At 64.3% G+C, this 57334-nt stretch carries 50 protein-coding genes and 2 tRNA genes (2 of these 52 cut by a window edge); 32 read left to right on the forward strand and 20 right to left on the reverse strand.

The window, feature by feature from the left end:
• Positions 1-116: the 3' portion of a DUF3592 domain-containing protein gene (locus JQ587_RS27670; protein ID WP_212427405.1), read on the forward strand. Its footprint begins 322 nt before the window's first position; the window shows 116 of its 438 coding nt (coding positions 323-438); its start codon lies off the left edge, out of view; the stop codon is at positions 114-116.
• On the opposite strand, the gene JQ587_RS27675 is transcribed toward JQ587_RS27670, so the two are convergent.
• Both JQ587_RS27675 and metC read right to left on the reverse strand, forming a co-directional pair.
• A complete protein-coding gene (locus JQ587_RS27675) occupies positions 90-1778 on the reverse strand; it encodes a Na/Pi cotransporter family protein (protein WP_212427406.1) in 1689 nt (562 codons plus the stop codon). The genes JQ587_RS27670 and JQ587_RS27675 overlap by 27 nt on opposite strands.
• Before the next feature lie 133 nt (positions 1779-1911).
• A complete protein-coding gene (metC, locus tag JQ587_RS27680; protein ID WP_212303707.1) occupies positions 1912-3096 on the reverse strand; it encodes a cystathionine beta-lyase in 1185 nt (394 codons plus the stop codon).
• A 396-nt stretch (positions 3097-3492) separates the two neighbouring features.
• Here metC and JQ587_RS27685 point away from each other — a divergent pair, with 396 nt between their 5' ends.
• The 6 genes from JQ587_RS27685 to JQ587_RS27710 all read left to right on the forward strand — a co-directional run bounded on the left by JQ587_RS27685 (position 3493) and on the right by JQ587_RS27710 (position 11119).
• Positions 3493-4509, forward strand: a complete 1017-nt coding sequence (locus JQ587_RS27685; RefSeq protein WP_212427407.1) for an amino acid ABC transporter substrate-binding protein — start codon at positions 3493-3495, stop codon at positions 4507-4509.
• Positions 4510-4532: 23 nt separating this feature from the next.
• Positions 4533-5738, forward strand: a complete 1206-nt coding sequence (locus tag JQ587_RS27690; RefSeq protein WP_212303705.1) for an amino acid ABC transporter permease — start codon at positions 4533-4535, stop codon at positions 5736-5738.
• Positions 5735-7255 (forward strand): amino acid ABC transporter permease, encoded by a 1521-nt coding sequence (locus JQ587_RS27695; protein ID WP_212427408.1) that lies wholly within the window; start codon positions 5735-5737, stop codon positions 7253-7255. Before JQ587_RS27690 ends, JQ587_RS27695 begins: the two co-directional genes overlap by 4 nt.
• Before the next feature lie 11 nt (positions 7256-7266).
• A complete protein-coding gene (locus JQ587_RS27700; RefSeq protein WP_249149155.1) occupies positions 7267-8004 on the forward strand; it encodes an amino acid ABC transporter ATP-binding protein in 738 nt (245 codons plus the stop codon).
• Positions 8005-8094: 90 nt separating this feature from the next.
• Positions 8095-10317 (forward strand): O-linked N-acetylglucosamine transferase family protein, encoded by a 2223-nt coding sequence (locus JQ587_RS27705; protein WP_212427409.1) that lies wholly within the window; start codon positions 8095-8097, stop codon positions 10315-10317.
• A gap of 265 nt (positions 10318-10582) precedes the next feature.
• Positions 10583-11119: a hypothetical protein gene (locus JQ587_RS27710; protein WP_212427410.1), complete on the forward strand. Its 537-nt coding sequence runs from the start codon at positions 10583-10585 to the stop codon at positions 11117-11119.
• A gap of 19 nt (positions 11120-11138) precedes the next feature.
• Here the strand turns inward: JQ587_RS27710 and JQ587_RS27715 are convergent, their stop codons facing one another.
• From JQ587_RS27715 to JQ587_RS27730, 4 genes are all read right to left on the reverse strand, one after another.
• A complete protein-coding gene (locus tag JQ587_RS27715) occupies positions 11139-12173 on the reverse strand; it encodes a cysteine synthase A (protein ID WP_212303701.1) in 1035 nt (344 codons plus the stop codon).
• An 83-nt stretch (positions 12174-12256) separates the two neighbouring features.
• Positions 12257-13486 carry an SAM-dependent methyltransferase gene (locus JQ587_RS27720; RefSeq protein ID WP_212303700.1) on the reverse strand — a complete coding sequence of 410 codons (1230 nt, stop codon included), beginning with the start codon at positions 13484-13486 and terminating at the stop codon, positions 12257-12259.
• A gap of 95 nt (positions 13487-13581) precedes the next feature.
• Positions 13582-14418: a DUF1365 domain-containing protein gene (locus tag JQ587_RS27725; RefSeq protein ID WP_212427411.1), complete on the reverse strand. Its 837-nt coding sequence runs from the start codon at positions 14416-14418 to the stop codon at positions 13582-13584.
• Positions 14419-14422: 4 nt separating this feature from the next.
• The gene (locus tag JQ587_RS27730; RefSeq protein WP_212427412.1) at positions 14423-15736 is read right to left on the reverse strand and encodes an NAD(P)/FAD-dependent oxidoreductase; all 1314 of its coding nucleotides are present in this window, start codon (positions 15734-15736) and stop codon (positions 14423-14425) included.
• Between the two features lie 398 nt (positions 15737-16134).
• On the opposite strand from JQ587_RS27730, the gene JQ587_RS27735 reads away from it, so the two are divergent.
• The 7 genes from JQ587_RS27735 to JQ587_RS27765 all read left to right on the forward strand — a co-directional run bounded on the left by JQ587_RS27735 (position 16135) and on the right by JQ587_RS27765 (position 27787).
• Positions 16135-17610, forward strand: a complete 1476-nt coding sequence (locus tag JQ587_RS27735; protein WP_212427413.1) for an efflux transporter outer membrane subunit — start codon at positions 16135-16137, stop codon at positions 17608-17610.
• Positions 17600-19024 carry an efflux RND transporter periplasmic adaptor subunit gene (locus JQ587_RS27740; protein ID WP_212427414.1) on the forward strand — a complete coding sequence of 475 codons (1425 nt, stop codon included), beginning with the start codon at positions 17600-17602 and terminating at the stop codon, positions 19022-19024. The genes JQ587_RS27735 and JQ587_RS27740 overlap by 11 nt, the downstream gene beginning before the upstream one ends.
• A gap of 36 nt (positions 19025-19060) precedes the next feature.
• The gene (locus tag JQ587_RS27745) at positions 19061-22213 is read left to right on the forward strand and encodes an efflux RND transporter permease subunit (RefSeq protein ID WP_212427415.1); all 3153 of its coding nucleotides are present in this window, start codon (positions 19061-19063) and stop codon (positions 22211-22213) included.
• On the forward strand, positions 22213-25320 hold the full coding sequence (locus JQ587_RS27750; protein WP_212427416.1) for an efflux RND transporter permease subunit: 3108 nt from the start codon (positions 22213-22215) through the stop codon (positions 25318-25320). The genes JQ587_RS27745 and JQ587_RS27750 overlap by 1 nt, the downstream gene beginning before the upstream one ends.
• Before the next feature lie 37 nt (positions 25321-25357).
• Positions 25358-26098, forward strand: coding sequence for a tRNA-uridine aminocarboxypropyltransferase (locus tag JQ587_RS27755; protein WP_212302157.1), 741 nt, complete (start codon positions 25358-25360; stop codon positions 26096-26098).
• A gap of 76 nt (positions 26099-26174) precedes the next feature.
• Positions 26175-27017: an ABC transporter permease gene (locus JQ587_RS27760; protein ID WP_249154547.1), complete on the forward strand. Its 843-nt coding sequence runs from the start codon at positions 26175-26177 to the stop codon at positions 27015-27017.
• 8 nt (positions 27018-27025) lie between these two features.
• The gene (locus tag JQ587_RS27765) at positions 27026-27787 is read left to right on the forward strand and encodes an ABC transporter ATP-binding protein (RefSeq protein ID WP_212427417.1); all 762 of its coding nucleotides are present in this window, start codon (positions 27026-27028) and stop codon (positions 27785-27787) included.
• A gap of 9 nt (positions 27788-27796) precedes the next feature.
• Here the strand turns inward: JQ587_RS27765 and JQ587_RS27770 are convergent, their stop codons facing one another.
• The 3 genes from JQ587_RS27770 to JQ587_RS27780 form a co-directional block, all read right to left on the reverse strand.
• Entirely contained in the window at positions 27797-27943 is a 147-nt protein-coding gene (locus JQ587_RS27770) for a hypothetical protein (protein ID WP_212302159.1), read from the reverse strand.
• A gap of 192 nt (positions 27944-28135) precedes the next feature.
• Positions 28136-28209, reverse strand: a tRNA-Cys gene (locus JQ587_RS27775).
• Positions 28210-28294: 85 nt separating this feature from the next.
• Complete coding sequence (locus JQ587_RS27780) at positions 28295-28501, reverse strand: hypothetical protein (RefSeq protein ID WP_212302160.1); 207 nt, start codon at positions 28499-28501, stop codon at positions 28295-28297.
• Between the two features lie 260 nt (positions 28502-28761).
• Between JQ587_RS27780 and JQ587_RS27785 the strand changes: the two genes are divergently transcribed.
• The 11 genes from JQ587_RS27785 to JQ587_RS27835 all read left to right on the forward strand — a co-directional run bounded on the left by JQ587_RS27785 (position 28762) and on the right by JQ587_RS27835 (position 40636).
• Positions 28762-29025 carry a hypothetical protein gene (locus JQ587_RS27785; RefSeq protein ID WP_212302161.1) on the forward strand — a complete coding sequence of 88 codons (264 nt, stop codon included), beginning with the start codon at positions 28762-28764 and terminating at the stop codon, positions 29023-29025.
• 390 nt (positions 29026-29415) lie between these two features.
• A complete protein-coding gene (locus JQ587_RS27790; RefSeq protein WP_212427418.1) occupies positions 29416-30579 on the forward strand; it encodes a PspA/IM30 family protein in 1164 nt (387 codons plus the stop codon).
• Between the two features lie 10 nt (positions 30580-30589).
• Positions 30590-31258 carry an OB-fold-containig protein gene (locus JQ587_RS27795; RefSeq protein WP_212427419.1) on the forward strand — a complete coding sequence of 223 codons (669 nt, stop codon included), beginning with the start codon at positions 30590-30592 and terminating at the stop codon, positions 31256-31258.
• A gap of 11 nt (positions 31259-31269) precedes the next feature.
• On the forward strand, positions 31270-32967 hold the full coding sequence (locus JQ587_RS27800; RefSeq protein ID WP_212302163.1) for a flotillin family protein: 1698 nt from the start codon (positions 31270-31272) through the stop codon (positions 32965-32967).
• Positions 32968-33187: 220 nt separating this feature from the next.
• The gene (locus tag JQ587_RS27805) at positions 33188-33556 is read left to right on the forward strand and encodes a hypothetical protein (protein WP_212427420.1); all 369 of its coding nucleotides are present in this window, start codon (positions 33188-33190) and stop codon (positions 33554-33556) included.
• Between the two features lie 137 nt (positions 33557-33693).
• Positions 33694-33768 (forward strand) — tRNA-Asn (locus JQ587_RS27810).
• 193 nt (positions 33769-33961) lie between these two features.
• Positions 33962-34141 carry a hypothetical protein gene (locus JQ587_RS27815; protein WP_212302165.1) on the forward strand — a complete coding sequence of 60 codons (180 nt, stop codon included), beginning with the start codon at positions 33962-33964 and terminating at the stop codon, positions 34139-34141.
• A gap of 136 nt (positions 34142-34277) precedes the next feature.
• A complete protein-coding gene (locus tag JQ587_RS27820) occupies positions 34278-34940 on the forward strand; it encodes a protein-L-isoaspartate O-methyltransferase family protein (RefSeq protein ID WP_212427421.1) in 663 nt (220 codons plus the stop codon).
• 208 nt (positions 34941-35148) lie between these two features.
• Positions 35149-36534 (forward strand): TolC family outer membrane protein, encoded by a 1386-nt coding sequence (locus tag JQ587_RS27825; RefSeq protein WP_212427475.1) that lies wholly within the window; start codon positions 35149-35151, stop codon positions 36532-36534.
• A 303-nt stretch (positions 36535-36837) separates the two neighbouring features.
• Positions 36838-37608, forward strand: coding sequence for a PopZ family protein (locus JQ587_RS27830; protein WP_212427422.1), 771 nt, complete (start codon positions 36838-36840; stop codon positions 37606-37608).
• A 151-nt stretch (positions 37609-37759) separates the two neighbouring features.
• On the forward strand, positions 37760-40636 hold the full coding sequence (locus JQ587_RS27835; RefSeq protein ID WP_212427423.1) for a valine--tRNA ligase: 2877 nt from the start codon (positions 37760-37762) through the stop codon (positions 40634-40636).
• 111 nt (positions 40637-40747) lie between these two features.
• On the opposite strand, the gene JQ587_RS27840 is transcribed toward JQ587_RS27835, so the two are convergent.
• The gene (locus JQ587_RS27840) at positions 40748-41350 is read right to left on the reverse strand and encodes a DNA-3-methyladenine glycosylase (RefSeq protein ID WP_212302169.1); all 603 of its coding nucleotides are present in this window, start codon (positions 41348-41350) and stop codon (positions 40748-40750) included.
• A 130-nt stretch (positions 41351-41480) separates the two neighbouring features.
• On the opposite strand from JQ587_RS27840, the gene lipA reads away from it, so the two are divergent.
• Entirely contained in the window at positions 41481-42437 is a 957-nt protein-coding gene (gene lipA, locus JQ587_RS27845) for a lipoyl synthase (protein ID WP_212427424.1), read from the forward strand.
• A gap of 6 nt (positions 42438-42443) precedes the next feature.
• Positions 42444-42926 carry a type II toxin-antitoxin system RatA family toxin gene (locus JQ587_RS27850; RefSeq protein ID WP_212427425.1) on the forward strand — a complete coding sequence of 161 codons (483 nt, stop codon included), beginning with the start codon at positions 42444-42446 and terminating at the stop codon, positions 42924-42926.
• Here JQ587_RS27850 and JQ587_RS27855 read toward each other — a convergent pair whose 3' ends face one another.
• Genes JQ587_RS27855 through JQ587_RS27880 form a run of 6 tightly spaced genes read right to left on the reverse strand, consistent with a single transcriptional unit; the run spans position 42927 to position 48078 of the window.
• Positions 42927-43742, reverse strand: coding sequence for a c-type cytochrome (locus tag JQ587_RS27855; RefSeq protein ID WP_212427426.1), 816 nt, complete (start codon positions 43740-43742; stop codon positions 42927-42929).
• Positions 43742-45364, reverse strand: a complete 1623-nt coding sequence (locus JQ587_RS27860; RefSeq protein ID WP_212427427.1) for a b(o/a)3-type cytochrome-c oxidase subunit 1 — start codon at positions 45362-45364, stop codon at positions 43742-43744. Before JQ587_RS27860 ends, JQ587_RS27855 begins: the two co-directional genes overlap by 1 nt.
• Complete coding sequence (locus tag JQ587_RS27865) at positions 45351-45917, reverse strand: cupredoxin domain-containing protein (RefSeq protein WP_212302174.1); 567 nt, start codon at positions 45915-45917, stop codon at positions 45351-45353. The genes JQ587_RS27860 and JQ587_RS27865 overlap by 14 nt, the downstream gene beginning before the upstream one ends.
• Positions 45914-46090, reverse strand: a complete 177-nt coding sequence (locus JQ587_RS27870) for a hypothetical protein (RefSeq protein ID WP_212427428.1) — start codon at positions 46088-46090, stop codon at positions 45914-45916. Before JQ587_RS27870 ends, JQ587_RS27865 begins: the two co-directional genes overlap by 4 nt.
• 19 nt (positions 46091-46109) lie before the next feature.
• The gene (locus JQ587_RS27875; protein ID WP_212427429.1) at positions 46110-47360 is read right to left on the reverse strand and encodes a cytochrome c; all 1251 of its coding nucleotides are present in this window, start codon (positions 47358-47360) and stop codon (positions 46110-46112) included.
• A gap of 10 nt (positions 47361-47370) precedes the next feature.
• Positions 47371-48078: a c-type cytochrome gene (locus JQ587_RS27880; RefSeq protein WP_212427430.1), complete on the reverse strand. Its 708-nt coding sequence runs from the start codon at positions 48076-48078 to the stop codon at positions 47371-47373.
• 211 nt (positions 48079-48289) lie between these two features.
• Between JQ587_RS27880 and JQ587_RS27885 the strand changes: the two genes are divergently transcribed.
• A complete protein-coding gene (locus JQ587_RS27885) occupies positions 48290-48490 on the forward strand; it encodes a hypothetical protein (RefSeq protein ID WP_249154549.1) in 201 nt (66 codons plus the stop codon).
• Positions 48491-48496: 6 nt separating this feature from the next.
• On the opposite strand, the gene JQ587_RS27890 is transcribed toward JQ587_RS27885, so the two are convergent.
• Both JQ587_RS27890 and JQ587_RS27895 read right to left on the reverse strand, forming a co-directional pair.
• Positions 48497-49108 (reverse strand): CinA family protein, encoded by a 612-nt coding sequence (locus JQ587_RS27890; protein WP_212302177.1) that lies wholly within the window; start codon positions 49106-49108, stop codon positions 48497-48499.
• A 4-nt stretch (positions 49109-49112) separates the two neighbouring features.
• A complete protein-coding gene (locus tag JQ587_RS27895; RefSeq protein WP_212427431.1) occupies positions 49113-50294 on the reverse strand; it encodes a bifunctional 2-C-methyl-D-erythritol 4-phosphate cytidylyltransferase/2-C-methyl-D-erythritol 2,4-cyclodiphosphate synthase in 1182 nt (393 codons plus the stop codon).
• Between the two features lie 281 nt (positions 50295-50575).
• Here JQ587_RS27895 and dusB point away from each other — a divergent pair, with 281 nt between their 5' ends.
• From dusB to ntrC, 3 genes are read left to right on the forward strand one after another with little or no spacing between them, the layout of a single operon-like run.
• A complete protein-coding gene (gene dusB, locus JQ587_RS27900) occupies positions 50576-51577 on the forward strand; it encodes a tRNA dihydrouridine synthase DusB (protein WP_212427432.1) in 1002 nt (333 codons plus the stop codon).
• Complete coding sequence (locus tag JQ587_RS27905) at positions 51574-52743, forward strand: two-component system sensor histidine kinase NtrB (protein ID WP_212427433.1); 1170 nt, start codon at positions 51574-51576, stop codon at positions 52741-52743. The genes dusB and JQ587_RS27905 overlap by 4 nt, the downstream gene beginning before the upstream one ends.
• A gap of 9 nt (positions 52744-52752) precedes the next feature.
• A complete protein-coding gene (ntrC, locus tag JQ587_RS27910) occupies positions 52753-54195 on the forward strand; it encodes a nitrogen regulation protein NR(I) (protein WP_212302180.1) in 1443 nt (480 codons plus the stop codon).
• Positions 54196-54349: 154 nt separating this feature from the next.
• Here ntrC and JQ587_RS27915 read toward each other — a convergent pair whose 3' ends face one another.
• Positions 54350-54865, reverse strand: coding sequence for a hypothetical protein (locus tag JQ587_RS27915; RefSeq protein ID WP_212302181.1), 516 nt, complete (start codon positions 54863-54865; stop codon positions 54350-54352).
• Positions 54866-55256: 391 nt separating this feature from the next.
• Positions 55257-55403 (reverse strand): hypothetical protein, encoded by a 147-nt coding sequence (locus JQ587_RS27920; protein ID WP_212302393.1) that lies wholly within the window; start codon positions 55401-55403, stop codon positions 55257-55259.
• Between the two features lie 184 nt (positions 55404-55587).
• Here JQ587_RS27920 and JQ587_RS27925 point away from each other — a divergent pair, with 184 nt between their 5' ends.
• Positions 55588-57334, forward strand: the 5' portion of a protein-coding gene (locus JQ587_RS27925) for a sensor histidine kinase (RefSeq protein WP_212427434.1). It continues 662 nt past the right edge of the window; the window shows 1747 of its 2409 coding nt (coding positions 1-1747); it begins with the start codon at positions 55588-55590; its stop codon lies beyond the right edge, outside the window.

Raw genomic sequence — 57334 nt, forward strand, 5'->3', positions numbered from 1 at the left:
TATCGTTCCTGACCCTGTGGATCGCCCCGACGCTGCTGTGCGCGGCGGGACTGCTGCTTCTCGCGGGTGCGGTGCTGGTTCGCTTGGCCCTAGCGCGGCAGCGCCGTCGCGCCTGACGCGGGCAGGGCGGCGGCCTCCGCCTCGGTCCGGCGATAGGGCTCGCCGGCCGCATCCAGCACGGGATAGGCGACCGAACAGATATGCGAGTGGATGCGGCGCAGGTCGCGCAGCACGTCCAGATGCAGCGACGTGGTCTCGATGGTCTCGGGGCGGCCCTCGCGCAGGCGGTCGAGATGGCGTTCGACCGCCGCGAGCTCGGTGTTCTTCAGCGCCGTCTTTTCCACCAGCAGCTTGCGGGCCTCGTTGGCATCGCCCGACATGAACACGCCGAAGGCGATCCGCAGCGAGTCCATCGTGCGCTTGTGGAAGGCGGCGAGCTCGTCGGCACCCTCGGGCGAGAACTGGAAGCGCCGCTTGATCTTCTTGGTGGCGAGCTCGCTTAAATTCTTGTCGATGATGTCGCCGATATGTTCGAGGTTGATGGCGAAGGAGATGATCTCCATCGCGCGCCGGCCCTCGCTCTCGTCGAGGCTGCCGCGGGTCAGCTTCGTGACATAGAGCTTGATGGCCTCGTCGAGGCTGTCGACGACATTGTCCGTCTTCGAGACCTGGTCGACCAGCGAGCGATCGCCCGTCATCATCGCGGCCATCACCTTGCGCAGCATGGTTTCGACGAGATCACCCATGCGCAGGGTCTCGCGGGCGGCATCGGCGAGTGCGAGCGAGGGCGTCTCCAACGCGGTCTCGTCGAGATAGCGCGGCCGGGCCGGATCGGTTTCCTGCACGCGATCGGGCAGCAGGCGGCTCAGCAGGCGCGACAGGGTGTCGAGCAAGCCGATGAAGATGACGGCCGTGCCGACGTTGAAGGCGATGTGGAAGGCCGCAATCATCTTGGCAGGGTCGGGCTGCCACGCATGCATGTGGCCCGCGATCGTGCCCAGGAACGGCAGTACGAGCGCCATGCCGACGACACGATTGATGAGATTGCCGACCGGGAGACGATAGCTCGCGGGATCGTCGCGCCTTGCGCCTTCGAACACGGGGTTGACGGCGCTGCCGAGATTGGCCCCGAGCACCAGCGCCAGCGCCGCATCGGGTGTGATGAACTGCGAATAGGCCAGCGACATGATCAGCAGCACGCTGGCGACGCTCGAATGCACGGCCCATGTGAGCACCGCGGCGACAATGATGCAGAGAATGGGGTCGCCGGTGATGGCCGACATCACGACGCGTACACCGGGGGCGTTCTCCGCCGGCGCCAGCGTGTCGAGCAGGATATGCAGCGACAGCAGCATCAATCCGAGGCCGATGAAAAGCCGACCAATATCCTTGATCCGCGAGCGCGGGCCGGAGCGGAAGGCGACGAGGCCGAGCACGAACAGCACGGGGGCAATGGCTGCGATATTGAACGACAGCGCCTGCACGATCAGCGTCGTGCCGACATTGGCTCCCAGCATGATGGCGAGCGCGGCGACGAGGCTGAGGAGGCCCTCGGCGGCAAAGGAGCTGGTGAGGAGCGCGGTCGCCGTGCTGCTCTGAAGCAGCGCGGTCAGGCCCAGGCCCGCGCCAAATGCGCTGAAGCGGTTGCCGAGCGCCTTGCCGAGCAGGCGTCGCAGATCGGGGCCAAAGGCACGCAGGATGCCGCTCTGGACCATGTGCAGGCCCCACAGCAGCAACGCTACGCCGCCCATTAGATCGAGTAGAACCAACGTTCCCATGCTCCGTGTCCGGATGAGAGTCGACTGGTGAGGCTAGCGCCAATTGCTTGAGGTTCAAACCATTTGTTGGCGCATCTGCGTTAACGTTTGCGTCGATTGCTCGTTCCCGCGGCGCTTTGCCCTGTGAGCAGGCTCACATTGCCGCTTTGAGGGCAGCAAAGCCGCGATCGAGATCGACCTTGAGATCGTCGACGCTCTCAAGCCCGATGTGGAGTCGCAGCGTCGGGCCGCCTGGCGCCCACTTGGTGGCGGTGCGATAGGCATCGCAATCGAACGGAATCGCAAGGCTCTCGAAGCCGCCCCAGGAAAAGCCCATGCCGAACAGCTTCAGCGTGTTGAGCATGGCGTCGACGGCCTTTTGCGGGGCCGGCTTCAGCACGATGCTGAACAAGCCCGAGGCGCCGGTGAAGTCCCGTTTCCAGATCGCATGGCCCGGATCGGTCTCGAGCCCCGGATGCAGGACGCGCGCGACTTCGGGGCGGCCAGCCAGCCAGCGCGCCATGTCGAGGCCGGAGCGATGATGCTGCGCGAGGCGCACCGACAGCGTGCGCAGGCCGCGCAGCGCGAGGAAGACGTCATCAGGGCCGGCGCAGACGCCGAGCAGGCGGATGCCTTCCGTGATCTGCGGCCAGGCCTTGGCGTTGGCCGAGATGGTGCCGAACATGATGTCGGAATGGCCGCCGATATATTTGGTGGCGGCCTGCATGCTGATGTCGACGCCTTGCTCGAGCGAGCGATGAAAGAGCGGCGTTGCCCAGGTGTTGTCGTCGATGACGAGCGCATCGCGCGCATGGGCGACCTCGGCAATGGCACGAATGTCCGGCATCTCGAACGATTGCGAGCCGGGCGCCTCGACCAGCACGGCGCGGGTGTTGGGCTTGAACAGCTTTTCGATGCCGGCGCCGATCAGCGGATCGAAATAGGTGGTCTCGACGCCGTAGCGGGCGAGCATGCCGTTGCAGAAGTTGCGCGAAGGCCGGTAGACATTGTCGCAGACCAGCAGATGGTCGCCGGTCTTCAGCACCGAGAGCAGGGTGGTGGAGATCGCCGACAGGCCCGACGGCACGATGCCGACGCCGGCGCATTGCGGCCCCTCCAGCGCCATCAGCGTGTCCTGGAATGCCCGCGTCGTCGGGGTGCCGTGGCGGCCATAGGTGAACTCGCCGCGATGGGCATGGAGGTCCTCGGCGGTCGGATAGAGCACGGTCGAGCCGTGGAACACCGGCGGATTGACGAACCCCTTCTGGGCCTTGGTGTCGCGGCCGGAGGTGACCAGCCGGGTTTCGGCATGCTGCTGTGCGGGGTGCGAGGAATCCATGCGTCTGCTTTCAAAAAGCGCGTTGCCGCCGGGCGCGGATCGCCGGTCGGGACGGCCTGGAGGACCGCCGACGTTAATAACAGAGCACAGAAGAGTCCCGTCAACCCCTTGACCCGGCTCGTCAGTCGTTCTGTGATGCGCGGGTGCTATTCAGTCGCCGCATGTTGAGGGGCAGCCGCGACCTTCGATCCATCGTCTGACCGGACCTTGCGTCACAGCCATCATGGCGGGCGCCTGCGGCGGGGATTAGGGTATGGCCTCTCGGGATGGGCGAGTGTTCGGCAAGGTTTTCCAGCATGACTCTTGCAAGGCAGGTCCTAGTAGGATTTGCCCTGGCAGAGACGATCCTGAGACAACATTCCTGACCTTGAGACGACCTTGAAAGGCCTTCAGCCCATGAAACGCGTAACCCTGGCTCTCTCCCTTGCTCTCGCCGCCGGCCTCTCTGCCCAAGCCGCCGACGCGCAAACGCTCAAGACCATCAAGGACCGGGGCATGCTGTCCTGCGGCGTCAGCCAGGGCCTGCCCGGCTTCTCCTCGCCCGACGACAAGGGCAACTGGACCGGCCTTGACGTCGACGTCTGCCGTGCGATCGCGGCGGTGGTCTTGAACGATCCGACCAAGATCAAGTTCGTGCCCCTGTCGGCCAAGGACCGCTTCACGGCGCTCCAATCCGGTGAGATCGATGTGCTGTCGCGCAACACCACCTGGACGGTTTCGCGCGACACCTCGCTTGGCGCCAACTTCACCGGCGTCACCTATTATGACGGGCAGGGCTTCATGGTGAAGAAGTCGCTCAAGGTCAATTCCGCGCTGGAGCTCAACAGCGCCTCCGTTTGCGTCCAGACCGGCACCACCACCGAGCTGAACCTTGCCGACTACTTCAAGGCCAACAACATGAAGTATGAGGTGATCGCGTTCGGCACGATCGACGAAGCGGTCAAGGCCTACGAGTCCGGGCGCTGCGACGTCTTCACCGACGATTCATCCGGACTCTATGCCAGCCGCCTGAAGCTGACGAATCCCGCCGATCACATCGTGCTGCCCGAGATCATTTCGAAGGAGCCGCTGGGTCCGATGGTGCGCCACGGCGACGATCAGTGGTTCGACGTGGTGAAATGGACGCTGTTTGCGATGGTCACGGCCGAGGAGCTCGGCATCACCCAGAAGAATGTCGACGAAATGGCGAAATCCGACAAGCCGGAGCTGAAGCGGGTGCTCGGCACCGACGGCAATCTCGGCGAACAGCTTGGCCTCACCAAGGACTGGGTGATCCGGATCGTGAAGGCGGTCGGCAATTACGGAGAGTCGTTCGATCGTAATGTCGGCGCCGGCTCCCCGCTCAAGATCAGCCGCGGCATCAACAGCCTCTGGACCAAGGGCGGCCTGCAATACGCGCCGCCGATCCGCTGATCGGCAAGCTGTAGGCTGTGCCGATGGGCGTCGAGGCCCGGAAACCACCACCGCAGCTCGCGCTGAAGCTGAGGCGCGCGCTCGGCGGCAAGGCAGGCTGGAACGGCGTCGCCGTTCAGCTTGTCTTTGGCGCGATCCTGGCCTGGATTGCCTATGAGATCATCTCGAATGCCCGGACCAACCTGGAAACCCAGCACATCGCCGCGGGCTTCGGGTTCCTGAAAAACAGCGCCAGCTTCGACGTCAATCAGACCCTGATCTCCTATTCGGGATCTGATACCTATTTCCGCGTCTTCGTGGTGGGCATCCTGAACACGCTGCTGGTTTCGGTGGTCGGCATCTTCTTTGCCACCGTGATCGGTTTCGTCGTCGCACTCTGCCGATTGTCGCCCAACTGGCTGGTGTCGCGCGTCGGCGGGCTCTATGTCGAGGCCATCCGCAACCTGCCGCTGCTGTTCCAGATCCTGTTCTGGTATCTCGCGGTGCTCGCGGCACTGCCGGCGCCCCGGCAAAGCGTTTCGATCTTCAGTGCCTTCTTCCTCAACAATCGCGGCGTGATCGTGCCGTCGCCGCTGGCTCAGCCCGGGCTTGTTCCATTCCTTGCCATGCTGGCGCTCGGCCTCGTGGCGTCGCTGGCGTTGCGGAGCTACGCGCGGCGGGCGCTGTTTGCTCAGGGCCGCGCGATCCGGATCTGGCCGTACGTGCTGACATTGCTGGTCGGATTGCCGCTCGTCACGATGCTGGTGTTCGGTCTGCCAATCACGTTTGAATTTCCGCAGCTGAAGGGATTCAACTTCGCCGGCGGCGCGCGGATCATTCCGGAGCTCGTCGCATTGACGGTGGGACTGTCGACCTATACGGCAGCCTTTATCGCCGAGATCGTCCGCGCCGGCATCCTGTCGGTCCATAAGGGCCAGATGGAGGCGGGCTCCTCGCTGGGCCTCAGCCGAGGCGCGACGTTGCGGCTGATCGTGGTGCCACAGGCCATGCGCGTGATCGTGCCGCCGCTCACCAACCAGTACCTCAACCTGACCAAGAATTCGTCGCTTGCGGTCGCGATCGGTTATCCCGATCTCGTCTCGGTGTTCGCCGGTACGGCACTGAGCCAGACCGGACAAGCGATTGAGATCATCGCCATGACGATGGGCGTCTATCTCCTGACCTCGCTCGTCACCAGCGCCATCATGAGCGTCTATGGCTGGCGCATCAGCCGGAGCCTCGGTGCATGAGCGATCTCGCCGCGTCGTCCTTTGTCCGGCAGGACCTGGTTGCCGAGCGCCCCGCGCCGGTGAAGACCACTGGCTTTGTCGGCTTCGTGCGCACACGCCTGTTGAACTCGCCGACCAATATCCTGCTGACCGTCCTTGGCCTGCTGCTGGTCTGGTACACCGTCATTCCCACCATCAAGTTCCTGCTGGTCGATGCGGTCTGGAGCGGCAAGGACCGCACGGCCTGCCTCGCCGAGAATGCCGGCCGTCCAGTCGGGGCCTGCTGGCCCTTCATCCAGGCCAAGTTCACGCAGCTTTTCTACGGTTTCTATCCCGAGGTCGAACGCTGGCGGGTCAACCTGACCTTCGCGCTGGGCGCGGTGCTGCTCTTGCCGCTGCTGATTCCGCGGCTACCGGCCAAGGGCGTGAATGCCGGCCTGTTCTTCTTCGCCTTTCCCGCGGTCGCATTCTTCCTACTGCATGGCGGCGGCATCACCGGCTTCGGCGTGAGCTGGGTCGCGAGCCTGTTGCAATTGTTCGCCGACAGCATCAGCGGAGCCGGCGAGCTTCTGATCGGCCTGAGCAAGACTTCGGCCGCCGGCCCGCTGCTTTGGGCGATCGGCAGCATCATCGCGCTGGTCGGCACGTTGCTGCATTGGGTGATCTTTCCACTTACCTGGCTGCGCGATCAGATGCTGGCGGCGGGGCAGGGACCATGGCTCGACTTCGCGATCACTGCCGTGATCGTATCGGTGATCCTGTTCGTGCTCGGTGGCGGTACGCGGGCCGGTTCCCGACCACTGATCGCAAGTCTTGCCACGTTCGCCGGAATGGCAGCGGTGATCAAGCTGATGGGGCTCGATCGCGGCGGCCTGCCGATCGTCGATACGCGGCTGTGGGGCGGGCTCCTGGTGACGCTGGTGATTGCAATTACCGGCATCGTGGCGTCATTGCCGATCGGCGTTGCGCTTGCGTTGGGCCGGCGTTCGACCATCCCCCTGATCCGGATCTTCTCGATCACCTATATCGAGTTCTGGCGCGGGGTGCCGCTGATCACGGTGCTGTTCTTCGCAACCTACATGCTGCCCCTGTTCCTGCCGGGCAACTTCACCGTCGACGGCCTGGTGCGCGCCCTGATCGGCGTTTCCCTGTTCACCGGCGCCTATCAGGCCGAGAATTTACGTGGTGGCCTTGCAGCGGTGCCGCGCGGGCAAGGAGAGGCGGCCTCCGCGCTCGGTCTGTCCTGGTGGAAGACGACCTCGCTGATCGTGCTGCCCCAGGCCCTGCGCCACGTCATTCCCGCTATCGTCAACAGCTTCATTTCGCTGTTCAAGGACACCTCGCTGGTCTCGATCGTCGCGCTGTTCGACCTGCTCGGCTCGCTGCGGGCCTCATTCGCCGATCCGGTCTGGACCACGCCGTCGACCGCCTTCACCGGATTCGCCTTCATCGGTATCATCTACTTCATCTTCTGCTTTGGAATGTCGCGTTACTCGCTCTTCGTCGAGCACCGCCTCAACGCCCACCGCCGCAACTAATCGAGCTCACCATGTCCGAACCCATCGTCAAGATTTCCGGCCTCAACAAATGGTACGGCGACTTTCACGTGCTGCGCGACATCGATCTCGATGTCGAGAAGGGTGAGCGCATCGTGATCTGCGGGCCCTCGGGCTCAGGCAAGTCGACGCTGATCCGCTGCATCAACGCGCTTGAGGAGTTCCAGGAGGGCGAGATCGTCGTCGACGGCATCGAGCTCGGCCCCAACCTCAAACATGTCGACGCCGTGCGCCGCGAGGTCGGCATGGTGTTCCAGAGCTTCAATCTGTTCCCGCATCTGACGGTGCTGGACAATTGCACGCTGGCGCCGATCTGGGTGCGTAACATCCCCAAGAAGGATGCCGAGGAGACCGCGATGAAATTCCTGGAGCGGGTCAAGATCCCGCACCAGGCCAACAAGTTTCCGGGGCAGATGTCAGGAGGCCAGCAGCAGCGTGTCGCCATCGCCCGCGCGCTGACCATGAACCCGAAGGTGATGCTGTTCGACGAGCCGACCTCTGCGCTCGACCCCGAGATGGTCAAGGAGGTCCTCGACACCATGGTCGACCTGGCGAAAGAGGGCATGACCATGCTGGTCGTGACTCACGAGATGGGGTTTGCGCGCGAGGTCGCCAACCGCGTGGTGTTCATGGACGCCGGCCAGATCATCGAGGCCAACACGCCGAACGAATTCTTCGCCACGCCCCAGCACGCCCGTACAAAACTGTTCCTGAGCCAGATCCTACGCTGATCTCCGGGGCATTCCGGATGCGTCGCTGGTCGATCGGTGACGCCCGCGAATCAGCTAGACTCTTCGTCGGCCATCCCTCGGAGAGCGACCTTGCAGAGCAGCGCCGGCGCACGCGCGTTCCAGAACGCGCGATTGCAGAAGAAATTCAAGAAGCAGGCGGAGGCCCTCATCTCCGCCGCGAACTCGGCCTATAGCCAGGGCCGGCACGCGGAGGCGCAGGCGCTGTGCCACCAGATCCTGAACGAGCTCCCGGAGCATTTCGGCGCCCTGCACCTGCTCGGCTTGTGCGCATTCGCGACCCAGAACCTCGAGGCGGCAAGGCAGATTCTCAAGCAGGCGGTGACCGTCGATCCGCGCTCGGCACAAGCCTTTTCCGACTTGGGAGCGACGCATTTCGCGCTAGGGCAATATGAGGACGCGCGCACCTATCTGGAGAAGGCCATTGCGCTGAAGCCGAGCTTCCCGATGGCCCTGGCCAATCTCGGCAATGCCTTGCTGCACCTGAACTGCGTCGAGCAGGCCATTGAATGCTACGATCGCGCGATCAAGCTGAAGCCCGACTATGTCGATGCGCTGTGCAACCGTGGCCTGGCGGAACTGGCACTGCAACAGTTTGATCGTGCCAGGCAAAGCTTCGAGCGTACCTTGTTGTTTCAACCGCGACACGTGGAGGCGCTCGTCGGCAAGGGTTTGGTCAATATCGAGCTAAAGAACTACGACACGGCGAAAAGCGCGCTTGAAACGGCGCTCGCGATCAGGCCGGGCTCGGCGAAGATCCTCGCGAACCGCGGACGGGTCAATCTGGAGCTGTCGAGATTGGACCAGGCCGCGGCGGATTTTGACGCAGCGCTTGCGATCTCCCCCAAGCTCGAAGTGGCCTTGCAGGGGAAGGCGCAAGTCTCGCTCAACATGGGGAATACGGCGCAGGCTATCCTGGCCTGCACCACGTTGCTCGAGGAAAATCCGCGCTCCGCGATCGCGATGGCGCTGCTGAGCGCCTGTTTTGCCAACCAGGGAGAGATTGCATCGGCGATCGAGCTTCTCGACGCTGCGCTGGCGATTGCGCCCGATGCCGGCTTGATCGGGCGAAAGATATTCTTTCTGGACTTCCTCGCCGACGCCGATTTCGCGGTTCAGCAGGCCGCGCGAAAACATTGGTGGGACGCGATCGGCACCAAGCTGCCGCAGAGGACGCTCGCACCCCGGTCGCTCGATCCGGACAGGCAGATCGTCATCGGCTATGTCTCGGCCGAGTTCTGGTATCACTCGGCGGCGTTCGCGCTGTTGCCGGTGCTGCGCCATCACGATCGCGCCAAGTTCAAAATCGTCTGCTATGCGTGCTCGTCGACCCAGGACGAGGTGACCGCCAGCTTCAAGCAAATGGCCGACGTCTGGGTGGATGCCTGGCAGCTGTCGGACGATCAGCTGGCCGATCGTATTCAAGCTGACAACGTCGATATCTTGATCGACGTATCGGGGCATACCACCGGCAACAGGCTTTCCGTGTTCGCGCGCAAGCCAGCTCCCATCCAGGTGACCGCTTTCGGGCATGCGTCGGGCACGGGCCTTCAGACCATGGACTATGTGCTTGCGGATCCCGTCTTCGTTCCGGAAACGGCCCGGCATCTCCTGGCCGAAAAGGTCTATGACCTGCCGTGCCTGAACACGTTGGATCCCATTCTGGACGTGCCGCCTTCAGAGCTTCCGATGCTCCGCAACGGTCGTGTGACCTTCGGCGTGTTCAACCGCATCAACAAGATATCGGACGAGGCGATCCGCGTGTGGTCGAAATTGATGCGCGAGGTGGCGGGATCGCGGATCATCCTGAAGCACACGCTGCTTGACGATCCATTGGTGCGAGAGCGCCTCCTTGCGCGGTTCGTCGCGCACGGTATCGGCGAAGCTGACATCACCTGCCTGGGCATGACCCCGCGCCACGAGCATCTGCGGGCCTTTGCGCAGGTCGACATTTCGCTCGATCCATTTCCGCAGAACGGCGGCATCAGCACATGGGAATCTCTCTATGCCGGTGTTCCCGTCATCGCCAAGCTCGGAAATGCGTCCTCATCACGCGCCGGCGCCTCGATCGTGGCGGCGGTCGGCCTCAAGGACTGGGTCGCCGAGGATGACGATGGCTACGCCGCGATCGCCTGCAAGTTTGCGGCACAGCCGGACTATCTGGCGAAATTGCGCGCGGAGTTGCCGACGCAGATCTCAGCCTCGCCCGCCGGCAATGTCGAGATTTACGCGGGCAGGGTCGACGCGGGCTATCGCCAATTCTGGCGGGACTATTGTGCGTCGATGACCCGGTAAACGCTGCCGGCGGGCAAAGGCGCAAAGCGCGGTGCCACCATCTTTTCGGTGATTGCAGGTGGAATGGTGGGCACGCCTCCGACTGCGCTCTTCGAGCTACGTCGGACAAGTCGCTCTGCCCATCCTTGTCACCACGGCAAGCCTCGAACGCTAAAATTCTACGCAATTCCATCGTCAGCTTAAAACCATACTGCTTGCGACACCCCCATCGCTTCACGCGCCCGAAAGCACTTTCTGCGCATGTGACGCAAAAGAGGGGCGTCACATGCTCGGTTTCATATTCGGCCTCAACGCCCGCCTCGGGCGATTACATTTCTTCCTGGCCACGGTCGCGCTGGCGATTGGGATGACCGCAATCTGCTTTGCGATTGCGATGGCCGTGTTGCGCACGACATCGCCGAGCATGGTCCGTCCGGAGGATTTCACCCGGAACTGGGCCATCATCGCCGCAATGATCGTCTTTGGACTCGGGACCTTCACGCTGCAATCGATGCGGATCCGCGACATCGGTTGGGATCCCGTCTGCGTCCTCCCGGCCTGGATCGCGCTCATGATCGTCGATCACGTGGTGGCGGGCCGGTATCCGGCCTGGGCGATCGGCGAGGAGCATCAGGGCACGATGGTCGGCGGGCTGGTCAATTTCGTTCTGCTGCTGGCGCTCACGTTCTGGCCGAGCGCCCACGACGAGGGGGCCTGCACCAACCCCTTCGAGCCGCCCGCGCGCGCAGCGAGCAAGCCGTCGACGTCGGACCAACGCCTTGCGCGCGTGTCGCAAGGCTCGGCGCGTCCGAACTGGAGCTGACCGAATTGACCGCCCGGAGCTAAACGAACGGCAGCTTGATGTTGCTGCGCTTCTCCAGCCATTCCGGCACCGGCAGGTTCTTCGCGCGCATGAAGTCGGCGTTGAACAGCTTTGACTGATAGCGGCTGCCGGAATCACAGAGAATGGTGACGATGGTCTTGCCCGGCCCGAGTTGCTTGGCGAGCCGCATCGCGCCGACGATATTGATGCCGGTCGAGCCGCCAAGGCACAAGCCTTCGTGCTGAAGCAGCTCGTAGATCACGGTGACAGCTTCTGCATCGGGAATGAGAAACGCGTCATCGACCTTCGCGCTCTCGACGATCGCGGTTTTCCGGCCGAGCCCGATGCCTTCCGTGATGGAGTCGCCGGGCGTTGCCTTGACCTCGCCGGTCCTGAAGTATTCGTACATGCCGAATCCGTGCGGATCGGCACAGGCAATCCGGATGTCCTTGTTCTTCTCTTTCAGATAGCGGCTGGTGCCGGCGAGCGTGCCGCCGCTGCCGACCGAGCAGACGAAGCCGTCGATCTTGCCGCCGGTCTGCTGCCAGATTTCAGGACCTGTCGAGTCGTAGTGCGCCTTGGCATTGTCCAGGTTGTTCCACTGGTCGGCAAAGAGCACGCCATTCGGCTCGGTCTTGCGCAGCTCGTCGGCAAGTCGGCGGCCGACATGCTGGTAGTTGTTCGGATTTGAGTAAGGCAGTGCCGGCGACTCCAGCAGCTCGGCGCCGCACAGCTTCAGAAAGTCCTTCTTCTCCTGGCTCTGCGTCTCCGGGATCACGATCAGCGTGCGGTAGCCGCGCGCGCTCGCTACCACCGCAAGCCCAATGCCGGTGTTGCCGGCAGTCGCTTCCACCACGAGACCGCCCGGCTTGAGCTCGCCGCGCTTCTCGGCTTCCAAAATCATCCACTTGCCGGCGCGATCCTTGACCGACTGGCCCGGATTCATGAACTCGGCCTTGCCCAGAATGGTGCAGCCGGTTAGTTCGGAGGCGCGCTTGAGCTTGATGAGCGGGGTGTTGCCGATGGCTTCGACAACGTCATTTTTGATGGTCATGTCAGGCAATTACCGGCTGGAGGCGAGAAGTCGTCAGACCCTAAAGTAGGGTCTCCAGCTGCACAAGGCGAGGCTGCAAACTCTTATTGCTGCTTTGCGAAGATGACCTGCCGGACGTCGATATTGCCGGACAGGAAGCCGGCCTCGCAATAAGCGAGATAATACTCCCACAGCCGCCGGAACCGGTCGTCAAAGCCAAGCGGCACCAGGCCTGGCCAGGCCGCGCGGAAGTTATTTCGCCAGGTGGCAAGCGTCTTGGCATAATCTTGCCCGAAGATGCGCTCGCGGATAACGGGCACGCTGAATCGGTCTCCGAGCGACTTCAGCACCGCAGGCGAGGGCAGCATGCCGCCGGGAAAGACGTAGCGCTGGATGAAGTCGACCTCGCGCCGATAGCCCTGGAAGAGCTTGTCCTGGATCGTGATGGCCTGGATGCCGGCCAATCCGCCCGGCAGCAGGCGGTCACGCAATTGCGCGAAATAGCGCGGCCAGAACTGCTCGCCAACGGCCTCGATCATCTCGATCGAGGCGATCCGGTCGTAGCGATCGCGTTCGTCGCGATAATCCTGCAGGCGGATCTCGACCTTCTCAGCAAGACCCGCCTCAAAGATGCGCTTCTGCGCGAAGTCGCGCTGCTCGGTCGAGATCGTCAATCCCACCACGCGCGCGTCGAAGGTCTTGGCGGCAAATTCAGCGAAGCCGCCCCAGCCGCAGCCGATCTCGAGCAGCTTCTGGCCCGGCTTCAGGTCGAGCGCCTCGGCGAGGCGGCGATATTTGTTGGTTTGCGCGGCCGTGAGATCCGTGGTCGATCCCTCGAACAGCGCCGACGAATAGGTCATGCTGGGATCGAGCCAGGCCGAGTAGAACGCATTGCCGATATCGTAATGGGCGTGGATGTTGCGCCGGGCCTGCCGGCGCGTGTTGCGATTGAACCAATGCTGGATCATCTGGGTGAACCGCATCAGCGGCTTGTCACGCAGCATGGCCTGGATCAGATCGTGATTGACGCAGAACAGGTAGAGAAACTGCGTCAGGTCCGGCGTATCCCAATCGCCGGCGAGATAGGCCTCCGCAATTCCGATGTCGCCGCCGTTGATCAGGCGAGAGGCGACGCCGTAATTGTGCAGCCGCATGGCGGCATTCGGGCCCGGCTCGAGGCCACCGAGCCGGATCACGCGCCCGTCCGGCAGGGTGACATCAAGCGTCCCGCGCCGCAGTCGCGAGCCGAAGGTCAGTGCAAGGCGAACGATGCGCGGCAGGTCCGCGAGCATTGTCTCGACGTCATCAGGTGTCACCGAGATGGCATTTGGCATCGGCAGATCCATGACCTCAACGGATACCGTCCGACCGCCTGTCGAGCATGCCCATCCCGCTTCGATCGCCGGACCCGAGCGCGCCTTGCAAACGGTCAGCGACCAATAATATAGGGACGCGATTTGCCGCGTGCCAAGGTGGTTTCGCCGTTACGCTGCTCTGCAGTATCGGGGCGTGGCACCAGCCGCGCCCCCTTCAGCCAAAGCCGTACCGCTTCCCAATGGATCGCCGATATCACCTTGAGGCTTACGAGCGGCAGGGCCAAAAATGATCGCAGCAGGGCACGCGAGGTCAGGGCACGGCGGCGGCCGTTGAAGGTCGCCGCGAGCAGCGGGCCGTCGCGATCGGTTTCCAGGATGCGCAGCTTGGCCGTGTCCGACGGCGGCCGGACGTGGAAATGGTAGCGCGTCGTCATCGGCACGAACGGCGAAACGTAGAACAGTTTTTCCTGCTGCTGACGCAGGCCCGCATCGCTCCATTCGCCAGGCCTCACCGGCAGAACGTACGGATGAATCTCCCCGAAAGTGTTGCGCACCTCGTAGATCACCAGCGCCAGCTCGCCGCCGGCGCCATAGCAGAAATAGACCGAGAGCGGATTGAAGCCGTAACCGAGCAGGCGGGGATAGCAGAGCAACTCGACCCGACCGCCGCCGAGGTCTATGCCGTGCGTGGCAGCGCAGCGCTCGGCATAGGCGCGTAGCGGGGAGCCATCGCGGGCGCCATGGTCTTTCTCGTGGAAACTGTAGAGCGCGGCTCGGTTGACGCCGAACAGTGGCGACTGCCGGTCGGCCTCATCGAGCCGGTCGAGATCGATCAGGAGGCTCATGACGCGGTAGCTGAAGCGGTGGCGCATCGGCCTCAGCCGCGCATGCATCACGTCGCCGAAATAGAGCGTGGCGGCATCGGTTGCGGGGAGGGCTGTCGTCACCATCGCACTACTCCGCAGCCTCCGCGAGTTCGACCGGTGTCGCGCGCCAGGGCGCAGTCACCCCGAGTGCCTCGGCCACGGCGAGTCCCGAACGCAGGCCGTCCTCGTGAAAGCCATAGCCGGTCCAGGCGCCGCAGAACCAGGTGTGCCGCACTCCCTGAATCTCGGCGAGCCGCTTTTGCGCGGCAAAGGCAGCCGCATTGTACTGCGGATGCTCGCACAGATATTGGCCGAAGGTGAGCTCCGGCGCAGGCTCGAATGGCGGGTTGAGGCTGACGAACAGTGGCTTGTCGGAATTGATCCCCTGGAGCTGATTCATCCAGTAGGTCACCGCGACGTCGTTCATCGCGTCTCCCTTGCGCTGCCAACGCAGGAAATTCCACGACGACCAGGCGTGCCGCCGCTTTGGCATCAGCCTGATATCGCGATGCAGATAAACTGTGTTCGGCGAATAGTTGATGGCACCGATAATGTCGCGCTCGCGCGCGTCTGCGTCCGTCAGCATGGCGAGTGCCTGGTCACTATGGGCGGCAATCACGACGTGGTCGAAACTCTCATGACAGCCATGACTGTCATGGACCACGACGCCCTGTGCTGTGCGCGTAATCGAGGTGACGGCGCAGCCGAACCGGATGCGGTCCCTGAATGGGGCCTGAAGCCGCTCGACATAGCGCTGGCTGCCGCCCTTGACCGTCCGCCAGACCGGCCGGGCGTAGTGCAGGAGGCGATGATTGTCGAAGAAGGCAACAAAGTTCTCGGCCGGGAAGTCGAGGATCTCTTTCGTCGGCGCCGACCAGATCGCAGCCCCCATCGGCGCGAGGTAGTCGGTGAGCAGCCGTTCGGAGAATTCGCGTTGGCGAAAGTAGTCGCCGAGCGTCAGTCGGCTCAGGCGGCCGTTGCGCAGATCCTCCACGCTTTGCCGGCCGAATTTCGGGATCTCTGCGAGCATCCGCAGGAAGGACGGAGAGAGCAGGTTGCTGGCTTGAGCGAACAAGCCGGCCGCCGTCGCCCGCCAGTCATTGCCTCCGCCGCGCCATTCGAACCGGCCGCCATCGGCGGACACGGCAAAGCTCATGCAGCTTCCGACCGTCTCGACGCCGAGATGGGCGAACATCGCGGTCAGGTCGGGATAGTTGAGCTCGTTGTAGACGATGAAGCCGATATCCACGGCGACCGGCGTACCCACATAGTCGATGGTGACGGTGTGGCTGTGGCCGCCCGGGCGCAGTTCGCGGTCATAGACCGTCACCGGATAGCGCTGGGAGAGCGTCCAGGCCGCCGCATTGCCGGCAATGCCCGTCCCGATGACCGCGATGCGCATGTGTAACTGCCCCTGCCTCGTGTGGGACAAGCTACGGTGCGTTGCGGCGCAGGTTTCAGGGCGATTGAAGGGCTCCGGCCAGCGGCTTGGGGGCAACTGTGACTGCAATATCACATGAAATCTTGGTAAGCTGGATTGCGTTTCAGGCTGTTTCTGAAGTGAAAGAAGTCCCTGCGAGACAGGCATAACTTTCATTTCAATGCCTCTTGGCACCGCTTCGTCGGGCTGTGTGTTTCGCAGGTGCGGGACTGTCCCGCAGTTCCGCGCCCGGCTAGGATGGGTTTCCGGCTCTGCAGAAAGCACCACGCTGTGAACGAGTTACAGAAAGGCCCCCGGCCGACCGCCCGCGAATCGGCTAATCCCGCCGCGCGGTGGCGGCGTGATCTGCCTGGCAGGGGGTGGATGTGACACAGCGGGTTCCCGTCGTCGCCAAGCGGCAATTGCTTGGGTCTGCATCCCGAGCACTGCGTGCGGTCGCGGTGGTGTTCCTGGCCTCGAGTTCCGGCGCCTGTGTGCTGACCCAGGACCTGCCGGATCCCGCGCTCGATGTTCCCACGCAATACAAATACGCCGGGAAGACGGATGCGCCGCCGTCGCTCGACTGGTGGCGCGGCTTTCGCTCGGCGGAGCTGACGCAGTTGATGGAGGAGGCGCAGACCGTCAACCTCGACATCGCTGCCGCAGTCTCGCGCATCGTCGAGGCCGATGCACAGGCGCGGCAGGCAGGCGCGGCGCTGTTGCCGAGCCTGTCGGGAACGGGACAGGAGGCTTATTCGCGCACCTCCGGCTCGTCGGCTTCGGGACTCACCAACGGCGGCCGCGAGGTCGTGAACTACCAGGCATCGTTGAGTGCCAGCTACCAGCTCGATTTCTGGGGCCAGAACCGCGACGCGCTGCAAACGGCGGAGGAGACCGCAAAGGCCAACCGGTTCGACCGCGACACCGTCGCGCTGACGACGCTCGCAGCCGTTGCCAATGCCTATTTCCAGGTGCTGTCCTCGCAGGATCGCCTGCGCACCGCCCAGCGCAACATTGCGAGCGCCCAGCGCATCCTCGATGCCATCCGCGAGCGCCGCAAGGCCGGGACGGGGACCGATCTTGACGTCGCCCAGCAGGAGAGCGTGCTGGCCAACCAGAAGGCGCTGGTGCCGCCGCTGCGGCAGACGCTCGACCAGAACGCCAATGCGCTCGCGGTGCTGGTGTCGCGACCGCCAGAGAGCGTGCGCCTTGCGGGCGGCTCGCTGGATCGGATCGCAATTCCGCGCATCACGCCCGGCCTGCCGTCGGAGCTGTTGACGCAGCGGCCGGACATTCGCCGCCAGGAGGCGCAGCTTGCCTCGGCCACCGCCAATATCGGCAATGCCCGCGCCCAGTTCTTCCCGACCATCCAGCTCACCGGGAATGGCGGCTATCAAAGCTCGGCGCTGGTCTCGCTGTTCCAGCCGCACGCGGCGTTCTTCCAGCTGGTCGGCAGCGCGACGCAGCCGATCTTCGACGGCGGCAAGATCCTCGGCAATTTCGAATATGCCAAGGCGCGGCAGGACGAGTTGCTGCAGACCTACCGCAAGACCATCGTCCAGGCCTTCACCGACGTCGACAACGCGCTGTTTTCGATCAAGCAGACCACGATCAAGCTGCAATTGCAGCGCGACGTCGTCAACGCGTCGCGGCGCGCCTTCGACCTCGCCGAGCAGCAACTGCGCGCCGGCACGGCGGATATCGTGACCGTGCTCAACACACAGCTGACGCTGTTCCAGGCCGAAGACACCCTGTCGCAGGCACAGCTCGCTCGCCTTCTTGCCATCGTCAGCCTGTACCAGGCGCTCGGCGGCGGCTGGGAGCCGCGCATGGAGAAACCGGTCAATGCTCTTTAAGCCGGATACGAAGGACAACGCGAAAGCAGGGACGGCGAAAAAGTCGCGCGGCCGCGGCTTCGTCATGACTCTGATCACGCTCGCAATCCTCGGCGGTCTCGGCTATCTCGGCTGGACCGTGATGCACCAGCAGCCGCAGCAGCAGGGCAACGGCCGCAATCAGCGGCCCGATCTGCCGGTGCCGGTGCTGGCGGCAACGCCCAAGATCCAGGACGTGCCGGTTTATCTCGACGGAGTCGGCGCGATCCGCGCGCTCAACACGGTGACCGTGCGCTCGCAAGTCGACGGCAAGCTGATCGCGGTGAAGTTCACCGAAGGCCAGGACGTCAAGAAGGGCGACGTGCTCGGCGAAATCGACCCGGCACTGTACCAGGCGACCTATGACCAGGCCGTTGCCAAGAAGGCCCAGGACGAAGCCCAGCTCGCCAACCAGCGCATCGACCTGACGCGCTATGAGCAGCTTGCCGCGTCCAATGCCGGCTCCAAGCAGCAGGCCGACACCCAGCGCGCCGCGGTCGCGCAGACCGAGGCGCTGGTCAAGGCCGACCAGGCCGCAATCGACAATGCGGCCGCGACGCTCAGCTACACCAAGATCGTGGCGCCGCTGTCGGGCCGCGTCGGCCTGCGCCAGGTCGACCAGGGCAACATCATCCACGCCGCCGACACCACCGGCCTTGTCGTCATCACGCAATTGCAGCCGATCGCGGTTTGGTTCAGCCTGCCGCAGCAGCAGATCATGCGCGTGAACGCAGCCGCGGCCAAAGGCGCGTTGTCCGTCGATGTGTTCGGCAATGACGGCGTCACGGTGATCGACACCGGCAAGCTCACCGGCATCGACAATCAGGTCGACCAGACCACCGGCACGCTCAAGCTGAAGGCAGAATTTCCCAATGCCAATTACCAGCTCTGGCCGGGCCAGTTCGTCAATGTCCGTCTCAAGGTCGAGACCCTGTCGCAGGCGCTGGTGGTGCCGACGTCGGCGGTGCAGCGCGGACCGATCGGCACCTTCAGTTACGTCATCGGTGAGGGCGACATCGCCTCAGCCAAGCCGGTGACGGTGACCCAGCAGAACGAGCACGACGCGGTCATCGCGAGCGGCCTGTCTCCGAACGATCGGGTCGTCACCACCGGCTTTGCCAATCTGTCCGACGGTTCCAAGGTGATCGTCGGCCGCGACGAGCAGACGCCGTCAGCCGACCTCGCGCCGCGCAAGCGCACGCGTGCGCCGGATGGTCAGAAGAAGGATAGCCAGGCAAAGGACAGTCAAGCCAAGGACGGCCAGAAGGACGGACAAGGTAAGGACGGCGAATTCCGCGCCAAGCGGAAGAGCAGCGAAGGCGACCAGAAGGGGCAGACCGGACCAGCGCCGGGGCCGGGGGCTCAACCATCGGGACCTGGAGCCAAACAGCCATGATCCCGGCAACAGCCGCCTGAGCGGCAGGCATATCTCATGGGTGTCTCCGAACCCTTCATCCGCAGGCCGATCGCGACCTCGCTGCTCGGCATTGCGCTGCTGATTGGCGGCGCGCTCGGCTATTTCGCGCTGCCGGTCTCCGCGCTGCCGCAGGTCGACTTCCCGACCGTCCAGGTGTCGACGCAGCTGCCGGGCGCGAGCCCCGACGTGATTGCCTCCTTGATCACGGCGCCCTTGGAGCGGCAGCTCGGGCAAATCCCGTCGCTGACCGCGATGAACTCGACCAGCTCATTCGGCGTCAGCCAGATCTCGCTGCAGTTCGACCTCAACCGCGATATCGACGGCGCGACCCAGGACGTGCAGGCCGCGATCAACGCCGCCGCCGGCGTCCTGCCCAAGACGCTGCCTTATCCGCCGACCTACGCCAAGGTGAACCCTGCGGATGCGCCTGTGATGACGCTCGCGCTGCGCTCGGAGACGATCTCGCTGCGGGCGATGAGCGACATCGCCGACACGCTGCTGGCGCAGCGGCTCAGCCAGATCTCCGGCGTCGGCCGCGTCTCGGTGCTCGGCGGGCTGAAGCCGGCCGTGCGCATCCAGGCCGATCTGGCGCGGCTGGCGGCCTACGGCATCGCGATGGAGGATCTGCGCAACGCGATCGCGAACGCCAACGTCTCCGGGCCGAAGGGCTCGCTCGACGGCGCCCAGCAATCCTACATCATCGCCGCCAACGACCAGATTGCCGCCGCCGACGCCTATAGGCCGATCATCATCACCTATCGCAACGGCTCGCCGGTCACGATCGGCGACGTCGCGCAGATCGTCGACGGGCTCGAGAACGACCGCACCGGCGGCTGGTACCAGGGCACGCCGGCCGTCATCATCGACATCCAGCGCCAGCCCGGCGCCAATGTCATCGACGTCGTCAAGCAGATCCGCGCCGAAATCCCGAAGGTGCAGCGCGCCATTCCGGCCGGCGTGCATCTGACCATCGTCTCCGACCGCACCGTCACCATTCGCGCCTCGGTCCACGATGTGCAGTTCACGCTGGTCCTGAGCGTGGTGCTGGTGACGCTGGTGGTGCTGTTGTTCCTCCGCTCGCTGCGCGCCACGCTGATCGCGGGCGTGGCGCTGCCGCTGTCGCTGATCACGAGCTTCGGCATCATGTATTTTGCCGGCTTCAGTCTCGACAATCTGTCGCTGATGGCGCTCACGATCGGCACCGGTTTCGTGGTCGACGACGCCATCGTGATGATCGAGAACATCGTCCGCCACATGGAGAATGGCGACAACGCCATGACTGCCTCGCTGAAGGGCGCGAGCGAGATCGGCTTCACCGTGATCTCGCTGACGGTGTCGTTGATCGCGGTGTTCATCCCGCTGCTGTTCATGTCGGGCCTGGTCGGCCGCATGTTCCGCGAATTCGCACTGACGCTGACGATCGCGGTCGTGACCTCGGCGGTGGTGTCGCTGACGCTGACGCCGATGATGTGCTCGCGGCTGCTCAAGCACGCTCACGAGGAGCTGGCCGTGCCGGGGCTTGCCGCCATCAGCCGCTTCATCGACCGCACCGTCGAATTCTACCACCGTACGCTGCTCTGGGTGCTGGAGCACCAGCGCGCCACGCTGGTCGTGACCTTTGCGACGTTGGTTGCAACCCTGGTGCTCTATGTCGTCGCGCCCAAGGGGTTCCTGCCGCTCCAGGACACGGCCTCGATCACCGCGGTGACCGAAGCCGGGCCTGATGTGTCGTTCGGAGAGATGCAGAAGCGGCAGGCCGAAGCCGCCGATGCCATCAAGGCCGATCCTGACGTGACCGGCGTGGTCTCGGTCATCGGCGCAGGCTCGGTCAACCCGACCACCAATGTCGGCCGTCTCGTCATGACGCTGAAGCCGCGCGGCGAGCGCCGCGACGATGTCAGCGTGGTCGTCACCCGGCTGAAGCAGCGGGTCGCCGGCATTCCCGGCATGACGGTCTACTTCCAGCCGGTGCAGGATGTGCAGATCTCGACCCAGTCGAGCCGCTCGCAATACCAGTACACGCTCACCGGCACCGACGCGGCGCTGGTCTCGGAATGGGCGCGCAAGCTCGTCGACGAGATGCGGCGCGAGCCCCTGTTCCGCGACGTCTCGTCCGAGGCGCAGGAGGGGGGTCTGCGCGCGCAGCTCGACGTCGACCGCACGCGCGCGGGCCAGCTCGGCGTCAGCCTTCAGGCCATTACCGACACGCTCAACGACGCATTTGCCCAGCGCCAGATCTCGACCATTTACGGCCAGGCCAACCAATACCGCGTGGTCCTGGAGGCGCTGCCGATGTACCAGCGCGATCCCTCGATCCTGTCAAAGCTCTACCTGCCGGGCGGCGCCAGCAGCGCAGCCGTCGGCGCGCCCAACGCGCAGGTACCGCTCGATGCAGTGGCGACGCTCAAGCGCACCACGGCGCCGCTCGCGATCTCGCACCAGGCACAATTCCCGGCGATCTCGCTGAGTTTCAATCTCGCACCGGGCGCAGCGCTCGGCGATGCCGTCGAGGCGGTGAAGGCGATCGAGAGCCGCATCGAGATGCCCAACAGCATCGTCGGGGTCTATGCCGGCGATGCCGCCGAATTCGCCAAGGCGCTCGCCGGCCAGCCCTGGCTGCTGCTTGCCGCCGTGATCACGATCTACATCGTGCTGGGCGTGCTGTATGAAAGCTACATCCACCCGATCACGATCCTCTCGACGCTGCCCTCGGCGGGCGTCGGCGCCATCCTGGCATTGATCCAGTGCGGGCAGGACCTCTCGGTGATCGGCCTGATCGGCATCATCCTCCTGATGGGCATCGTCAAGAAGAATGCGATCATGATGATCGACTTCGCGCTGGAGGCCGAGCGCGGGCAGGGCATGCCGCCGCATGAGGCGATCGTGCAGGCGTGCCTGCTGCGCTTCCGCCCGATCATGATGACGACGCTGGCCGCACTGTTCGGTGCGCTGCCGCTGGCGATCGAAAGCGGCACCGGCGCCGAGCTGCGCTTTCCGCTCGGCATCTCCATCATCGGCGGCCTGCTGCTGAGCCAGTTGCTGACGCTCTACACCACGCCGGTGATCTACCTCGCGCTCGATCGCATCAACCGCCGCCTCGAGCAGGCGCTGCCCCCGCCGGAGCCCGACGCGCCGCCCACGGCCGGGGCGACCGAGGGGATGCAGTGATGGCATCGATCTCGGAGCCCTTCATCCGCCGTCCGGTCGCGACCACGCTGTTGTCGATCGGGCTGTTTCTGCTGGGGGGCGTCGCCTACGAGTTCCTGCCGGTCGCCTCCGTCCCCAATGTCGACTTCCCCGCCATCTTTGTCTCGGCGAGCCGTCCCGGCGCCGATCCCTCGGTGATGGCCGCCACCGTGGCCGCGCCGCTGGAACGGCGGCTCGGCGAAATCGCAGGCATCAACCAGATCACGTCGACGAGCTCTCTCGGCACCGCGAACATCCAGCTCCAGTTCGACATCGGCCGCAACATCGACAAGGCCGCGCGCGACGTGCAGGCAGCCATCAACGCCGCGCTGGTCGATTTGCCGAGCGATCTGCCGGCATTGCCGCGCTTCCGGAAGGCCAACACGGCCGGCGCGCCCGTGTTCGTGCTGGCGCTGACCTCCAAGACGCTGTCCGCCAGCGCCATCTACGATGTCGCCGATACCGTGCTGGCGCAGCGCATCTCGCAGGTGCCCGGAGTCGGCGACGTCACGGTGTCGGGCGCCGACCAGCCGGCGGTACGGATCCAGCTCAATCCCGTGGCATTGTCGAATGCAGGGATCGCGACCGACGACGTACGGACCGCCATCGTCAACGCCAACCCGCTCGGCCCCGTCGGCATCTTCAATGGCGAGCGCCAGAGCGAGACGCTGTCGCTGAACAAGCAGATGCGCACGGCGCAGGAATTCCGCGACATTGTCATCAAGAGCTCGAACGGGAATTTCGTGCGGCTCTCCGATGTCGCCGACATCGAAGACAGCGTCCGCAACGCGCGCTCGATCGCCTGGTTCAACAAGCAGCCGGCGGTGCTGATCCAGATCACCAAGCAGGGCGACGCCAACGTCATCGACACCGTCGACCGGGTGAAGGCGCTGATCCCCGAGCTGAAGCAGTGGATCCCCGCTGGCGTCGATGTCTCCACCCTGGTCGACCGCACCTCAACGATCCGCGCCAGCGTGATGGACATGCAGTGGACGCTGCTGGCGACCGCCATTCTGGTGATGGTCGTGGTGTTCGTGTTCCTGCGCCGCGTGACGCCGACCATCGCCGCCGGAATCTCGGTACCGCTGGCGCTGGCCGGAACCTGCGCCGGGATGTGGGTCGCCGGCTTCTCGATCGACAATCTGTCGCTGATGGCGCTGGCGATCTCGGTCGGCTTCGTGGTCGACGATGCCATCGTCATGATCGAGAACATGTACCGCAATCTCGAGCACGGCATGCGGCCAATGCAGGCAGCGCTGGAAGGCGCCAGGCAGATCGGCTTCACCGTGGTCTCGATCAGCCTGTCGCTGATCGCCGCGTTCACACCGCTGATCTTCATGGACGGTATCGTCGGCCGCCTGCTGCGCGAGTTCTCGCTGACGTTGACCTTCGCGATCGTGGTTTCGACCCTGGTATCGCTGACGGTCACGCCGATGATCTGCGCCCATTACATCCGGCAGACCACGTCCACCTCCGCAACGCTGTTCGACCGCCTGATCGAAGGCTCGCTATCGCGCATCGTCGCGTTCTATGCCCGCACCTTACGTGCGGTGCTCGAGTTTCCGCTGCTGACGCTGCTGGTCTTCTTCGCCACCATCGGCCTGACGGTGCTGCTCTACGCCAAGGTGCCCAAAGGCTATTTCCCGACGGACGATTCCGGCTTCGTCATCGGCGCGACGCGCGCCTCGGCCGACATCTCGTTCCAGTCGATGCTGACGCTGCAACAGCGTCTCGCCGACATTGTGATGCGGGATCCGGCCGTGGCCGGCATCGGCTCGACCGTCGGCAGCGGAGTTGGGGGCCCGGGCGCGGCGACCTCCAACCGAGGCACCATGTTCATCAGCCTGAAGCCGCCGGAAGAACGCGACCACGTCTCGACCCAGGTGGTGATCGACCGGTTGCGTAAGGCACTGTTCCCTGTGCCCGGCATCCGTCTCTTCATGTTCGCCGCGCAGGATGTGCGCGCCGGCGGCCGGCAGAGCGATTCCAACTTTCAGTATACGCTCTCAAGCACCGACCTTGACCTGCTGCAGAAATGGGCACCAATCGTGGCCAAGCGGATGGAGACGGTCGAGGGCATCACCGACATTTCCAGCGACCGCGATCCCGGCGGACTTCAACTGACATTGAACATCGACCGCCAGAAGGCCGCAGCACTCGGCGTCAAGGTCCAGGACATCGACAATGCCCTGAACAACGCCTTCTCGCAGCGCCAGATCGCGATCATCTACACCCAGCGCAACCAATACATGACCGTGCTGGAGATCGATCCGAAATTCCAGGTCGATCCGTCCAATCTCGAGCGCATCTTTGTCGCCGGCGCCAACGACGTGCAGGTGCCGCTGTCCGCGGTTGTGCACGCGACACGCGGCCTTGCTGCGCTTGCGGTCTATCATTCGCAGTCGGTGCCCTCGACCACGGTGTCGTTCAACACCTTGCCGGATGTGGAGCTCCAGGCCGCCACCCAGAACATCCAGCGGGCGGTCGACGAATTGCACATGCCCGAGGGTATCCGCGGCAGTTTCGACGGCAATGCCGGCGATTTCGCCAAGACCAGCGGCCGGCAACCGCTGCTGATCCTTGGCGCGCTGGTGGCGATGTATATCGTGCTGGGCGTTCTCTACGAGAGCCTCGCTCATCCCCTCACGATCATCTCGACGCTGCCTTCGGCCGGGCTGGGTGCGCTGCTTGCGCTGCAGATCACCAACACGCCGCTGACGGTGATCGCCTTTGTCGGCATCATCCTGCTGATCGGCATCGTCAAGAAGAACGGCATCATGATGGTCGACTTCGCACTCGATGCCGAGCGCCAGCGTGGCCTGTCCTCGGCGGAGGCGATCTTCGAGGCCTGCCAGGCACGCTTCCGTCCAATCCTGATGACGACCATGGCGGCGCTGTTCGCCGGCATTCCGCTGGTCGTCGCAACCGGGCCGGGCACGGAGCTCAGACGCCCGCTCGGCATCACCATCATCGGCGGCCTGTTCGTGTCGCAGGTGCTCACCCTCTACACGACGCCCGTGATCTATCTCTTGATCGACCGCCTGCGCCGGCGATCGGAGCCGCGCGCGCTGGCGGCGCCGGCGGAATAGGTTGTTGAACCGCCGTGCGAAGCGTATAGCGGCGATCATGTCGAACCCAGCTGAAACAGCGGCCGCAGCGCCGGAGCCTATTCCCGAATGTCCACACTGCCAGAAGCCGATGCCGCTGTGCATCTGCGACAGTGTCTCGCCGATCGAAAATCGTCTCGAGCTCTTGATCCTGCAGCATCCGCAGGAGCAGGACAGGGCGCTCGGCACCGCACGGCTGCTGGCGAAGCATTTTGCGGACGCCACGGTGCGGGTCGGTCTGTCCTGGCCGAGCCTGTCCAAGGCCCTGGGGCACCCGATCGAGAACGCCTCGCACTGGGCCGTGCTCTATCTCGGCTCGGCCCGCGCCGCCGACCTGGAGGCCGAGGGCGAGATCGTCGCGCTCAACCGCAAGGGCGAGGTCGCTGACAACCAGCGCGGCATTCTCGGCAAGCTCGAAGGCGTGGTGCTGCTCGACGGCACCTGGAGCCAGGCCAAGGCCCTATGGTGGCGCAATCCCTGGATGCTGAAATGCCAGCGCGTCATCCTCAACCCGGCGCACCCGTCGCGCTATGGGCGGCTGCGCCGCGAGCCGCGCAAGGACGGATTGTCCACCATTGAAGCCGCCGCGACACTGCTGGCCGGCCTCGAGCGGCGCCCGGACATCGCCGAGACGCTCAACGCCAGCTTTGAACGGATGCTGGCTCGCTACCGCGAGGTTCAGGCCGAGATACCGGAACTGGCGCCAAAGCCGGCGCCAAAAGGCCACCGGCGCGATTTCCGCCGCCGCAAACGGTCCTGACTTCAGCCGATCTCGTCCGTACGGTTGATTGCTCGGCCCGGAGTGGGAAGATACAGACCACTGGCCGGCAGGTCCGTTGCTCCGCGATGTCATCGCGACGTTCGACAATCCGGAAACCAGAAGGGGCAGCCGAATTCAGAGCGCAGCGAAGGAGATCCTGGCCCAGGCGGCGCAGTTCGATCGTTGGGGCACACTCGCCCTGATGGACATCTCGTTGCGCTACCGGCGAACCGTGATCGGACCGCTCTGGATCACGCTGACGCTGGCGGCGACGATCGCAAGCGTCGGCACGGTCTATGCGGCGCTGTTCAAGCAGGACATCGCCGGCTTCCTGCCGTCTTTCGCTGTCGGCCTGATCGTCTGGACCCTCGTCGCCACGACGCTCCAGGAAGGATCCAACATCTTCGTGGCCTCCGGCCATCTGATCAAGGCGGTGCCGGCGCCGCTGATCGTGCACGTCTTGCAGATGATCGCGCGCAACGTGCTGATCTTCGCCCATCACCTCCTCATCATCGTCATGCTCTATGCCGTGATACCCTGGCCGCTGCACTGGACCATGCTGCTTGTGCTGCCCGGCTTCGCCATCCTGCTGGTCGTGCTGCTCGGCGGCGCGGTCGCGCTCGGCATGCTCTGCGCGCGCTTTCGCGACATCGGCTCGGCGATCGTGAGTGGCCTGCAATTCGTCTTCTTCCTCACGCCCGTGATCTGGACCGAGGACAGCGTGCGCGGCACCGCCTTTGCCTGGCTCACGCGGGTCAATCCGTTCGCAGCGCTGCTCGATCTGGTGCGCAGGCCGCTGTTGTCGCAGCCGATGGATGCGGAGCAATGGCTGCTCGGCCTGACTTACGCGCTCGCCACCGCAGCCGTCGGGCTGGTGTGCTACGCAAAATATCGCCGCCGCGTGGCGTATTGGCTGTGAGGGGCGGGATGAGCACCACAGCCCATATCGTGCTGCGTAACGTCTCGGTAACATTCCCGGTGCTGTCGTTTCGCGACCGATCGCTGCGCAGCCGCTTCGTTCGCGCCGTGACGCTGCGCCGCGAGGCAGCGCGTCCGCACATCGTCACCGCGCTTGATGGCATCGACCTCGACATTCGCGCCGGTGACCGCGTTGCCATCGTGGGCGCCAACGGTGCTGGGAAAACCACGCTGCTGCGGGTGCTGGCCGGCATCTACCATCCGACCGCAGGCAGCATCGATGTGCTCGGCCGCTGCCTGTCCCTGTTCGACTTGTCGGCCGGCTTTGACGAGGAGGCGACCGGCTACGAGAACATCATGCGCCGCGGTCTCGTGATCGGCGCACGGCGCACCGAGATCGACGCACGGCGCGCGGAGATCGCCGAGTTCACGGAGCTTGGCGACCGGCTCGACCTGCCGCTACGCACCTATTCCAGCGGCATGATGCTGCGCCTGATCTTCGCGGTCGCCACCGCCGTCGAAGGCGAGATCGTGCTGCTCGACGAATGGATCGGTGTCGGCGACCAGCAGTTCCGGAAAAAGGCGCGGCAGCGGCTCGACGAGATCGTGGCCCGCGCCGGCATTTTGGTGCTGGCCTCGCACGACGTCGACCTGATCAAGAGCACCTGCAACCGCGCCATCCTGCTGCAGGAGGGACAGATGACAGCAGCCGGCACGACCGAGGAGATTCTCGACCTTTATCTCGGCGGAGCCGGCGACAGGAAGGCTTGAGCTCTGCGACTAGGTCTTGACCCGCCCCTCGCCGTCGTGCGGCACCTGGCCGGGTACGGACGGTGGGAAGATGCTGTCATAGATCGCGCGCGCCTCACGTATGAGGCGAGCCCGCTCCAACTCGGACTTCGGGATAAATCGGACGATCTCGCCCACGTGCTCTCCAGCGCTCGTTTGTTGGGACTGCATCACCCAGCTGATGCGAAGGTTATGCCAAACGACCTGAATCGGGGGTTTCCAACGCCCTCCGGGCAAACCCGGTGAGAGCGCATCGCGGAAACCTACGTCAGCGGGCACGACGGAGTCGGCGCCGGGATCAATTTATATCGAAATATCAGGGAGTTGTGATGGAGGCCACGACCAGAATTGAACTGGTGTACACGGTTTTGCAGACCGTTGCGTAACCACTCCGCCACGTGGCCTCAACGAGGGCGGAGCAATATAGGGGATCAGCGGTTTAGGCAACCCCGCGAGCCGCGGCGTTACATCAGCCCGACCGACGAGGTCTCAGCAGGCGGCGTACCAGCCGTCCGGAAAGGGCAGCAGGGGCCAAGCGCCCTCATTGTCATTTGCGGCCCTTGGCGTTTTCTTGGACATCGCGTCGAAGCTCCACGAGCGGGACACGAATTCCTCCTCCACCGAGGGCGCGAAATTGTCATGAATCATGGCGTCGCGGACGGCATCCAGCATCAAATTGAATTCGGCTTCGCTCATCACACCCTCCGGACCACGGATGGCGCACTGTCGCAAAGACGGCTTGTTTCCCGATTGAGCCGATCGATCGCATTTTAACGATCAGGCGATCAGGACCCGTTTGGTTAGCGATTTCTGAAAAATCCCCGTGGGAACTCTAGGTTCCTCCGCCGTCCCGCCAGTGTGAAAGAGATCACATCTCCCGAGATTTATTCCGCCTACCTCTTTGCCCGGGCCGGCCAACGCGGGCCGGGCGGGCAAGGGCAGACAGGAGACTGGTCATGAAGGCGAGGTTCTTGCGGTTTGCAGGTGTGAGGAGCCGGGCGCGACGCGCCTCGACGGTCGGCCTGTTCCTCACGCTGTTCGCCTCCACCGCCCAGGCGCAGCAGGGCACCCCGGAGCAGCGCCGGGCCTGCACGCCCGACGTTTACCGGCTCTGCGCCGGCGAAATCCCCAACGTCAAGGCGATCACGGCGTGCCTGCGCCGCAACCGCTCCAGCCTGAGCGAGGCTTGCCGCGCCGTGTTCGACCAGGCCGGCGGCTGAGCGGATGTCTTGTGGATTTGTGCGCAGCAAGTGCTTTGCGGTGCTGGCACAAATTGGATCGGACGCGGCTGTGGATATGCTGCGGACAAGCTGTTGAACGGCGGATATCGGCGCAGGTCGCGCAAGTCGCCGGGATTGCTTCGTCGCGAAGGGCTCCTCGCAACGATGGCGTGGAAAGGTAGGCGCGTCACATCACTCGTGTTCCGGACCCGCGTGGATTTTCCGTAAAATTGCAACCCGCGCGTGCAAGAAGTCTTGATCTGCGGTGATTTGGGAGTGATGGCCCGACTTGAACGCGGCTCCAGGCGACAGCGACTAATCCATAAATGCCCTTGGATCAGTGGAACGTGATCAAGCTCCCCTCTTGTAAAGCACCAAAATGGTGCTTTAGTGCTTTTCATGAGCCCGTCGCCCCGACATGCGCCATCGGCGCTGCGTTACAGGCTAGCCCCTGACCCGGCCGCCAGGGCTGCGATGGAGGCGACGTTCAGGGCCTATGACCGCATGATGGAGATCCTGGATGAGGTCGCGCGGACCCACAATGTGGGTTCCAATGTGGTGCTGCTGCACGCCCATGCCTACGAGCCGATCAGGAAAGAGACCGCGCTGCCCTCGCGGCTGGTGACGCTGGGTCTGCGCGACCGCGCCGACTATCACGCTGCGCAGGGGCGCCGCCTGCCGCTCGACGACAAGCTCGCCAAGATCAAGGGCCCGGCGACCATTTCGATTTCAACCGTGCAGGGACGCTTCAGCGTGCCTTTCGACTATGTCGGCTACGCGGAAGGCTGGGGACAGAGCGTGCCCGCGCACCTGATCCGTACCGACGACGGTTTCGAGGTTCACTACGGCGTTACGCCGAACAGTCTGCCAGAGGAGGAGAACGCTATGGATACCATCGCAGCCGCTCCCGAGAATTTCCTGTCCCGGGTCGGACGTTTGATCGCCGGCATCGCCTATGACGCGATCGAGCAGGCGGAGGGCAACAACAAGCTGAAAGTGGTCGGCCAGGCCATCCGCGAGATCGAGCGCGCCGAGAGCGAGGCGCGTGATGCGCTCGCCGCCGCGCGGGCCGAGGAATACCGCCTCAACGCGCGCCGCACCGAGATCGAACGCGAGATGACCGATCTCGCCGTCAAGATCGAGGGCGCGATCGCCGACAGCCGCGACGATCTCGCCCGCGCCGGCATCGCGCGGCAGATGGATCTGGAGGCGCAGTTCGAGGTGCTCTCCCGCGCCATCGACGAGAACAACGAGAAGATCGAGCAATGCGTCACCTCGCTGCGCGCGGTGCTGTCGGCGCTGCAGGACGCCGAGCTGCGCCGTGTCGATCTCGAAAAGAGCGAGGCGGCTGCGAGCCACCAGGCCTCGACATCGCCGCGCAAACGTGGCGGCGCGTCCGCGGCGTCGAAGGCGCTGCGGGCGGGCAGGGCGGTAGCGAGGGTCACCGGCGTGCCGCCGGGCATCCCGTATTCCAGCGACATCGACGAGCTCAGCGCGCTGCATCGCAACAAGGAGATTGCGGCGAGGCTCGCGCGGTTGAAGTCGCGCTCCTGAGGTTCGTGTCATGAGCGCATTGCTCGAACACGTCATGTCGCCTGAGGTCAGGCCGTTCGCGATCGCAGCGGCCATGATCCTCATCGTCGGCACGCTCGAAGTGGTGACGATGCTGGTCGGGGCCTCGCTGAGCGAGATGCTCGGCACCAGCATCGATTTCAGCCATCCCAGTGATAACGGCGTCATCAACGCCATCTCCTGGATCAATGTCGGCGGCGTGCCGCTGCTGATCTTCCTGCTGCTGGCGCTCGGCGCGTTTTCCATCACCGGCTTTCTGATCCAGGACGTCGCGCGGATGGTGGCCGGCCCCTTGCCGGCCTCACTCGCCTCGCTTGCGGCGGTCGTCGTCTCGGTGCCGCTGGTCCGCGCCGCCAGCAGCGGTATCGCGCGGATCATTCCCAAGGACGAGAGCTACGCGGTCGGTCTTGGCGATCTCGTCGGCCGCGTCGGGGAGGTCGTCGTCGGTCCGCTCGACCAGGGGCCGCCCGGCCGCGTCAGCGTCGCCGACGTTCACGGTAACAGGCACTTCGTGCAGGCCGTCGCGGCGCCCGACTCGGCACCATTGCCCCAGGGAACCCTGGTCCTCCTGGTCGATCGCGCCGACACCCGTTTCGTCGCGGTGAAGGCCGACGATGAACTCAAACCGTCCAAAGCCACTCTAAGCCAGCAAGTCCATTAGCGGAGAAAGTCATGTTCGACATCGCAGTCCCGGCCATGATCGGCGTCGCGCTGATCGTTGTCCTGGGGATCATCTTCACCATCCTCTATAAACGCGCCACGCGCGACGAAGCCTTCGTTCGTACCGGCCTCGGCGGCAAGAAGGTCGTGCTCGACGGCGGCGCCATGATCCTGCCGATCTTCCATTCCTATGGCAGCATCAACCTGAAGACGCTGCGGCTGACGGTCGAGCGCAAGGAGCGGGAATCCCTGATCACCAAGGATCGTCTGCGCGTCGATATCGTCGCCGAATTCTATGTGCGCGTCCGCCCCGACGAGGAGAGCATTGCGCTGGCGAGCCAGACGCTGGGTGCGCTGACCAACGATGCGGAAGCGCTGCGCAACCAGGTCGAGGCGAAATTCGTCGACGGCCTGCGCTCGGTCGCCGCGACCATGACCATTCTGGAGCTCCAGGAGAAGCGCTCGGACTTCGTCAAGCACGTGCAGTCCACGGTCGAGTCCGACGTCAAGTCGAACGGCCTCGAGCTGGAGTCGGTGTCGCTGACCAAGCTGGACCAGACCGACGTCAAGTTCTTCAACCCCGAAAACTTCTTCGACGCCGAAGGTCTCACCCAGCTCAAGACCATCACCGAGACCCGTCGGCGCGACCGCAACGCCATCGTACGCGACAATGAGGTCGCGATCGCCCAGAAAGACCTCGAGGCGCGCCAGCAGACGCTGACGATCGAGCGGACCAAGAAGGAGGCCGAGTTGTCGCAGGAGCGCGACATCGCCAACAAGACCGCGAGCACCCGGGCTGAAGTCGCAACTGCGACACAGACCGCGCGCCTGACCGAGGAGAACGCCCGCATCGATACCGACCGTGCCGTCGCGGAGAAGGAGGCCGGCGCCAAGCAGGTCAAGGAAACCGCGGTGATCGAGTCGGATCTGGCCATCAACAAGCGCAAGACCGACGCCCAGCGCGAGATCCAGATCGCGACGCAGGAGAACGAGATCCAGATCGCCGCCAAGAGCAAGCAGACCTCGGAAGCCGTGGCCGACGCCAAGACCGCGGAAGCGCTCGCCGTCTCTGCCGAGGAAAAGGTCGTCACCGCGCGCGCCGTCGAGGTTGCAGATCGCGCCCGTCTGACCCAGGTGCTCGCCGCCCGCACCGAGGCCGAGCGCAAATCGACCGAGCTGATCGTCGCGGCCGAAGCCGAGAAGAAGGCGTCGCTCGACCGCGCCGAGGCCGTCAAGACGCTCGCGACCGCAGAAGCCGAGTCCAACAAGATCAAGGCGGTCGGTGTCCGCAACATCGGTGAAGCCGAGGCAGCCGTCATCACCATGAAGAACGAGGCGCAGAACAAGCTCGGCGCCAACGTCATCGATTTCGAGATCGCCAAGAAGCGGATCGAGACGATGCCGTCGGCGCTGGCCGAGATGGTCAAGCCGATCGCCAACCTCAAGGACGTTCGCATCCTTCATACGGGCGGCGCGTTCGGCGGCGGCAATGGCGCGGCGGGCGGCGGCGTCGGCTTCGGCGAGGGGCTCGCCGGCGAGCTTCTCAAGGTGCACGCGCTGCGTCCGATGATCGACGAGATCCTGCGCCAGAGCGGCTTTGCGCCGGGCGACGATCCCGTGAAGGCGCTGGTCGGCGCAGTGACCGGCAAGAGCAATGGCGCCGCCGTGCCGGCGCCAGCGCCAGAGAAAACAAACGCCGCCGATCTATGAATGCCGGTTCATTGCTGCGGAGAATTCGAAACGATATGAACTGGCTCGTTGTGCGTCTCGCGTCTCGCGTCGCGCAACGAGCCGGAGCGCCGATCGAGAGTGCGTCGAACCTCTCGATCACGCTCCGGACGAAGCTTTCAAGGCAACGTCATTCGTTGCCGAGGCGCCTGCGCCGATCGACGTCAGGCGCCGGAGCCTGTTTCGATCCGGAGAATTTCACATGAAGTATTTTCTGTCTGGACTGATTGCGATCGGTTTTGCGATCGCCGCCGCGTCGTCGTTCGCGGCCGATGCCCGCAACGTCACCGTTGTCAACGAGACCGGCTACGCCATTAAATTCCTGGGCTTCAACGCGCCGGACGATGGCCTGGACGAATGGGACAACGAACTGGACAAGGTTTTGCAGAACCAGGCCAGCACTTATGTCGAGTTCGACGAGGACGACGAGGGCTGTGTCTGGAACATCCGCGTCGACTGGCAGAACTACGACGAGGCCGTGCTCTGGAAGAACGTCAACCTCTGCAAGATGACCGCGCTTCGGCTGCGCTATGATCCCGGCACGAAAACCACGTCTTTCATTGCGGAATAGCCCGGACCTGATCTGCCCTCGAGGAAGGGGCCCGGTAAGCCCTTCCTCGATGCTTTGCGGATGACGGCGAATTCGTCCTTTGCAAGCGCAATCGGCTTTGTTATACGCAGCCGCGCGCGAACGACAGGTTCGCCTTTTCCTCGGTAGCTCAGCGGTAGAGCATCCGACTGTTAATCGGATGGTCGCTGGTTCGAATCCAGCCCGGGGAGCCAAATTCCGCTTTAATTCCAAAGATTTGCTAGCGCACATTAATGTGGCGAGCGATGTCGCTCGATTGATCTCCTAGCGTCCCGGTGCCCGAGCCGCGCGAAGAATCGCATTCAAGTGGATGTGTGCGGCTGCGGCACCAAATCGACTCAATTGAAACCGAGCTTGGGTGGCCGGACTCTTACGGAGCTGATTCCCATGCCCGACATCCAGATCGACCGTGCCCACCTGGCCCCCTCGATTCTGCCGGCGGATCTTCCGGAGCTAAGCGACGATGAGTGCTTGGCCTGTCTCGCCCGTGCGGTCGAGACCCCCGACTCGGCGCGGCTGGACGAAGTGGCGGCCTTGATCGGGCGCCTTGCCGTCACCATCGAATAGGGCATTTCGCCGCGATTCTCGCATCGGCATCGCCCGGGGCTGACCGGCGAACGGACGTGTTGCGTTTTCGTGGAGCCTGTTCCAAAGATGCCGCCAACTCATCTCCGCGGCATCGTCCGCCATGCAGGGTCCGCAAATGTCCGGTTTCTCGACCGCGCGCCAAAAAATGGTCGATGGCCAGGTGCGCACCAATGACGTCACCGATCGCCGCATTCTCGATGCCATGCTCACGGTTCCCCGTGAGGCATTCGTGCCCGCGACCCGGCAGGCGCTGGCCTATCTCGACATCGACCTTGATGTCAGCGAGGGCGGCGCCAAGCGCTTCCTGATCAAGCCGCAGCTGACCGGCAAGCTGCTCCAGGCTGCCGAGATCGGCGAGGGCGACAATGTGCTGGTCGTCGGCTGCGCAACCGGTTACCTCGCTGCGCTGACTGCCAGGCTTGCACGCCAAGTCACGGCAACGGAAAGCGATTCCGCTCTGGTCGCGAAAGCCAAGGACGGCTTCGCCTCGCTCGGGCTCGCCAACGTGACCTGCAAGTCTGCGGCCTGTACCGAAGGCGACCCATCTGCCGCGCCCTATGACGTGATCGTCCTCAATGGCGCCACCGAAATGACGCCGGAAGGATTGTTCGGCCAGCTCAGGGAGGGCGGACGGCTGGTGGGCGTCTCGGCCGAATCGCGGCCGTCGCGGGCTATGATCGTGACCCGTTCCCACGGCGAATTCGGCCACCGGCCGCTGTTCGACGCCGCAGCCCCGGTGCTGCCAGGGCTGGAACGGGCCGCAGCCTTCGTCTTCTGACGGCCGGAACCCCCCCGTTAAAATCCCGTTCTGAATCAGAAGTGTGGCCGGGATGCTGCACGTGAAGAGTTTCCGCTGTGAACTACCCGGAGGTAGTTCCGTTGCGCTCGGCCGCGTCCTATGTTGCTTCGGGGCAACGACTCCACTCGGATACGGTAACCAGGCTCGCGGGCACGAGTCTGGCGTGAGAATGAACGGATTTTCTGGGATGCATGGGGTGAAGTTCTTCACCGGAGCAGCGGTTTCGGTCCTCCTGACGGCGCTTGCCGGGCCGACGCCTGCCTTGGCGGATACGATCGAGGCCGCGCTGGTGCGCGCCTATCAGAACAATCCGCAGCTCAACGCACAGCGCGCCCAGGTGCGCTCGACTGACGAGAACGTGCCGCAAGCGCTGTCGGGATATCGGCCCAAGGTCAATGTGACTCTCGGCACCGGATATCAGTATCAGGAAATCCAGCAATTGCAGAAGTCGACGCCATTCAATGGCGTCCTCCAGTCCAACAGTGCGGGACTGACCGTCAACCAGACGCTCTATAACGGCAATCAGACTGCCAACAAGACGCGTGCGGCGGAGAGCCAGGTCTCGGGAGCACGTGAGGCATTGCGTGTGCTCGAGCAGACGGTCTTGCTGCAGGCCGCCACGACCTACATGGACTACCTGCGTGATTCGGCAACGCTCGAAGTTCAGCGCAGCAACGTGCGCGTGCTCGAGCAGACGCTCAAGCAAACGCGTGATCGCTTCAATGTCGGCGAGGTCACACGCACGGACGTGGCGCAATCCGAAGCGCAGCTGGCTGCCGGCAAGACGCAGGCCCTGACCGCCGAATCGAATCTCACGACGACGCGCGCGAACTTCCGCCGGATCATCGGCAACGAGCCAGCGAACCTTGCTCCGGGCTCGCCGGTCGATCGCTTTCTGCCCATCTCGATCGCTTCCGCGGTCAATCTCAGCCTGGTGGAGAACCCCAGCGTCACGGCTGCGATGTATGGCATCGACGTCAACTATCTCCAGGTCAAGATCAACGAAGGCGCGCTGCTGCCGACGGTCACGGTCCAGGCTGGTGTCAGCACGGCCTATCAACAGACGTTGAGCGTCTTCCGGACGAATACCGCGTCCGCCATTGCGACGGCCTCCATTCCGATCTTTCAGGGCGGCGCTGAATATGCGCTGATCCGCCAGTCCAAGGAAAACCTGGCGCAGCAGCGTCTCAATCTCGAAACCACCCGCGATCAGACCCGCGCCAACGTTGTGCAGGCCTGGGGGCAGTTGGAAGCCGGCAAAGCGCAGGTTCAGTCCGCGCAGGCGCAAGTCACGGCGTCTGAGATCGCGCTGAACGGCGTGCGCGAAGAAGCCAAGGCTGGCCAGCGCACCACGCTCGACGTTCTCAACGCGCAGCAGGCGCTGGTCAACGCGCGCGTTGCGCTCGTCACTGCCCAGCATGACCGCGTGGTGGCGTCCTATTCAGTGCTCAACGCGGTCGGCCGCCTCGCACCGCAGGTGCTCGGCCTCAACACCACGGTCTACGATCCGAGCGTGCACTACCAGCAGATCCGCGACAGCTGGGCCGGCGTGCGCACGCCTGACGGACGCTGAGTCCCGTAGTCCTCCGGTTGGCCTCGCAAACTGCCAAGGCCAACCGGTGCTTTGCTTGCAATCATCAAAATCCCTGACATAGCCTTGCCAAGAAGCCGCGGGTCGATTCGCCCCGCATTCGATGTTGCATGCGTAATGCTTGAGTGACGGGGCAGGGGCGCACCGCCTCACGTAGAGCTGTGATCTGGGGACAAGTCTGGCTGTCGCGACGAAAATGTCGGGGCACACATCCGGAACCGGCCAATCCTGTCGTGCTTGGTGTAAAACAACGCATGCGAGGGCGTTGATGATGTGGAGTCGGAGATGACGCAGCCTGCAAAGGTCACAGAACCCTCCATGGAGGAGATTCTGGCCTCGATCCGGCGCATCATTGCCGATGATGAGGCCAAGCCGCCGCCAGCCGAGGCTGCGAAGACCGCACCGGCCCCCGCCGCGCCCACCCCAAAGCCGCAGGCGATGGCCGACCTTCCGCCATCCAAGGTCGCGCCTGCAAAACCTGCTGCCGAAAAGCCTGCACCTCCGCCAGCCGCGAAGCCCGCGCCGGCGCCGCCACCTGCGGCGGATGCCGAGCCCAACAGCCAGGACGACATCGACGCGCTGCTGGCGGGGCTCGACGAGGCCACGCCTGCGCCTGAGGTACGAGCGCCGGAACCCGAGCCTGAGCCCGAACCCGATGTGCTCGAGCTGACCGACGAGATGGCGATGGATCCCGCGCCGACGCCGGCGCCGCCACCACCAAGCTTCCGCAAGGTCGAGCCGCGCGACGATCTCGAATTCGCCGAAGCGCCGCCGTCCCGTCCAACGCCCGCACCGTCCTATGCGCCGGTGGATTTCGACACGCCACAGCTGCCGCCGCAGCAGCCGATCCTGGCGCAATCGACGGTCTCGGCCGTCGAATCCGCCTTCAACTCCCTGGCCCACACGGTGCTCAGCAGCAATGCGCGGACGCTGGAGGATCTGGTCAAGGAGATGCTGCGCCCGATGCTGAAATCCTGGCTCGACGACAATCTGCCGGGCCTCGTCGAGCGCATCGTGAAGGCCGAAATCGAGCGGGTCTCGCGCGGCGGCCGGTAGGGGCCGGGGGCCCTCATTAAGCCGAGCTTAAGCATTATATTCGGCCGTTCCGAACGGGCGGGGAAGCGGATTTGCCGCGGCGCCTTCCGCTGCCCCCTTTCTGTCGACCTTTTCGTTGACTTGACCCGCCCGCGCGGCTTTCTAGCAGCCCATGATCGAGAAAAATTACCAGCCCTCCGATATCGAAGCCCGCATGTCCGTCGTCTGGGAGGACAGCCGTGCCTTCAAGGCCGGCCGTCCTGACCGCCGCGACGCGGTGCCCTTCACCATCGTGATCCCGCCACCGAACGTGACGGGGTCGCTGCATATGGGGCACGCCCTCAACAACACGCTGCAGGACATCCTGTGCCGCTTCGAGCGCATGCGCGGCCGCGACGTGCTGTGGCAGCCAGGTACCGACCATGCCGGCATCGCCACTCAGATGGTGGTCGAGCGGCAGCTGATGGAGCGTCAGCAGCCCGGCCGCCGCGAGATGGGCCGCGAGAAGTTTCTCGAGCGGGTCTGGCAGTGGAAGGCCGAGAGCGGCGACACCATCATCAACCAGCTCAAGCGGCTCGGTGCGTCCTGTGACTGGTCGCGCGAACGCTTCACCATGGACGAGGGCTTGTCGAAGGCCGTCATCAAGGTGTTCGTCGAGCTGCACCGCGATGGGTTGATCTACAAGGACAAGCGGCTGGTGAACTGGGACACCAAGCTGCTCACCGCGATCTCCGACCTCGAAGTGCAGCAGACCGAGATCAAGGGCAACCTCTGGTATCTGCGCTATCCGATCGAGGGCAAGACGTTCAGCCCCGAGGATCCCACGACCTTCATCGTCGTTGCGACGACGCGACCGGAAACCATGCTTGGCGACACCGGCGTTGCCGTGCATCCCGAGGACGAGCGCTACCAAAAGCTCATCGGCAAGAACGTTATCCTGCCGTTGGTCGGTCGCAAGATTAAGATCGTTGCCGACGAATACTCCGATCCGGAAAAGGGCTCGGGCGCGGTCAAGGTGACGCCGGCCCACGACTTCAACGATTTCGAGGTCGGCAATCGCCACGGCCTGCGCCGCATCAGCGTGCTCGACAAGGAAGGCTGCCTCGATCTCCTCGACAATGAGGATTATCTGCGCGACCTGCCGGAGGGCGCCTCGCAATTCGCCGAAGAGTTCAACAAGGTCGACCGCTTCGCTGCTCGCAAGCGCATCGTCGAGCGACTGGAATCGTTCGGCTTCGTCGAACGGATCGAACCGCACACCCACATGGTGCCGCATGGCGATCGCTCGGGCAGCGTGATCGAGCCGTATCTGACCGACCAGTGGTACGTCGACGCCAAGACGCTGGCCAAGCCCGCGATCGCGGCGGTGCGTTCGGGTGAAACGTCGTTCGTGCCGAAGAACTGGGAAAAGACCTATTTCGAGTGGATGGAGAACATCCAGCCCTGGTGCATCTCGCGCCAGCTGTGGTGGGGCCATCAGATCCCGGCCTGGTACGGCCCCGACGGCAAAGTGTTCGTCGCGGAGACCGAGGAGGAGGCGATCAGCCACGCGCTCGGCTACTACGTCGAGCAGGAGGTCATCACAGCCGAGCAGGGCCGCGAGATGGCGCTCGACCGCAACAAGCGCGAGGGCTTCATCACCCGTGACGAGGACGTGCTCGATACCTGGTTCTCCTCGGCGCTGTGGCCGTTCTCGACGCTCGGCTGGCCCGAAGATGCACCCGAGGTGAAGCGCTACTACCCGACCAATGCGCTGGTCACCGGCTTCGACATCATCTTCTTCTGGGTCGCCCGCATGATGATGATGGGCCTGCACTTCATGAAGGAGGTGCCGTTCTCGACCATCTACATCCACGCGCTCGTCCGTGACGAGAAGGGCGCCAAGATGTCGAAGTCGAAGGGCAACGTCATCGATCCGCTCAACTTGATCGACGAATACGGCGCGGACGCGCTGCGTTTCACGCTGGCCGCGATGGCGGCGCAGGGACGCGACATTAAGCTCGCCACCAGCCGTGTCGAAGGCTACCGCAATTTCGCGACCAAGCTCTGGAACGCATCCCGCTTCGCCGAGATGAACCATTGCGCGGTGCCGGAAGGATTCGAGCCGGCCAAGGCCAAGGAGACGCTCAACCGCTGGATCGCGCATGAGAGCGCGCACACCACGCGCGAGGTGACCGAGGCGATCGAGGCCTATCGCTTCAACGACGCCGCCGGCGCGATCTACCGCTTCGTCTGGAACGTCTATTGCGACTGGTATGTCGAGCTTGCGAAGCCCGTGCTACTCGGTGCCGACAGCCCCGCCAAGGATGAGACCCGGGCGATGGTCGCCTGGGCGCGCGACGAGATCCTGAAGCTGCTGCACCCCTTCATGCCCTTCATCACCGAGGAGCTGTGGGAGGTGACGGCCAAGCGCGACGGCCTGCTCGCGCTGGCGCCGTGGCCGCTGAAGCCGTCCGGGCCGACGCCGGAGCAACTCGCGATGCTTGCGGCAGCCGCAGGGCCGACCGATCCGCTGATCTCGCCGGCGTTCGTGATGCCGATCTTCGATCATGCCGACTTCACCGATCCCAAGGCGGAAGCCGAGATCGGCTGGGTGATCGACCTCGTCACGCAGATCCGCTCGGTGCGCGCCGAGATGAACATTCCGCCGGCAACGCTGACGGCCCTCGTGCTCGCGGGCGCCTCCGCCGAGACCAGGGAGCGCGCGCCGCGCTGGACCGACGTCATCAAGCGCATGGCGCGGCTCTCCGACATCTCCTTCGCGGACCGCGCCCCCGACGGTGCGGTTCAGCTCCTCGTGCGCGGTGAGGTCGCAGCCCTGCCGCTGAAGGGCGTGATCGACGTTGCCGCCGAGCGCACGCGTCTCGACAAGGAGATCGGCAAGGCTGACGCCGACATTAAGCGCGCGGAGTCGAAGCTCGCGAACGAAAAATTCGTCGCCAACGCGGCCGAAGAGGTCGTCGAGGAGGAGCGCGAAAAGCGCGAGGCGGCGCTGGCTCGCAAGGCCAAGCTGCTCGAAGCGCTGGAGCGGCTGAAGCAGGCCTCGTAGCCTCGTTGTCATTCCGGGATGGTCCGAAGGACCAGACCTCAGGCGCGCAATTGCGCACCGGGGAATCTCGTGATTCCGGGTTCGATGCTGCGCATCGCCCCGGAATGACGATCATTTCGGAAACGGCTTGCTGAGGAATTTCGAGCCCCTGACGCCGTAGCGCCAGGGCAGTTCGACGGCCTTGGTGATGCCGATGCGGATGCCCGTCGCCACCTCGACATCCTCTGTCCGCGCATGCAATGCGATCGGCGGCCGGTCCAGGGGCAGGGTGTTGTGCGCGATGGTGATGCCGAGGGCCTCGGTCAACTTGCCTGGGCCCGAGCACAGCGCATGCACCTCCTGAAGATGGCGGCGGCGGCGCATCGCAGCTAGGCCATGCGTCGGCTCCAGCGCGCGGATCAGCACGGCACTGGCGGAGCCTGCCTCCTCGCAGACGAAGTTCACGCACCAGTGGATGCCGTAGGAGCGGTAGACATAGGCAAAGCCGGGCGGCCCGAACATGATCTGGTTCCGCGGCGTCGGGCCATTGTAGGAGTGTGCCGCCGGCTCGGTATGATGATAGGCCTCGACCTCGACGATCGTCCCGCCGACACCGTTGACCAACATGGTCGCACCGATCAGGTCGCGCGCGACCTCACGGACGTCGCGGTCGAAAAAGGCCCGCTTCAGAGCTTTGCCGAGCCGTGGAATAGAGGCTTTCGAGGTTGGAGGCATTCGAGGTGAGAATCGCCAGAGAAAAGAGCAGGATATTGCCTATATCTGCCATGTTCCCTGAAGCGGCGCGAGCCGGGTTGCGATGCGTGGCGAGACCGACTAGGTAGGATGTGAACAGACCGGACACCCCATGGTCGTTATTGTCGACACCGTCACGAACCCGCTGCGCCCACGTCACCCCGAAAAGGTGAATCGCCCCGATTCCGCTTCGCCGCCGAAGCCGGACTGGATTCGCGTACGCGCCCCCAATACCCGCGGCTACGCCGACACCCGCAACATCGTGCGGTCCAACGGCCTGCACACGGTTTGCGAGGAGGCGGGCTGCCCGAATATCGGCGAGTGCTGGGACAAGAAGCACGCGACCTTCATGATCATGGGTGACACGTGCACCCGTGCCTGCGCCTTCTGCAACGTCAAGACCGGGCTGCCGAATGCTCTGGATGCGGCCGAACCGCAAAATGTTGCCGAGGCGACCGCCAAGCTGGGGCTCGCCCACGTCGTCATCACCTCCGTGGACCGCGACGATCTCGCTGACGGCGGCGCCGAGCACTTTGCCCAGACCATTCGCGCGATCCGGGCCGCGTGTCCCTCGACCACGATCGAGATCCTGACGCCGGACTTTTTGCGCAAGGAAGGCGCGCTTGAGGTCGTCGTCGCGGCGAAGCCTGACGTCTTCAACCACAATCTCGAGACCGTGCCGTCGCGCTATCTCACGGTGCGGCCTGGGGCGCGCTATTTCCACTCGATCCGGCTGCTGCAGCGGGTCAAGGAGCTCGATCCCACCATCTTCACCAAGTCCGGCATCATGGTTGGTCTCGGCGAGGAGCGCCACGAGGTGCAGCAGGTGATGGACGATCTGCGCTCCGCCGACGTCGACTTCCTCACCATCGGGCAATATCTCCAACCGACCCGCAAGCATCACGCCGTGATGCGCTATGTGCCGCCGGACGAGTTCAGCTCTTACGAAAAGGTCGCTTACACCAAGGGCTTCCTGATGGTGTCGGCGAGCCCGCTCACCCGTTCGTCGCATCATGCCGGCGAGGACTTTGCGAGACTGAAGGCCGCGCGGGCTGCGACTGCCCGTTGAATCGCCATGCCTAAATTTTCGAGCAAGCGCCGTGTCAATCACAGCGCGTCCGAGATGTTTGACCTGGTCGCCGATGTCGAGCGCTACCCGGAATTCGTGCCGCTGTGCAGCGCGCTGAAGATTCGCCAGCGTATGGCCAAGCCCGATGGCACCGAGGTGCTGGTCGCGGACATGACGGTGTCGTTCAAGCTGGTCAAGGAATCCTTCACCAGCCGCGTGACGCTCGATCGCGCCAATCTGAAAATCCTGGTCGAATATCTGCAAGGTCCGTTCAGTAATCTGGAAAACCGCTGGACATTCGAGCCCAAAGGCCAGCAGGAGGGTGAGGGCGTCTGCGATGTCGGTTTCTTCCTCGCTTATGAATTCAAGAGCCGCATGCTGGCGATGTTGATGGGCTCGATGTTCGATGCTGCGTTTGCTCGATTCTCCACCGCGTTCGAGAAGCGCGCGGACGCGATCTATGGCCGGCCAAAGCCGGCGTCGTCCTGATCAATCCACCGCCTTTACGATGTCCGGTGGCTGCGAGGCGTAATACGCCGCGGCGGCCTCGATCTCCTGCGAGGTCATGGCGCGGGCGATATTGCGCATCTGCTGGCTGATATCGTTGCGGCGCTCGCTCGAGGCAAACGCCTGGAGCTGGGCCTTCATGTAGGCCTCGGACTGTCCCTCCAGCCACGGGCTGCCGGTCTTGTTGTCGAGGCTGCCATGGCAGGAACCGCAAGGCGCTATGCCGCGCATCGGGGCGCCGTAGATGACGATGTTGGGTTTGGGTAGCTGCGGCGTCGGGTGGTAGGCCGGAAGGCGTGGCAGATAGGCATAATAGTTCGAGAGATCGGCGATTTCCTCGTCGGTCAGATTGACGGCGAACGGCGACATCACCGCATTGGCGCGCGCGCCGGAGCGGAAATCGTGCAGCTCTTTGTAGATCACGGCGGCATATTGCCCGGCGAGGTTGGGCGAATCCGCACGGCTGATGCCGGTCGGGCCGTGGCAGATCGCGCAGCGCTGCGCCAGCGTCGCGCCGCGGCCGATTGCCTCCTGGCTCGGGCGCGACAGCGTGCGCGAGGTCAGCACGACCTCCGACAGGCGTTTTGGCTGGTCGGGCGTTGTGACATTTGCTGCTCGCTGCGCCACGCCGGCCGCGCTACAGATCGCATCCCAGACATTGGCGAACCGGACCCACGGCTGTGCGAAGGGCAGCACGACGAAGCCGGCGATCGCAGTGACAACCAGGATCGCTGCGGTGATGCCGACGCCAATCGTGAAATGGCGATTGCTGAATGTGAAGAGGTCGCGGGTGCTCATCACTGCGCTCCCACATAAACGGCCGGTACCGACGTTCCCGCCGTGGTCGCGAGGTTGAGGATCGGATAGCCGTAATTGGTGATGGTGAGCGCGATCATCAGCGCCACCCACAGGGCATGCGTGTTGAGTGCGACCGGCACGGTTGTCGGTTGGTGCACGGCCAGCGCAAAACGATAAGCACCGGCATCGATCTGCGGCGCACGCATGCCGCGGGCCAGGATCACGATGAACATGATGCCCGAGGCCAGCAGGACGAAGCCGCCGATGGCGGAGAACGTGACCGAGAGCGCCTGCGGCGCGATGGCGGGATCGCCGAAATCGAAATAGGCCATGCGGCGCGGCATGCCGAGAATACCGACCCAGTGCCACGGGAAGGTCGTGACGATCATGCCGATGAACCACAGCCAGAGCTGGGTGCGGATCAGGCGGATGTCGATCAACTCGCGCCCGGTGAGGTGCGGCCACAGATCATAAGCGATCGCAAAATACATGATCACGATGGCGCCGCCGAAGATCAGGTGGAAATGGCCGGTGATCCACTGCGTGTTGTGGATCGACGCATCGAGCTGATAGCTCATGTTGATGAGGCCGCCGGCGCCGCCGAAGCCGAGCATGATGAACGAGAAGGCCAGCGCCAGCATCATCGGATTGTCCCAGGGCAGGGCCCCGATCCAGCCGAACAGGCCGCGGCCGCCACGCAAGCGCGCCGCGATCTCGACCGAGGCGCAGATCGTGAACACGGTCAGCAGCGTCGGCAGCGCGACCAGCGCCGTGAAAGCCGAATGGATGAACTTGAAGCCGGCGCCGACCTGCGGATCGGCAAAGGTGTGGTGCATGCCGATCGGCATCGCCACCACCAGGAACAGGATGAAGGAGATCCGCGCCATGGTGTCGGAATAGACACGGCCGCCGATCGCGCGCGGCACGATGGTGTAATAGGCGATGTAGGTCGGCATCAGCCAGAAATAGACGATGGCGTGCAGTGTCCAGGAGAAGAACACGCGCGCCAAGCCGGCATCGATCGTGTTCTTTAGCCCCGCCGCGACGGGAATGATCTGCAGCAGCAGCTCGAGCGCGGCGCCGACTGCGGTCCAGGCCCACAAATAAGAGCCCGCGACATTGGCGAACATCGCGAGCGGCACCGCCGCGCCGGGATGGGCCTTGCGCCAGACGCGCAGATTGATCGACATCAGCGCGACCCAGATCCAGGAGCCGACGACGACCAGTACGACGCCGAGATAGTAAAACAAATTGCCGATCAGCGGCGGATAGAACGTATACAGCACCGAAGCACGGCCGAGCGCGATCGGGATCACCGCCATGACGCTGCCGATAACGATCAGCCAGAATCCGGTCCAGGCCCAGCGCACGCCGATCAGGCGCTGCTCCAGCGCGGACTCGCTGATGGCATAACCAAAGCCCATCGCGACCAGGGTCGGGAACACATAGCCCATCACCGTGCCGTGCGCGGTGAGCGAGCGGTAATAGAGCTCGGGATTGGACAGCCACGTGCCAATCGGGCTGCGAATGAACATCTGCCAGGCGCCGAGCGTCAGCGCGATGCCGAATACCGCGAAAGCGAGCCAGAAATGGGCAAGAATGAGCTTCCTATTGACCAACACAGCTCAGCCTCCCACCAGCCTTGGCCCGGTTCGCGAAGTCGGTTTTGTCGACCACCTTGACCTTGCCCCACATCCCCTCATGACCGAAGGAGCAAAATTCCTGGCAGGGCATCAGATAATCGCCGGTTCTCGCAAAGCGCATCAACTGCTCGGAGATGTAGCCCGGCACCAGCATGGTGTTGACGTTGGTGCCCTGGATCAGGATGCCGTGCACGACGTCGGCGCTGGTGGCGCGTAGCGTGATCGGCGTATCCACGGGCACCACGATGCAGGCCGGCGTGAAGGAATATTGCTGACCGATCGCGCGCACGGTCACATTGCCATTGGCCTCCAGCACGCTGCCGAGATTACTCTCGACGAATTCGCCGGAGAGATGAATGCGCGATGGATCGGTGATCTCGACGCGCGGTTGCGGCATAGTCGCGCGATGGATGCCGGCGAACGCCGCCAGCAGCGCCATGGCCACGATGATGATCACTGCAATGGTGGCCCAGCGCCGCTCGACGCGGGCCGCGACCTCGACGCTGCTGCCATGGGCTTGCTCTGCACTCATTGCAGCGATCCGCGCGGCAGGAAGACGAACAGATAGAACGCCAGCCACATCGCGACCACGCAGGCCGTGGCGATGCCGGCGAGCACGATCGCGCCTGATGGTCCTTGGGCAACGACCTCTTCGACGGCCTGTTCGGCGGCGGCTGGGCTGGTCGGCGGATCGGAGTTGAACATGACGGACCTCTGGCGCCTCTCAGTTCAGCGGTGCGGAGCGCAGCTCGTTGGCCCCGCGCGCCGAGACCGGCGTGCCGCGATTGCCCCAGGCGGTGCGGATGTAGGAGACGACGGCGGCGACCTCGTTATCGGAGAGGAGGCCTGCGAACGGCGGCATGCCATAGGGCATTGGATTGCCCTTGGTGCCCGGCGGATAGCCGCCATTGAGCACCATGCGGATCGGGTTGACCGCCGACTGCATCTCGATCGACTGGTTGTTGGCGAGCGGTGGCCAGTGCGGCGGCTTGCCTTCGCCTTGCATGCCATGGCAGCTCGCGCAATTCTTGTCGTAAACGGTCTTGCCGAGGCTGATCAGCAGGCTGCTCTCGGTGTTCGGCAAGGTCGTGCTCGGAGGCGGCGGCGACGAGGCCTCCGCGATGCCCTTCAAGTACACCGCCATCGCCTTGGTGTCGGCATCGTTGAGATATTGCAGGCTATTGTGCACGACCTCGGCCATCGGGCCGTAGACCACGCCGCGTGCGGAAATGCCGGTCTGGAGCAGATCGGTGATGTCCTTGATGCTCCAATCGCCGAGACCCGCCTCACGGTTGGAGGTGAGGGAGGGCGCATACCAATTCTGCATCGGGATCAGGCCGCCCTTGAAGGCGTCCGATTGCGACGTGCCGCCGAGCGCGTTGATCGGCGAATGGCACATGCCGCAATGGCCGAGACCTTCGACCAGATAGGCGCCGCGATTCCATTCGGCCGATTTGGTCGGATCGGGCTTGAACTCGCCCTCGCTGAAGAACAGCGTGCGCCAGCCCAGGATGAGCTGGCGGTTGTCGTAAGGAAATCGCAGCTCGTGCTCACGGTTTCGCTGGTTCACGGGCGGAATCGACTTCAAATAGGCGAAAATCGCATCGGTATCGGCGCGCGTGACCTTGGTGTAGGACGCGAACGGCATTGCCGGATACATCAATCCACCGTCCGGAAAACGGCCGTAATGCATCGACTTGTAAAAGTCTCCTGCAGTCCATTTGCCAATACCGGTCTCCCGATCCGGCGTGATGTTGGACGAATACAAAGTCCCGAAGGGTGTCGGCATGGCACGCCCGCCGGCAAAGGTTCGGCCTTCGGGCGCTGTGTGGCAAGCAATGCAGTCGCCCGCACGCGCCAGATATTCGCCGCGCGCGACGATGTCGCCGTCGCCAGGGCCGGTCTGCTGCGCCTGGACGCTCGAACCCGCCAGGAGCAACAGCCATACGCCAAGGATTCGTGAGCACCAACGCATCCCCGTCTCCTCAATCCGATTCACTTCCGCAGGCGAATGGCAGCACGTACGTGCCCTTCGGCACCGGAGCAAGGTTCACGGGTGCCTGACGGCTCGCCAGCCACGCCGCAACCGCCGTGACGTCCTCCTCGGTGAGTCGGGCAGCGACCTGCTGCATGCAGTCCGGGGCCTTCGCGGTGCGGGTGCCATAGCGCCACGCTCCCAATTGCGCGCTGATGTAGTTCGGCCGCAGTCCGAGCAGACCCGGAATTCCCGGCTCCATTCCGGTCAAGGTCGGGCCGTGGCAACTGCCGCACGCCGGTATCTGACGTTGAGGATCGCCGCGCGACACCAGTGACTGACCGCGTTGCAGCACCTCCTGGCTCGCATCGTTCGCTGCCACGGGCGGCAATGGCGGATGCTGATCCGCGAAATATTCTGCCATTTGCTGCAAGTACGGATCAGTCAGGAATTCCAGCAGATAATTCATCGGCGGGTACTTCCGCCGCCCACTCTTGAACGCGAGGAGCTGGTTGTAGAGATAGCCTGATGGCTTGCCGGCAAGCCGCGGGAAATAGACGTCGCTGGTGCCTTCGCCCTTGTTGCCGTGACAGGGCGTGCAGGCCTCGACCCGTGCCGCCATCGTGTCGGGCGGCTGGTTCGCCGTTTGCGCAGCCGCACCATCAAAGGCGGCCAAAGTGACAATGACAGCGGTCGAGGCCGCGGCGCGAGCGAACACGTCCGTCGCCCTCCACAAAGCTGGTCCGGTTGATTCCGGATCACAACGTAGAGCGGCATTATTGCGCCAATATTTTCCAGCGCAAGATCAGACTCGACGACGATGGTCTGTCACATGGCTCGCGCGTGCGAACCAAATCGAATTCGACAGAATGACATGCCTTTTTGAAAACTGGACATAACGCTGCGGTCCCGTGGCAGTTCCTGCCCGAGTGTTGCGTCTCAAGTTGCGCGACGATCCGCGTGTCGACGAGCGGGCCGCACCGTTGGTCAATGTATCGAAGGTGATCGCCGCCGATCCCGCCGCGCCTGTGGTGGAATTGACCGTCAGCGCGAAGGTAAAGCCGTCGGATCCCGATGCGGTCAGGCAGCGCATGCTGGATCATGCGACTGCGCTGCTGGCGGCGGCGTAAAGCGCCTCAACCGCGCGGCGTTCGCGGCGGTCTGCGCTTGACGGCATGCCGGCGCGGCGAGCGCGTGACGCGGGGACGAAGCCTTGTCGCAGCGGTGGCGCGACGCGGCTTGGCCGCGGCTTGCGGCCCGCGGGCGAGCTCCATCAGCATGCGCAGCGCCTCGACCACCGAGCGCTGGCGCACGGCAGTGCGGCCGATCGCACCAAAACGCTGCTCACGATGGATGATGCGACCGTCGCGCGCCGCGGCAGCGAAGTGCACGAGGCCGACCGGCTTGCCGGGCGTGGCGCCGCCGGGGCCGGCAATGCCGGTGATGGCAACCGCGAGATCGACGCCGGCCCGCTCCAGTGCGCCGACCGCCATCGCGGTCGCGGTTTCCTTGCTGACGGCGCCGAAATGGGTGAGCGTGCCGGCCTCGACGCCGAGCATCGCGCGCTTGGCGTCGTTGGAATAGGTGACGAAGCCGCGGTCGATGACGTCGGAGGAGCCGGGGATGTCAGTCAGGGCGCCGGCGACGAGACCACCGGTGCAGGACTCGGCGGTCGCGATCGTCAGTTTGCGCATCCGGCACAGATCGAGCAGCGAGCGGGAGAGGGCGCGTGCGTCGCTGCCGCCCATGGCCTTACGCGCTCCAGGGAAGGCGGATGGTGGCGCTCGCGGTGGCCGCGATGCCTTCCTCGCGACCGGTGAAGCCGAGCCGCTCACTGGTGGTCGCCTTCACCGCGACGCGGGAGATGTCGACACCGGAGATCTCGGCGATGCGGGAGCGCATGACATCACGCAGGGGGCCGATCTTCGGCCGCTCGCAGATCATGGTGACCTCGAGGTTGGCGACGCGGCCGCCGCGTGCCGTGACGCGCTCGATGGCATATTTCAGGAACTGGTCGGAGGAGGCGCCCTTCCACTTCGCATCGCTCGGCGGGAAGTGCGAGCCGATGTCGCCATCGGCGAGCGCGCCGAGGATGGCGTCGACCAGGGCATGCAAGCCGACGTCGCCGTCGGAGTGGGCGAGAAAGCCCTTGGTGTGCGGCACGCGCACGCCGCAGAGCATGAGGTGGTCGCCTTCGCCGAAGGCGTGCACGTCGTAGCCCGTGCCGGTCCTGATGTCGCCGAGCAGGCTGGCCAGGCGCGCTTCCTCGCGCACGAAATCTTCGGGAGTGGTGAGCTTCATATTGGCAACATCGCCTTCAAAGGTCGCAACCGTCAATCCCGCCCATTCGGCAATCGCGGCATCATCGGTGAAATCGCTGCGTCCGTCCTTCGCGGCGCGACGATGCGCGTCGAGGATGACATCGAAACGAAAGGATTGCGGCGTCTGCGCGATTCGCAGGCGCGCCCGGTCCGGCGTGTCCTCGACATCGCCGCTCTCGCTCGTGATCTTGATGGTGTCGGTGACGGGAACGACGGGGATCGCGGCGCCCGTGCGGCTTGCCGCCTCGATCGCGCGCGAGATCACGCCGGCCGAGACGAAGGGCCGCGCGGCGTCGTGGATCAGAACGATGTCGGGCTTGTGCCTGGCGAGGGCTTCGAGGCCGGCGAACACCGAAGCCTGGCGCGTCGCGCCGCCATTGGTCGGCGCCTCATGCTTGAGGCCCGCGACCGCTGCGGCGAACACGGCGCTGTCGTCAGGGTTCACCACCGGCTGCACGGCGAACACGTCAGGGTGGGTGCTGAAGGCCTCCATGGCGCGGTAGATCACGGGCACGCCGCCAATCTCTCGATATTGCTTGGGACCACCGGCGCCCGCGCGCAGGCCACGTCCGGCCGCGACAAGAACGACTGCAGTGCGCTGTGATTTCGCCATAGGACTCAAATATTCAACTGTTATGGGAAGCGTCGGGCGTGGGGAGATTGCCGGCATGCCTCTAGCACGGCAGGCCCGCAAAAAAAGGGGGTTTCCCGGGATTGTGGGAAACAGCATTTTGCTGCACTGCACTTGAAAGATCTGCAGAACTGTCTAAACTGTAGGCATGACGCTTGACTGCACAAGAATTGTGCGCAAGATAAGCCATGGCAGACGCGATGAGGCCCTGCCTTCTCAACGGGACAACTGTGACCGGCGCGGCAGTATCAGGCTCTAAGCCGTTGAAGATAGGCGATATTAGTGTCGCCACCCCGGTCTTCCTGGCACCGATGTCAGGGGTGACTGACTCGCCCGTCCGCCGGCTCGCCGCCGAGCTAGGGGCGGGTCTGGTCGTCTCTGAAATGACGGCCAGCGATGAGCTCGCCAACGGACACCGCATGTCGCGGTTGCGCTGCGAAGCGACCGGAGTCGGGCCCCATGTCGTCCAGCTCGCCGGCTGCGAGGCGCGTTGGATGACGGAAGGCGCCCGGATCGCCGAAGCCGAGGGCGCCGACATCATCGATATCAACATGGGCTGTCCGGCCCGCCATGTCACCGGCGGCCAGTCGGGCTCGGCCCTGATGCGCGATCTCGATCATGCCGTCAGCCTGATCGAGGCGACGATTGCCGCCGTGAAAGTTCCGGTGACGCTGAAGATGCGGCTCGGCTGGGACGATCGCACCCGCAATGCGCCGGAGCTGGCGCGCCGCGCCGAGGCCGCCGGCATCAAGCTCGTCACCGTGCATGGCCGCACCCGCTGCCAGTTCTACAAGGGCGAGGCCGATTGGGATGCGATCCGCACAGTGCGCGATGCCATCTCCATTCCGCTCGTCGTCAACGGCGACATCACCACCCACGAGAAGGCGCTCGCGGCGCTCGAAGCCTCCGGCGCTGACGCCGTCATGATCGGCCGCGGCGCACAGGGCCAGCCATGGCTGCCCGGCCAGATTGGCCGGCGCCTGAAGGGCGGAGCGGCCGAAGCGACGCCCTCGCTCGAAACGCAGCTGCATTATGTCCGCACGCTCTATGAGGGCGTCTGTGCGCTCTACGGCCTGCGGGTCGGCCTGAAGCATGCGCGCAAGCATCTCGGCTGGGCACTCGATGTCGCGGCCGATGCGAGCGGTGCGTCAGCCGAGACACTGAAAGCCTGGCGCCAGAAGATCCTCACCTCCGAGGATCCTGGCCTGGTCCACCGGTCACTGCAGGATGCCTTTGACGATTTTGCATGGAGCGCTGCTGCATGAGCTCAGCCGCTGACCATCGCAAGCCGACCGACAGCGACGCGATCCTGGACGCGCTTCCCAATCCCGTGCTGATGATCGGGCCGGACGGCAAGATCGTCGCCGCCAACATCGCGACCGAAGCCTTCTTCGATATCTCGACGCAATTTTTGAAGCGCCAGTCGCTGAAGGAGCTGGTGCCGTTCGGCAGTCCCTTGCTGGCACTGATCGACCAGGTGCGCTCGTCGAACTCGCCGGTGAATGAATACAAGGTCGATCTCGGCACGCCACGCATGGGCGGCGACCGCCAGGTCGATCTGCACGTTGCGCCGCTGACCGAGCGGCCCGGCCATATCGTGGTGATGCTCCAGGAACGCTCTATCGCCGACAAGATGGATCGGCAGCTCACCCATCGCAGCGCCGCCCGCTCGGTGATTGCGCTCGCCGCGATGCTCGCACACGAGATCAAGAATCCGCTCTCCGGAATCCGCGGCGCAGCGCAACTGCTGGAACAGCAGGCCTCGCCCGAAGACCGCATGCTGACCCGCCTGATCTGCGACGAGGCCGACCGCATCGTGACGCTGGTCGACCGCATGGAAGTGTTCGGCGACGAGCGGCCGGTGGCGCGCGGCCCCGTCAACATTCATTCGGTGCTCGATCACGTGAAGCGGCTGGCGCAGTCGGGCTTTGCCCGCAACATCCGTTTCATCGAGGACTACGATCCCTCGCTGCCGCCGGTGCTGGCCAACCAGGACCAGCTGATCCAGGTGTTCCTCAATCTGGTGAAGAACGCCGCCGAAGCGCTGATCGACGTGCCCGACGCCGAGATCCAGCTCACCACCGCGTTCCGCCCCGGCGTGCGCCTGTCAGTCCCCGGTCAAAAATCCCGGGTATCTCTGCCGCTTGAATTCTGCGTGAGAGACAATGGACCAGGCGTGCCGGACGATCTTCTGCCCAACCTGTTCGATCCCTTCGTGACCACCAAGCAGACCGGCTCTGGCCTCGGTCTTGCTCTGGTCGCCAAGATCGTCGGCGATCACGGGGGCATCATCGAATGCGAGTCTCAGCCGCGCAAGACCACCTTCCGCGTGCTGATGCCGATGTTTTCGACATCGGCCAAGACCGCCGATCACAGCAGTCGCGACGGCTCTGCCGGGAAGTCGTCGTCTGTATCACAGGGGGCAAAATGAGGATTAACGATGCCCGCAGGTAGCATTCTCGTAGCTGATGACGACACCGCCATCCGCACGGTTCTCAACCAGGCACTTTCCCGGGCCGGGTATGAAGTCAGGCTGACCGGCAATGCCGCGACGCTGTGGCGTTGGGTCAGCCAGGGGGAGGGCGATCTCGTCATCACCGATGTGGTGATGCCGGACGAAAACGCCTTCGACCTCTTGCCACGGATCAAGAAGATGCGGCCGAATTTGCCCGTCATCGTCATGAGCGCGCAAAACACCTTCATGACGGCGATCCGCGCCTCCGAGCGCGGCGCCTATGAATACCTGCCAAAACCCTTCGACCTGAAGGAGCTGATCGCCATCGTCGGCCGGGCGCTCGCCGAGCCGAAGGAGCGGGTCGCGACGCCGGACGAGGACGCCGAGATGGAGGCGATCCCACTGGTTGGCCGGTCGCCGGCAATGCAGGAAATCTACCGTGTGCTCGCACGCCTGATGCAGACCGATCTCACCGTGATGATCACGGGCGAGTCCGGCACCGGCAAGGAGCTGGTGGCGCGCGCGCTGCACGACTATGGCAAGCGCCGCAACGGCCCGTTCGTCGCGGTCAACATGGCGGCGATCCCGCGCGACCTCATCGAGTCCGAATTGTTCGGCCACGAGCGCGGCGCCTTCACCGGCGCCAACACGCGCGCCTCCGGCCGGTTCGAGCAGGCCGAGGGCGGCACGCTGTTCCTCGACGAAATCGGCGACATGCCGATGGAGGCGCAGACCCGCCTGCTGCGCGTGCTGCAGCAGGGCGAATACACCACCGTCGGCGGCCGCACGCCGATCAAGACCGACGTTCGTATCGTCGCGGCTTCCAACAAGGACCTGCGCGTCCTGATCCAGCAGGGCCTGTTCCGCGAGGACCTGTTCTTCCGCCTCAACGTCGTGCCGCTGCGGCTGCCGCCCTTGCGCGAACGCATCGAGGACTTGCCGGATCTCGTGCGTCACTTCTTCTCGCTCGCCGAGAAGGACGGCCTGCCGCCGAAGAAGCTCGATGCGCTGGCGCTGGAGCGGATGAAGCAGCACCGCTGGCCCGGCAACGTGCGCGAGCTGGAAAACCTCGCCCGCCGCCTTGCGGCGCTCTATCCGCAGGACGTGATCACAGCCTCCGTCATCGACGGCGAGCTCGCGCCGCCCTCGGTCAGCCCAGGCGCCGCGGTCCAGCAGGGGGTCGACAATCTCGGCGGCGCGGTGGAGGCGTATCTGTCTTCGCACTTCCAGGGCTTCCCGAACGGCGTGCCGCCGCCGGGCCTCTATCACCGCATCCTCAAGGAGATCGAGGTGCCGCTGCTGACGGCCGCGCTCGCGGCCACGCGCGGCAACCAGATCCGCGCTGCCGATCTGCTCGGCCTCAACCGCAACACGCTGCGGAAGAAGATCCGGGATCTTGATATTCAGGTGTACCGGAGCGGGGGTTAGTTTCCCTCAACGTCATTTCGGGGGCGGTCCGTGGGACCGCACCCGGAATATCGAAATTGTCAGGCACAATTGCGCGCCATAGTTCGACGCGTCGTATCGCTCTGGAATAGCGGCCGTTTGGCACGGAATCCCCTCGGTCCGTCGTCGTTCGCGGTCACTGGATGGGCGTGACCAATTCTCCGCGGATCGTGCAGTCGATCGCCATACTGCCACTACCAGAGGTCACAATGACCACATACGGGTATCGTCCCTGGCCGAGCAGCCACTGAGGCTCCATGTCCACCGTCGTATAGTAAAGACCGCTGGTGGACGGTGCGGGCGCGGCTGGAAGGGGCAAATTCAGATGGCGCGGCAGTGTCCCGCTCCCATCGTTCGTCGTTGAGACGTAAAGCTGGGCCTCGGTCACGCGCGCTTGCGTGACGAAGACGCAGATCAACTTCGTGACCATCAAAAGCTTGTCGGACGGTAGTTGTGAAAGGAACTGGCGGCAAACATAGGTATTTTGGCAGGCCGTCACCGACGAGGCGGTTTCATCATAGTAGGTGCCGTAGATGGTGGGCGCTGCATGGGTCTGGGGTCCGATGAAGAGCGCGCCAACGCCCAGTACAAATTTGCCAAGGAGTGAAGCGAGACGGGAAATGCGTCGATAGACAGGTTGCGAACAATACATTTGAGCCTCCGGATGGACCACAAGGCAGCCATATTCCAGCGCTTTCGGAGGCGGGGCACCTGACGAATGTCGTATGTCTCTTCAAGCTCGTCCCTCCCGACCGCCAGGTGCGGTCGGGCTCGCGGTGCGGCGACGGGTGGCCTCCGCAACAGGCTTGAAGATCGTCAGCGGCATTGAGAAGAAGGGACGAGCACGCGGGCTGGGGCTTGGAGCTCGTACCGAGTGGAGGCTCGCCTCGGACCGGTGGCTCAGCTCCCCCTACCAAAGCGGAGCTGAGCCTGTCCGGATCGCGCTGGCCGTTATGGTCCGCGCGGTGAGCAGAAGTCCGAACGGGGCCTGAATGTTCCGCGCATCCCGCGGCATTATCGACTGCAGGTCGTAAGCCTCACACCTATCTGATCAGGCGCGCCACGACTGGCTCGATATTGGCCATCTGCGCCGTCTGGTCCTGCCTACTGGGGCCATTGACCAGCAGGTCAGAGGCCACGATCAGCAGCAGCACGGCCGACACCATGATGGCGAGAAAGATCCTATCCATGCCGACTTAAGCCGGAATGGCCGGATTCCGTTCCGCAAAGATCCTCGAACGGTCCGCCATCCCTGTGGATGCGCTGGTCCGCCGCGCGACAGACGCCGCGGAATTGTCGCAATTCGGCAACAATGTGGTACGAATACATCAGTATCCGCCCGACGCGGACCCGTTTTCAGCACCCATTGCCGGAATGACCAGCGCAGACACCACGGCCGCATCCTTTGACTCGGCCCCAGCAGAAGAGCCCCGGCGCTGGTCGGTACGACGCTGGCTGGCACCAATCGCCGTGGCGCTTGCGCTGCTGTCGGCCCTGCTGACCTTTCTGGTCCTGACCGGCCTCACGAGCATCGATCCGACGCCGGAGGTGGTCCGCTCGTTCTATCTGATCAATGCCGGCACGATCCTGCTCCTCGTCGGAATCATCGTGCGCGAGCTCTGGCAGCTGATTCTGGCGCGGCGGCGCGGCAGGGCGGCGGCACGCCTCCATGTCCAGATCGTTAGTCTGTTCTCGATCGTGGCGGTCTTGCCGGCGGTGCTGGTCGCCGTCGTCGCCAATGTCACCCTCGAGCGCGGCCTCGACCGCCTGTTCTCGGGTCCCACCAAGGAAGTGATCCAGAACTCGCTGACCATCGCGCGGGCCTATATGCAGGACCACGCCCAGCTGATCCGCGGCGATATCCTCGGCATGGCCAACGACATCGCCCATACTCGTCCGCTCTACGACCAGGATCGCCGCTCGTTCCGTGAATTGCTGACGTCGAGCGCCGGCTCGCGCAATTTGCCGGGCGCGATGATCATCGACAAGAACACCAACATCCTGGAGTCCGCCGACACCGGCATGCGGCTCGCCTATTCACCGCCGGCGCCGGACTTCCTCAGCAACGTCAACGAGAACGAGCCCGAGATCGCGGTCCTGCCGGATTCGAGCTACGTCGCGGCGGTGATCCGTCTGCGTGCCTTCAACGACACCTTCCTCTATGTCGCGCGCCCGCTCGATCCGAATGTGGTCAATCAGCTGAAGCAAACCGAGGTCAGCGTGGCCGAATACGCCCAGATCGAGTCGCGCCGGCTCGGCATCCAGGTGGCGTTTGCGCTGATGTTCGCGGTGATCGCGTTGACCATCCTGATGGCCTCGGTGCTGATCGGCCTCAACTTCGCCAACTCGCTGGTGGCGCCGATCCGGCGGTTGATGAACGCGGCGCATACGGTCTCGACCGGCGACCTCCATGTGAAGGTGCCCGTGCATCAGTCCGAAGGCGATCTCGCCCAGCTGGGTGAGACCTTCAACAAGATGACGCAGGAGCTGCGCAGCCAGCGCGACGAGCTCGTCAACGCCAGCGACCTCATCGACAGCCGCCGCCGCTTCATCGAGGCCGTGCTGTCATCCGCGAGCGCCGGCATCATCGGCGTCGACACCTCCGGCGGCGTCGGCATCCTCAACCGCTCCGCCGAGAAGCTGATCGGGCATTCCGAGGCTGAAACGCTGGGCCATCCGCTCTCCGACGTGCTGCCCGAGCTCGAGGAGATGATGCAGACGGCGCGGGAAGGGACCCAGCGGCTGGTGCAGGGCCAGATCACGATCACCCGCGATGGCACCGAGCGCAATCTGTCCGTCCGTGTCAGCGCCGAGAAGAACCAGCCGCACGACAGCTACATCATCACGCTCGACGACATCACCGAGCTGGTCTCAGCGCAGCGCACCTCGGCCTGGGGCGACGTCGCGCGCCGCATCGCCCACGAGATCAAGAACCCGCTGACGCCGATCCAGCTCTCCGCCGAGCGCATCCGCCGCAAATTCGGCAAGGACATCACCGAGGCCAAGGACAAGCAGATCTTCGACCAGTGCACCGACACCATCGTGCGCCAGGTCGACGATATCCGTCGCATGGTCGACGAGTTCTCGCGCTTTGCGCGGATGCCGAAGCCCGTGATGGAAG

This window comes from Bradyrhizobium manausense, assembly GCF_018130615.1.
Lineage (GTDB): Bacteria > Pseudomonadota > Alphaproteobacteria > Rhizobiales > Xanthobacteraceae > Bradyrhizobium > Bradyrhizobium manausense_A.

What these genes read in the sequence shown, in the direction of transcription:
- JQ587_RS27675 (WP_212427406.1), bottom strand. Translation starts at nt 1,778, where the DNA reads ATGGGAACGTTGGTTCTACTCGATCTAATGGGCGGCGTAGCGTTGCTG.
- metC (WP_212303707.1), bottom strand. Translation starts at nt 3,096, where the DNA reads ATGGATTCCTCGCACCCCGCACAGCAGCATGCCGAAACCCGGCTGGTC.
- JQ587_RS27685 (WP_212427407.1), top strand. Translation starts at nt 3,493, where the DNA reads ATGAAACGCGTAACCCTGGCTCTCTCCCTTGCTCTCGCCGCCGGCCTC.
- JQ587_RS27690 (WP_212303705.1), top strand. Translation starts at nt 4,533, where the DNA reads ATGGGCGTCGAGGCCCGGAAACCACCACCGCAGCTCGCGCTGAAGCTG.
- JQ587_RS27695 (WP_212427408.1), top strand. Translation starts at nt 5,735, where the DNA reads ATGAGCGATCTCGCCGCGTCGTCCTTTGTCCGGCAGGACCTGGTTGCC.
- JQ587_RS27700 (WP_249149155.1), top strand. Translation starts at nt 7,267, where the DNA reads ATGTCCGAACCCATCGTCAAGATTTCCGGCCTCAACAAATGGTACGGC.
- JQ587_RS27710 (WP_212427410.1), top strand. Translation starts at nt 10,583, where the DNA reads ATGCTCGGTTTCATATTCGGCCTCAACGCCCGCCTCGGGCGATTACAT.
- JQ587_RS27715 (WP_212303701.1), bottom strand. Translation starts at nt 12,173, where the DNA reads ATGACCATCAAAAATGACGTTGTCGAAGCCATCGGCAACACCCCGCTC.
- JQ587_RS27720 (WP_212303700.1), bottom strand. Translation starts at nt 13,486, where the DNA reads ATGCCAAATGCCATCTCGGTGACACCTGATGACGTCGAGACAATGCTC.
- JQ587_RS27725 (WP_212427411.1), bottom strand. Translation starts at nt 14,418, where the DNA reads ATGGTGACGACAGCCCTCCCCGCAACCGATGCCGCCACGCTCTATTTC.
- JQ587_RS27730 (WP_212427412.1), bottom strand. Translation starts at nt 15,736, where the DNA reads ATGCGCATCGCGGTCATCGGGACGGGCATTGCCGGCAATGCGGCGGCC.
- JQ587_RS27740 (WP_212427414.1), top strand. Translation starts at nt 17,600, where the DNA reads ATGCTCTTTAAGCCGGATACGAAGGACAACGCGAAAGCAGGGACGGCG.
- JQ587_RS27745 (WP_212427415.1), top strand. Translation starts at nt 19,061, where the DNA reads ATGGGTGTCTCCGAACCCTTCATCCGCAGGCCGATCGCGACCTCGCTG.
- JQ587_RS27750 (WP_212427416.1), top strand. Translation starts at nt 22,213, where the DNA reads ATGGCATCGATCTCGGAGCCCTTCATCCGCCGTCCGGTCGCGACCACG.
- JQ587_RS27755 (WP_212302157.1), top strand. Translation starts at nt 25,358, where the DNA reads ATGTCGAACCCAGCTGAAACAGCGGCCGCAGCGCCGGAGCCTATTCCC.
- JQ587_RS27765 (WP_212427417.1), top strand. Translation starts at nt 27,026, where the DNA reads ATGAGCACCACAGCCCATATCGTGCTGCGTAACGTCTCGGTAACATTC.
- JQ587_RS27780 (WP_212302160.1), bottom strand. Translation starts at nt 28,501, where the DNA reads ATGAGCGAAGCCGAATTCAATTTGATGCTGGATGCCGTCCGCGACGCC.
- JQ587_RS27785 (WP_212302161.1), top strand. Translation starts at nt 28,762, where the DNA reads ATGAAGGCGAGGTTCTTGCGGTTTGCAGGTGTGAGGAGCCGGGCGCGA.
- JQ587_RS27795 (WP_212427419.1), top strand. Translation starts at nt 30,590, where the DNA reads ATGAGCGCATTGCTCGAACACGTCATGTCGCCTGAGGTCAGGCCGTTC.
- JQ587_RS27800 (WP_212302163.1), top strand. Translation starts at nt 31,270, where the DNA reads ATGTTCGACATCGCAGTCCCGGCCATGATCGGCGTCGCGCTGATCGTT.
- JQ587_RS27805 (WP_212427420.1), top strand. Translation starts at nt 33,188, where the DNA reads ATGAAGTATTTTCTGTCTGGACTGATTGCGATCGGTTTTGCGATCGCC.
- JQ587_RS27815 (WP_212302165.1), top strand. Translation starts at nt 33,962, where the DNA reads ATGCCCGACATCCAGATCGACCGTGCCCACCTGGCCCCCTCGATTCTG.
- JQ587_RS27820 (WP_212427421.1), top strand. Translation starts at nt 34,278, where the DNA reads ATGTCCGGTTTCTCGACCGCGCGCCAAAAAATGGTCGATGGCCAGGTG.
- JQ587_RS27825 (WP_212427475.1), top strand. Translation starts at nt 35,149, where the DNA reads ATGCATGGGGTGAAGTTCTTCACCGGAGCAGCGGTTTCGGTCCTCCTG.
- JQ587_RS27830 (WP_212427422.1), top strand. Translation starts at nt 36,838, where the DNA reads ATGACGCAGCCTGCAAAGGTCACAGAACCCTCCATGGAGGAGATTCTG.
- JQ587_RS27835 (WP_212427423.1), top strand. Translation starts at nt 37,760, where the DNA reads ATGATCGAGAAAAATTACCAGCCCTCCGATATCGAAGCCCGCATGTCC.
- JQ587_RS27840 (WP_212302169.1), bottom strand. Translation starts at nt 41,350, where the DNA reads ATGCCTCCAACCTCGAAAGCCTCTATTCCACGGCTCGGCAAAGCTCTG.
- lipA (WP_212427424.1), top strand. Translation starts at nt 41,481, where the DNA reads ATGGTCGTTATTGTCGACACCGTCACGAACCCGCTGCGCCCACGTCAC.
- JQ587_RS27850 (WP_212427425.1), top strand. Translation starts at nt 42,444, where the DNA reads ATGCCTAAATTTTCGAGCAAGCGCCGTGTCAATCACAGCGCGTCCGAG.
- JQ587_RS27855 (WP_212427426.1), bottom strand. Translation starts at nt 43,742, where the DNA reads ATGAGCACCCGCGACCTCTTCACATTCAGCAATCGCCATTTCACGATT.
- JQ587_RS27865 (WP_212302174.1), bottom strand. Translation starts at nt 45,917, where the DNA reads ATGAGTGCAGAGCAAGCCCATGGCAGCAGCGTCGAGGTCGCGGCCCGC.
- JQ587_RS27870 (WP_212427428.1), bottom strand. Translation starts at nt 46,090, where the DNA reads ATGTTCAACTCCGATCCGCCGACCAGCCCAGCCGCCGCCGAACAGGCC.
- JQ587_RS27875 (WP_212427429.1), bottom strand. Translation starts at nt 47,360, where the DNA reads ATGCGTTGGTGCTCACGAATCCTTGGCGTATGGCTGTTGCTCCTGGCG.
- JQ587_RS27890 (WP_212302177.1), bottom strand. Translation starts at nt 49,108, where the DNA reads ATGGGCGGCAGCGACGCACGCGCCCTCTCCCGCTCGCTGCTCGATCTG.
- JQ587_RS27895 (WP_212427431.1), bottom strand. Translation starts at nt 50,294, where the DNA reads ATGGCGAAATCACAGCGCACTGCAGTCGTTCTTGTCGCGGCCGGACGT.
- JQ587_RS27905 (WP_212427433.1), top strand. Translation starts at nt 51,574, where the DNA reads ATGAGCTCAGCCGCTGACCATCGCAAGCCGACCGACAGCGACGCGATC.
- ntrC (WP_212302180.1), top strand. Translation starts at nt 52,753, where the DNA reads ATGCCCGCAGGTAGCATTCTCGTAGCTGATGACGACACCGCCATCCGC.
- JQ587_RS27915 (WP_212302181.1), bottom strand. Translation starts at nt 54,865, where the DNA reads ATGTATTGTTCGCAACCTGTCTATCGACGCATTTCCCGTCTCGCTTCA.
- JQ587_RS27920 (WP_212302393.1), bottom strand. Translation starts at nt 55,403, where the DNA reads ATGGATAGGATCTTTCTCGCCATCATGGTGTCGGCCGTGCTGCTGCTG.